The following is a 57,671-nucleotide window of genomic DNA, read 5'->3' on the forward strand; positions in this document are numbered from 1 at the left end:
CGATGTGGGCTTCAGTGTTTGGCACGAGGGCAAGCTGGTCGAGCAATGGCGCGCCGGGGCATCGGAGCAGCGACTCAACGATGTGCTGGGGGCGGAATTCCTCGCCGCCAGCCGGCCGGTCTACGCCGAGGCCGGGCCGCTGCGCATTTATGGCCGAGCCGGTCTGCCGGAGTCAGCCCGCAGCCGCGCCGACATGCAGTATGTCTATGTCAACGGCCGCTATGTGCGCGACAAGTTGATTGCGCACGGCATCCGCTCCGCCTATGAAGATGTGCTGCACGGGAACCGCCAGCCCTGCTATGTCTTGTTCATCGAGATCGCACCGGACCGGGTCGATGTCAATGTGCACCCAACCAAGATCGAAGTGCGTTTTCGGGACGGGCGCGAGATGCACCAGCAGGTGCGCTATGCGGTACAAGATGCCTTGGCCGCTTCGCGCTCGACCGACTTGGCGGCTGCCGAGAGCGCGCAGGCCACGTTGAACGCCCTGCCAAGCCAGACCCTCGGCGAAGGCACCCGACCCTCGCCGGGCAATCCGCCCGCCTGGTTCAAGCCGGCCGGCGGCGCCGATTCGGGCAATTCATCAGTCCCAGCGGCCGGAGAAGGCCGGCCAAGCTATGCCGGCGTGCCCAGCTGGCGCAGCAATACACAAAGCTCGCTGGGACTCAGCGAAGTGGCCACCTTGTATGGCCAGGCCGCACCAGCGTACTCTTCGGCAAGACCTGACCCCGTGGCCACGCCATTCGCGGCGCCGCAGAGTCCGGCTACCTCCCCTGCCTCGGCCGCCTTGCCGGCGCACGACTGGCCGCTGGGCCGCGCCATTGCGCAGATCCAGGGTGTCTATGTGCTGGCCGAAAATGCCCAGGGGCTGATCATTGTTGATATGCATGCTGCCCATGAGCGCGTGGTGTACGAGCGACTCAAGGCTAGCCTGGGCGCGGCGACGATCGAATCGCAGCCGCTGCTGATCCCCATCACCTTTGCGGCCACGCCGGCCGAAATCGCTGCCGCCGAGGCCCATGCCTCGACGCTGGAGCGCCTGGGCATGGACGTGGCGCCGCTGTCGGCCAAGGTTTTGGCGGTGCGCGCACGCCCCGCCCTGCTGTCCGGCGGCGATGTGGTGGAACTGGTGCGCGGCGTCTTGGCGGAGCTGGGGCAGTTTGATGCCAGCCACGCGATCGAGCGGGCGCAGCATGAAATTCTGGCCACCATGGCCTGCCATGGTGCGGTGCGCGCGAATCGGCAACTGACGCTGGAAGAAATGAATGGGCTGCTGCGCGATATGGAACGCACAGAACGCGCCGATCAGTGCAATCATGGTCGCCCGACCTGGCGGCAGCTGACGATGCGTGAACTGGATGGGCTGTTTTTGCGCGGCCGCTAAGGCCCGCCCCGATCAGCGACGCCGCTGATCACGATGTTTCGCCCTTGTATGCAGCCAAGGCGCAGTGTTTTTTGATGGAATCCCCGGAGGCAAGATGGCCACTTTGAAACTCAACAAGAAGAATGCAGGCCCACCCGGTTCCGGCAAACGCGGCCCCGACGCCGAACGTCGCGCGCCCATCCGCGGCAAGGGCGTGTCACGCCCCCGCCAAAGCCTCGAGGCGGCCAAGGCCGAGCGCGAACAGCGTCAGGCGCAGTTCGAGGCTCGCCGTGGCAGCGACAACCGTGGCGGGCCCGCGGGACGCCCCTCTGACCGGGGCGATCAGCGCGCCGAGTCACGCGGCCCGCGTGGGCCGGGCGGACCTGGCGCACCACGAGGACCACGGGATGAAGGCCATGGCGCACCAGCCCGCGACGGCTGGCGCAACCAAGGTCCACGCTTCGAAAGCCGCTCGGAGCAAGGCTTCCGTGGCCGGGAGCAACCCCGCTTCGAAGGCCGCCCCGAGTTCCGTGACGATGGCCGCGGTCCCCAGAGTCGTTCCTATGAGGGCCGCGATGCGCGCTATCCGCAAGATTCGCGCGACCCACGCGAGCAGCGTGACTATCGTGGCCCTCGCGATGGGCGCGACCCGCGCGCTTCGGGCGGTTTTGATTCCCGTGGCCCATCGGGGCCTCGCTACGAAGAACGTCGCCCAGCTTATGGACAGGGTCAGGGACAACAATCCGGCCGTGGATATGGCCAGGAAGGACCGCGCCGCCACCCCGATGAGCGCGGCGGTCCCGGTCGTGCCGGCGGGCAAGGCGGCTACGGCGGCCATGGCGGACAAGGTGGCCCCGGTGACGCCGGCCGTCGCGAAGATCGCTGGCAAGGTCAGCGCCCGTCCTATGCACAAGAACCGCGCCGTGAAGCGCCGCGGGACAACAGCTACCGCGATCAGCGCCAAGACCAACGCCGCAGCAGCGGGCCACGCCCAGAAGGCCAAGCCGGCGGCTACCAAGGTCATCGCGCCAACCAAGGCCCGGGCTATCCGCGCGGACCATCGGCCGCTGACAAGGCCGGCCAGCAACTGCCCGCGCACCTGCGCGAGGCCGCGGCTCAACTGCGCCGCCAGCTTGACGATGACGATGATGAAGACGGCGACGTCTACATCGACCCGAACAGCGAAGGCGTGCGCCTGTCCAAACAAATGGGTGTGCTCGGCCTAGCCTCTCGCCGCGAAGCCGATGAGTGGATCGCCGCCGGTTGGGTGCGCGTCGATGGCAAGCTGGCCGTGCTGGGTCAGCGCGTTTCGCCCGATGTGAAGATCGAGATCGACCCGCTGGCGCACAAAGAACAGGCCAAGCGCGTCACCATCCTCTTGCACAAGCCTATTGGCTATGTCTCGGGTCAGGCCGAGGACGGCTATGAGCCCGCCTCCGTCTTGATCAAGTCTGACGCGCAATGGAACGAAGACAGCTCGGGCATCAAGTTCCATATCGGCCACGCGCGCGGTCTGGCGCCGGCTGGGCGACTGGACATCGACTCCACCGGCCTCTTGGTGCTGACGCAAGATGGGCGCATTGCCAAGCTGCTGATCGGTGAAGACTCCAGCATCGAGAAGGAATATCTGGTGCGGGTCGAGTACCACGGTCGCGACGGCGTGCGCAGCGAAGACGGTCGCCTGCCGGCTGCGGATCTGGAACTGCTCAATCACGGCCTGGAGCTGGACGGTGTGAAGCTCAAGCCGGCCAAGGTCAGCTGGCAAAACGAAGACCAGCTGCGCTTTGTGCTGCGCGAGGGCCGCAAGCGCCAGATCCGCCGCATGTGCGAGCAGGTCGGCCTCAAGGTGGTGGGGCTGAAGCGGGTGCGCATCGGCCGCATCAATCTGGGCAATCTGCCGGTCGGCCAATGGCGCTTCTTGACGCCTTGGGAGCGCTTTGACTGATGCAGTGCTGGGCTGTTTCAGCTGTTTGTCCCTAAGAAAATGAACCTGACCCCAATTCAAGAGATGCAGTTCACGGGGCCGATATGCATTGCCGGGCCGACGGGCTGCGGCAAGACGGCGGCCGCTTTGGCCGTGGCCGAGTTCTTGCCGGTGGAGATCATCAGCGTCGATTCGGCCCTGGTGTACCGGGGCATGGACATTGGCACGGCCAAGCCAACTGCCGCCGAGTTGGCGGCGGTGCCGCACCATCTGATCGACATCATTGATCCGCTGGAGTCTTATTCGGCCGCGCAGTTCGTCGCCTCCGCACGGCAGCTGGCCGATGAGATCTTGGCGCGCGGCAAGCTGCCGCTGCTGGTCGGCGGCACCATGCTTTACTTCAAGGCCTTGTTTGACGGCTTGAGCGAGATGCCTCAAGCCGACGAGGCCTTGCGCGCCGAGCTTGATGCCAAGGCGGCGGATCAAGGGTGGCCAGCCTTGCATGCCGAACTGGCAAGACTTGACCCCATCACCGCCGCACGCCTGGCGCCGGGCGACTCGCAGCGCATTCAGCGGGCGCTCGAGGTTTGCATCCTGTCGGGCCGGCCCATGAGTGAGTTGCACCAAGTGCGCAGCCTTGGGGTGGATTGGCCGCTGATCTCCCTGGAGCCCAGCGACCGGGGCTGGCTACACGCGCGCTTGGCGAAGCGCTTCGAGCAGATGCTGGCCGAGGGCTTGGTGGACGAGGTGCGCGCATTGAAGGCGCGAGGTGATTTGAATGCCGAACTGCCTTCCATGCGCTGTGTCGGCTACCGTCAGACCTGGGAGTCGCTGGACAGCGGCGACTTCAAATCGCTGCCAGAGCGCGGCATTGCCGCCACCCGGCAACTGGCCAAGCGCCAGATGACCTGGCTGCGCAGCATGCCGCAGCGCCAGGTGATTGCCTGTGAGGACCCGCAGGCGCAGTTGCATGTCTTGGCCGCCTTGCAGCGTCTGCTGCTGAAGGCCCAAACCGCTGCCAAGCCGAGCCCTGCCGCAAGCCATGGCCCTGCTTGAGGCGCATGCGCTGAGCAAGGCCTACGCTGGCCAAGAGGTCTTTGCGGACCTGAGCTTGCAATTGGCCGCTGGCGAGATGGTCGCCTTGCTGGGCGAATCCGGCTCGGGCAAATCCACCTTGATGAATTGCCTGGCCGGCTTGGACCGGCCCGACAGCGGCAGCGTCTGGCTGGACGGTGTGGAGCTCAGCACGCTGAGCGAGCCCGAACAAGCCCGGTTGCGCCGCGCCAAACTGGGCTTTGTGTTCCAGGCCTTTCATTTGCTGCCGCATCTGAGCGTGGCCGACAACATTGCCCTGCCCTTGCTCTTGCTGCAGCGCCCGGACCCGGCTCGCGTGCAAGAGATGTTGGCCAGCGTGGGTTTACAAGGCTTGGGCGCGCGCATGCCGAGGCAGCTTTCCGGCGGGCAAATGCAGCGCGTCGCCATCGCCCGCGCCTTGGTGCATCGACCGGCCCTGGTGCTGGCGGATGAGCCCACCGGCAACTTGGATGCCAGCAGTGCCGGTCTGGTGCTGGATTTGCTGCAAGCCCAAGTTCAGAGCCAAGGTGCGGCCTGCCTCTTGGTCACCCACTCTGAGCGCGCCGCAGCGTGTGCGCATCGATGCCTGAGGCTGGATGAGCGGGGACTGAGCGAAGTGAACTTCAGCGACTCGCATTCAAGCGATCACAACGCCCACTGAGCATGCAGCCGGGCCCGCTCCTGCATTGGTTCCGCTGGCTGCGCGGCCTGTCGTGGCCGGTGCTGCGACACCAAGCGGGCCGCCAATCGCTGGCCTTGCTGGCCATCGTGCTGGGCGTGGCTTTGGCCTATGCGGTGCATTTGCTCAATAGCAGCGCCTTGGCGGAGTTTGGCCGCGCGGCCTCAAGCATCGAGGGCCGGGCCGATTTGATCGTGCAAGGCCATTCCAAGTCCGGCATTGGCGCGATCTCGGAAGCCGACTACGCCCGGGTCGCCGCCCTGCCCGGCCTGACGCTGGCCGCTCCTCGGCTGGAGGGCCAAGCTCAGCTCCGCGGCAACGATGGCAAGCCTTTCAATTTGGGCGTGATTGGCATCGATGCCTTGCAGGCCGGCTCAGTGGCGCCGGAGTTGTTACCCCAGGCTGAAATTGACACTGCCCCCACCGCTGGCGCTTTGCAGTTGCTCGACCCCGAGCGCATTTTTCTCAATGAAGCTGCTCTGCGCAAATTAGGCATTAGCCCTGAACCGGGCAGCCCATTGACCCTGCGCGTGGCCGATGCACAGAGCGGCCAAGCCCGCGACCATCTGCTGCGCTACGGCGGGCGCCATGGGGCAGGCGCCGCACCGCTGGCAGTGATGGACATTGCCGGTGCTCAAGTGCTTTTGGGCCGCCTGGGCCAGATCGACCGGATTGATTTGCGCTTGCAGCCCGACCAGGTGCCGGAGGCCTGGTCGCGCGCCTTGTCCCAAATGGCCACGCCGCAAGGTCTGCCCGCCGGCTTGAGCCTCAGCCCACCCAAGGACGATGGCGCTTGGATGAGCGACATCACTCGGGCCTACCGCGTCAATCTGGGCATGCTGTCCTTGATGGCCTTGTTCAGCGGCAGCTTTTTGGTCTTCGCGGTGATTTCTTTGTCTGTCAGCCAGCGCCTGCCGCAGCTGGCTTTTTTGGGCGTTTTGGGGCTGAGCGCATCCGAGCTAGGCCGCCTGATCCTGTTCGAAGGCCTGGTCTTGGGCCTCTTGGGCAGCGTGCTGGGCCTGCTTCTGGGCTGGGTCTTGGCCGATGTTGGCCTGCGCCAAATCTTGTCGGGCGACCTGGGCTTGAGCTTGGGCCTGGGCAGCTCGGCCGGCTTGCGCTTCGACGCCGGCCAACACCTGCCCGCCGCTGCCGGCTTTGGCTTGCTCGGCTTGTTGATCAGCTTGCTGGCCAGCGCCCTGCCCGCCTTGGCAGTCCGGCGCATGCCGGTGGCCCAGGTGCTCAAAGGTCTGGGGAGTGACAGCGCCAAGCCGCTGCCGCTATGGCTGGGGCCCGCCCTCTTGCTGCTGGGTTTGATCTTGGCTTTGCTGCCGCCCTTGCCTGCATCTACCGGCCTGGCCGAAGTGCCTTTGGCCGCCTATGCCGCAATGCTGAGTTTGCTGCTGGGCGGCATTGCCTGTGTGCCCAGCCTCCTGCGGGCGAGCACCTCGCTGCTGAAGTTCTTGCCGCAAAGCGCCACCCTGCTCTTGGTGCGCGAGCACGCCAAAGACCAGGCCGCAGCAGCCAGCCGCGCCTTGGCCGGCGTACTGGTGGCGCTGAGCTTGTCGGTTGCGATGTTGGCCATGGTAGGGAGCTTTCGCAGCGCCTTGCAAACCTGGCTGGATCAGATGCTGCCGGCCGACTTGTATCTGCGCTCCAGCTTGCGCGTGGGCTCCGGTCAGGTGGCGCCCTTAGCCCCGGCCTTGCTTGAAAAACTGCAGAGCAGCGGATTGACTGAAAGGTTCATTCCCCAATACAGCGGGCGGCTTTGGCTCGCCGACCAAGAAGATCCGGTCGCGCTGCTGGCCCGCACGGTGCAAGAAAAGGACTTGCCGGTGAGCGGCCCCTTGGCGAACAGCCCGCAGCCGGGCGCACAAGCCGTCTACATCAATGAAGCGATGCGAGACCGCCTGAAGCTGCAGCCGGGTCAAACTATTTGGCTCAGCCTCGATGACATCTCGGGCGAACAAAGCCGCCCCGCAACAGGCTCAGCACGCCAGCGCCTCGCCTATGTGCGCGGCGTTTGGCGCGACTATGCGCGGCAACATGCCGCCCTGATCATGGCCTTGCCGGACTACCGCGACTGGAGTGGCGAACGCAGCACCACCGAGGTCCTGCTTTGGCTGCGCCCCGGAGAGCGCGCCAGCGACTTGAGCCCGCGCATCCGTGCGCTGGCGGACCAGCCAGAAGATTTGGAACTGGCCTCTCTGGAGGAGCTGCGCAGCATGTCCATGCACATCTTCGACCGCAGCTTTGCCGTCACCCGCTGGCTGCAAGCAGTGGCCCTGGCCATCGGGCTCTTCGGCATCGCAGCCAGCCAGTCGGCGCAAGCCCTGGCCCGCAAACGCGAGTTTGGCCTGCTCTGGCATCTGGGCCTGAGCCGTGCCGGCATCTTGCGTCTGCTGACGCTGGAGGCTGCGCTGCTTTGCGGCGTTGGCGCGCTGGCCGGTCTGGCCCTGGGTGTGGGCCTGAGCGCCGTGCTGGTCTTTGTGGTCAATCCGCAGAGTTTCCACTGGAGCATGGAACTGAGCTTGCCTTGGCCGCCCCTCTTGGGCCTGGTGGCTGCCGTGTTTGTGGCGGGCGTGGCCACCACGCTGCTGGCCGGCCGCCAGGCCTTGAGCGCGCATGCGGTGCAAGCCGTCAAGGAGGATTGGTGAATCAGGGTTTCAACACTGAACGTCTCTGGCTGCAAAGACGGCGGCTCTTGTTCATGGCTGCCGCCGCAGCGGCAGGGGCGACGGATGGCGCCGTGGCGGGCACCAAACCAACAAACCTACGCAGCGGCCTGAGCTTTCCGCGCGACTTTGGCGCTCATCAGCAAACGCGTTTGGAATGGTGGTACTTGAGCGGGCTTTTGTTCGACGGATCTGCCCCCAACGATGCACAAAGCCAGCCGCGCTATGGTTTTCAGCTGACCTTTTTTCGCGTCCGTGGCCCAGCGGCTGCGGATCATCCCAGCGCTTTTGCCGCGCGCCAGCTGATGATGGCGCATGCCGTCCTCAGCGATATTGGCGCGGCCACCTTGAGTCATGACCAACGCATCGCCCGTCAATTTCCGGGCTTGGCGCAAGCCAGTGAGCAGGACTGCGATGTGCAGATGGGCGCTTGGTTCTTGCGCCGCAAGGACAACACGCAAGGCAAAGACGGCCCCAGCTCGCACTATGCAGCCGCGATGCAAGGACGCGCCCATGGCCGTTTCGATCTCGCAATCCAGCTGCGCGCGCCACAGCCGATCTTGTTGCAAAGTGAGGCCGGCTTCTCGCGCAAGGGGCCGGGTGCCGAGCAGTTCAGCCATTACTACAGCCAGGTGCAATTGCAGGGCGAGGCCCGTTTGGCAATGCAGGGCCGACCAAGCGATCTGCGCGCCCTGGCCTGGCTGGATCATGAATGGAGCGATCAACTGCTGGGTGCGGCCGATGCCCGCAGCGCCGACAAAGGCGTGGGTTGGGATTGGATGGGCATCAATCTGCATGATGGCTCTGCCCTGACTCTGTTTCGCCTGCGCCGCGCCGATGGCAGCACCTTGTGGGGCGGCGGTAGCTATCGGCCAGCAGGGGCCGGGAACTTGGGTGAGGTACAGAACTTTGCGCCCGAGCAAATCAGCATGCAGGCCCTCAAGACCTGGCGCAGCCCGGCCAGTCAGGCGCAGTATCCGGTAGCCTGGCGCTTGCAAACGCCCGTGGCGGTCTTCACCTTGCATGCCTTGATTGAAGCGCAGGAAATCGATGCCAGGGCCAGCACCGGCATGCGCTACTGGGAAGGGCCCGCTGAATTGCGCGACACCGCAGGCCGACGCCTCGGCCTAGGCTACCTCGAAATGACGGGTTATGCCGGCGCGGTCACACTGGCTTGAAGCACAGGCGGGCTAAGGCCAAGGTCACAGACAAGGACAAGGCCTGCACCTAGCGCGGTCGCTCAACCCCGCATCAAGCTGCTCGGCTTGCCCGGCAGCAGGCCTTCGCCGGCGCGAACGCAGTTGCGCCCCTCGGACTTGGCGGCGTCCAACGCGTCTTCGGCGTCTTGGACCAATTGTTCCAAAGCGAGATGCTTGGGCTGCAAAGCGGCCACGCCGATGCTGGCGCTGACCGGAATGCTGTGTCCGTTCCAGGCGAAGTTAAGCCGCTCAATGCGCTCGCGAATCCGCTCCGCCACATCCAAAGCGCCGAGCGGATCGGTGTGTGGCAAGAACAGGATGAATTCCTCGCCACCAAAGCGCGCCAGCACATCGGCCTGCCGCAGTGTTTCACTGCAAGCCTCGGCGATCTGACGCAAGAGCGTGTCTCCGCAGCGGTGGCCGAAGCCGTCATTGACTCGTTTGAAGTGGTCCACATCGATCACCAGCAGCGCGCATGCCATGTCGTAACGCCGCGCCAAGGCCCACTCGCGCTCCACCAGATTCAAGAAATGGCGTCGATTGAAGACGCCGGTTAGTTGATCGACGGTGGCATAGCGTGTCAGGTCTTGCTCCGACTGCGTTTGATACGCCAGCATGCGCAAGACCAGATGCCCCAAGCCCCCGGCCAGCAAGAGGCCGCACAAGCCAGCTGCCAGCGCCGCGGTGACGCGGTCACCGCGCTCAAGCAGCGACACCAGAATCTGTGAGCCCCCCACCGCCAAGAGCGAGACCGCGAGGGTGAACAGCAGCAGCGCGCCTGCAAAACCCAGCCGGTTGGTGGCCTCGCGAATCGGATCCAAGCAGGTGGGCTGTTCCAGTTTTCTGTGCATGTGCGGTAATCGCCCTTTTTGCGTTGAGGCGATTTCAGCACATGCTTTGCTGCGCCAAGGCGACTCCCCCGCAATGGGGAGTCAATACCCGTCCATGCTGTTGCTTGCTTGCCTCATGTCAAAACTACCCAAGCCCATTTGATCCAGACTGTGCTTGTTGCAAAGCACAAACAGACGCCTCGACGCGCAGACAAAAACAGGAGACAAGGATGCAAGCACAAACACAGCCTCACCCAATCAAAGTGAGCCGCAGCACAAACAGCCTGGAGCAGGCGGTGGATCTGATCCTGCAACAGGTGCAGGGCGATATCGTGATGGCCATCCCCTTGGGCATCGGCAAGCCCAACCCGCTGGTCAATGCGCTATACCGCCGCATTGCCGCCCAAGCGGATCGGCGGCTGAAGATCTTTACCGCCCTGTCGCTGGAGAAGCCCAGTGGAGCCTCCGAACTGGAAGCGCATTTCCTGGCCCCGCTGGTGGAACGAGTGTTCGCGGATTACCCCGATATGGACTACGTGAAGGCGCTGCGCAGCCGCAGCCTGCCGGCCCATATCGAGGTGCATGAGTTCTTCATGAAAACCGGCGACTACCTTGGCAATGAGCCGGCACAGCAAGGTTTCGTCTGCACCAATTACAGCTTTGCGGTGCGCGACATGATGTCGCACGGGGTCAATCTGATCATGCAGGCGGTGGCAACGCGAGAGGCTGCGGACGGCTCGACCGAGTTGTCGTTGTCCTGCAACCCGGATCTGAGCTTTGACCTGCTGGAACGCATGCAGGCGCAAGACCGCCCCATCATGGCGGTGGCCATGGTGAACCGAGAACTCCCCTTCATGCCAGGGCATGCCATCGTGCCGGCCGGCTTGTTCGATCTGGTGTTGGATGGGCCGGGCTGCAGCCACGCGCTGTTTGCCCCGCCCAACGCCTCGATCAATTGGGCCGACTACGCCATCGGCTTGCACGCCGCCAGCTTGGTGCAAGATGGCGGCACCTTGCAAATCGGCATTGGTTCCCTCGGCGACGCCATCGCCCAAGCCTTGATCGTGCGCGACCGGCAGTCCGAGGCCTACCAGCAAATCCTCTCCAGCCTGTGCCATGGCGAGTTGACGGGGCGCGATACCGGCGCCTTTGCCGAAGGCCTTTATGGCTGTTCGGAAATGTTCGTCAACGGCTTCATGCGCTTGATCGATGCCGGCCTGATTCGGCGCCGGGTCTTCGCCGACCTTAGCCTGCAAAACTTGGCCACGGCGGGGCGCTTGGGCGAACGGCCAGACGCCACGGTCTTACAGGCCTTGCTGGAGATGGGGCGCATCGCCTCGCCCTTGCGGCCACAGGATCTCGACTTTTTGGTCGAGTACGGCATCTTCAAAACAGGTGTACGGCTAACGCCGCAAGGCCTTGCCCTGGGCGAACGGGTCTTCAGCCATGATGTGTCGCAGCCCGAGGCTATCGCTGCGATTGCTCAAGACTTGCTGGGCGAACGCTGGCTGAAGACCACGCTGATGCATGGCGGCTTCTTTCTCGGTCCGCGTGACTTCTATCAGCGCTTGCGCGATATGCCCGCCGACTTGTTGGACCAGATCGACATGACGCGCATCGGCTTCATCAACGAGTTGCACGACGATGCCATCGGCAGCCAGGCCTTGAAGCGTGCCCAGCGCGTCAAGGCTCGCCTGATCAATACCGCGATGAAGGTGACGCTCTTGGGTGCGGCCTCCTCGGACGGCATGGAGTCCGGCCAGATGGTCTCGGGTGTGGGTGGTCAGTACAACTTTGTGGCCATGGCGCATGCCCTGCCCGATGCGCGCAGCATCCTGATGCTGCGCTCCACCCATGACAACAAGGACGGCCTGCGCAGCAATATCGTCTGGAGCTATGCCAACTGCACCATTCCGCGCCATCTGCGTGATGTGGTGATCACCGAGTATGGGGTGGCCGAACTGCGTGGCTGCACCGACGCCGAATGCATCAAGCGCCTGCTGGTGATTGCCGATTCGCGCTTCCAAGCGACGCTGATCGCCGAGGCCAAGGCGCATGGCAAATTGGAGGCCGACTACCAATTACCGGAATGGGCCAGCCACAACAGCCCCGACATGCTGCGCGAGAAACTGCGCCCCTGGCGCAATGAAGGCGTGCTGCCCGACTTCCCTTTCGGCACCGACCTGAACGAGGACGAGCTGGTCATCGTGCGCGCGCTGAAGAAGCTCAAGCACGCCAGCCACCATCCGGTGGAATTGGTCGGCATGATTTTGCGCAGCCTGCGTGGCGAGCACCCGGTGCCGCAGGCCTATCTGGAACGCCTGGGCTTGGCCGACGCCAAGAGCTTCAAGGACCTGTTTGTGCGGCGGCTGTTTGCCAGCAATCTTTGAGGCTCAAGATCGAAGCTGTGCGGCCGAAAGCCGCGCAGGAATGATCTGAGGTGTGTTGTGCAGGGTGAGGGTGGGTCCAGCCAGCCCGCCTACACTGCCGCATGGATTCGAAGTCAGCACCGCACACCCAGACCGGCTCAACGAGCGCCGCCTCGCCAACCATGCCCGACAGCGCGGCGTCGAGCGCCAAGGGCAACCCGCGCTCGCTCAGCGGCTTGTGGCCTTTTTTGCGCCCATATCGGGGGCATATTGGCGTCGCGCTGGTCTTCCTGATCTTGGCCGCCTTGGCGACGCTGGCGTTCCCGCTCGCCTTGCGGGGGCTCGTCGATCAAGGCATGGGGGCAGGCGCGGCCAACACCGGGGCATCCGCCAATCCCGGCCCCGCCCAGGCCGCCGACCGTTTGATGGCCATGCGTGGGCATTTCTTGGCCCTTTTTGGCGTTGGCGCTGCACTGGGGGTGTTTTCGGCCGCACGTTTTTATATGGTGACCTGGCTGGGCGAACGCGTCACGGCCGATTTGCGCAGCGCCGTCTACCGCCATGTGTTGAAGCAAAGCCCAGAGTTTTTTGAGACCACCCAAACCGGTGAGGTCTTGTCACGCATCACCACCGACACCACGGTGGTGCAGACCGTGGTCGGTTCCAGCCTATCGATGGGCTTGCGCAGCACGGTGATGGGCGTCGGCGCTATGGTCATGTTGATTGCCACCAACCCCTTGGTGATGACGCAGGTGCTGGGCATCTTGATTCTGGTGGTGTCGCCGGCCCTCTACTTTGGCCGGCGCGTACGCAAACTCAGCCGCGCCAGCCAGGACCGGGTCGCCGACACCAGCGCCATCGCCGCCGAGGTGCTCAACGCGGTGCCGGTGGTGCAGAGCTACACCCAAGAAGGCGCCGAAGCGCAGCGATTCGCCCAGGCCAGTGAAAACGCGTTTGAAACCGCACGCAAGCGGGCCATGGTGCGGGCCGGCCTGGTGGCCTTCATCATCAGCGCCACCTTTGGCGCCCTGCTTTGGGGCTTGTACCAGGGCACGCAGGCGGTGATGGCCGGACGCATCAGCGCCGGGCACCTCGGCCAAACCATTGTCTATGTGATCTTGTTGGTCAGCAGCGTGGCCGTCTTGGCCGAGGTCTATGGTGATGTGCTGCGCGCCGCGGGCGCCACCGAACGCCTGATGGAGCTATTGGCCAGCAAGACCAAGGTGGCCGATCCGAGCGCGCCGCAGACACTGCCGCAGTCCGCCGGCGGCATGAGCTTGAGCCTGCAGGGTCTGAGTTTCAACTATCCCTCGCGGCCTCAGCAAGCCGCGCTGCAAGACTTTGATCTGCAGATTCACGCCGGCGAAACGGTCGCCCTGGTCGGACCCAGCGGCGCCGGCAAGAGCACGGTGTTCCAGTTGCTGCTGCGCTTTTACGACCCACAATCCGGCGTCATTTCCTTGAACGGGGTGAAAACCCAAGGCCTGCGCCTGCAGGACCTGCGCTCGGCCATCGGCCTGGTGCCGCAAGACAGCGTGATCTTCTCGACCAGCGCCATGGAGAACATTCGTTATGGCCGGCCCCAGGCCAGTGACGCCGAGGTGATGGCCGCCGCCAAGGCCGCATTCGCCGACGACTTCATCCAGGCCCTGCCCGAGGGCTACGCCACCTTCTTGGGCGAGCGCGGTGTGCGCCTGTCGGGTGGCCAGCGGCAGCGCATCAGCATTGCCCGAGCGATGTTGAAAAACCCACCCTTGCTGCTGCTAGATGAAGCCACCAGCGCACTCGATGCCGAGAGCGAGCGCATGGTGCAAGCCGCCTTGGAGGCCGCCATGCAGCACCGCACCACGCTGGTGATCGCCCACCGCTTGGCGACGGTGCAACGCGCAGACCGCATCGTGGTGATGGAGCATGGCCGCATCAATGACGTCGGCACACATGCGGAACTCAGTGCACGCGGCGGGCTCTACGCCCGCTTGGCGGCGTTGCAGTTCGAGGCCTGAAGGAGCGCGCCGACCGGCGCGCCGCTCAAACGGGGACTGGCTGTCCCCTCGTGCGAGCTTACTGCGCCTTCGGCGCCGCCGGCACGCTGGGCGCAGCAGAGGCAGCGGGCAAGGCCACCGGGTACTTGGCAAAAGCAGCCTTCACCGCCTTGTCGATGCTGGCCTTGAGTTGATCCAACTCTTTTTGCGTCACGCTGTCGGTGACCACGCCTTCCCAAATCAGTTGCTTACGGGCCGCATCCACCACGTCGATGTTCAAGGTCCCTTCGGTGTACTGCGTCAGGGTTTGCTGCTCACCATAGAGCGGCCAGGCCGTGTACATGCCGGCGCGGTAACCGTAGTAGCCCATGCCCAGCATTGGCGCGGGTGTGGCCGACACGCGCATCTTCTCGTTCAGCGAGGCGCTGAAGTTCACCAACAGTTGCGGCGAAGTCTCCACCAGACGCATGCCGCGCGCCTGCAACTCCTGTGTGGTCGCATCCTTCAGGTGCTGACTGACGATGCTTTGGTAGCCACCGCGGTCGGTACCGAGCGGGCTGGCATAGGCAAAGGTCTGGTACTGGCTGAACACGGCTGCTTTGTCCATCGAGACCCGCACCTGCGGGCCACTGGCGCAGCCTCCCACCAACAGAGCAGCGCCGGCCAGTACCAAGCCGGCCAGGGGGCGATTCATCCTGCCACGCTTATTCATGGTCTTCTCTTCAAACAAGGCCAACATCAAACCGATTTACTTGGAAGCCGCCGAAGCAGCGGGTTTGGCTGCCTTGGGCGCGCTCGACTTGGTGGCCGCTTTACCTTCCTTGGCCGCGGCGTGTTCGATGTTGATGGCCATGGCCTCGACCATGGCGACGCGAACCTCATCGCCCACCTTCAGCTTTTTGATGTCCACGCCTGCCGGCACGGCCAGGGTTTCGGTACGCTTGACGCCGCGCAAAGTCGCGGTATTGGCCTTGGGGTCCAGCGCCGTGATGACGGCCAAAATTTCCACCGTGTGCCCGGCCGCAACGGCCGGCATACCGCCGGCTTCCACGCGCCCGGCCGAAGACGACTCGACGCGCTCGCGAATGCCACTCTTGCTGGTCGGCTCCATGGCGGCCGCGATGGCGGAGGCATATCGGATCACCAGATCGTCGCCGACGCGAACCTTCTCGAAGTTCTGCATCTCGGGCGGCACCTTGACCGTGCTGAGGCGCCCCTTGGGACCACGCAGCGTCAGCAAGCGGCCGGCCGCATCCAACTCCACCACACGGGCGCGGTACTCGATCTCAGCGCCTTTCATCCGCGCATCTTCGGTCTTGGCACTGACGGTGTTGGTGGTCATGCTTTGCGCCTGGGCCGACAAGGGCAAAGCGGCAGTCAGGACCAAGGAACAAGCCAGCGCGAGAGTAGACAAACGATTCATCGGAGATCCATTCCTAAGCAATAAAAAACAAAAATCAACGCAAATAAACAGCTTCAAATCGCGCCAGGCTTTGGTTCCCGGCGATCAGCAACAGATGTTCGCTTTCAATGCGATAGCTCTGGCTCGCCCGCAAGGCCTGATCCAGTTTCGCAAGCAAGTCCTGAACGGGCGCCGGGCATGCAACCATGGTACCCGCCATAGCAACGAATTTCAGCGTATTGCCACTCAATTGATACCGTACGACAGTGCTGTCGCAAACCGACTTGATTCTGGCCGTCGCTTCTTGCGAAGCCAATGTCAGGCTCACATCGCCCATGGCCTGAACAGCTGTGCCCAGCAAGGGCTGGCCTTCGATCTCGATCAGCTTCCAGTAGGTGTTGAGCAGTTGCGCCAGTGGCGGGCGCGCGTCGGGTGCCAGCGCGGCCGCCGGCGCGGCACATGATGCCGCGGCATCGGCGGCGATGAACTGGTCCACCAAGACGTGCTCGCGAGCCTGTCCCTCCATGCTGGGCGCCAGGGCCACACGGCCGCGCAACTCGACCCAGACGCTGCCGCCAGGGGACTTCACCAATTCACCATAGCGACGCTCCAGCGCCAGATAGTCGCCACCCATGGCCACCGGCCAGCGCAAGCCGCTGGCGCAGTCGGTAAAGTTCGCCGCATCGGCCATATAGCGAAACTCGCCGCGCAGGTGCAGCGGCACCTGACCCTCGTCTTGTGCTGCGCTTAGATGCAGGTCCAGATTTGCGGAAGACGAGAAGGGCTGACCCTGGCGGTCCAGTTGGCGCAAACGCGCCGGGGCCTTTTCAGTGCCCGGCATCAACACAAAATGCCTGGCCTCTTGGCGTGCCCCTTGCAAGAGCAAGCGCCCAGGCATCAATCCCTGGCTTGGCTGCACGGACCACCGACCCCATTCCGTAAATGGGCCGCCCGACTTGCCCAAGTAGTCCAAACGCAGGCGATAGCCGCCGTCGACGCGCAGAGTCAGGCGGTGCTGGATACCTTCGCAGTCGGCGCAGGGCAAGTCCCCGGAAAAAGTAAGGGGCAATCCAGAGCCAAAAACTGAACCCTGCTGGGGCGCATGAGGGTGCGGCGAAGGCGCCGGGATCACAGCCTCGAGAGGAATCAGCAGACTCTGGCCGGTCGGCTTGGCGCTGCCCCAGCCATCAGCTGTAAACACTGGGTGGAACTGGGTGCTGGTGAAGCGCAGCTGCCCGCCTTCATGAATCGTTGCTCGCAACGAGTAGCGGTGACGCAGATCGATGTCCCTTCGCGCAACCGTGATCTTGAAGTCCAGGTTCGGATCGGTGCCGCTCAAGTCTCGCTTGAACTCGCCCATCAAACGCGCCGGCGCGTCAGCCAGGCTGACGTCTTCGACCCGAACGGTCAAGACCGACTGGCTGGGTAATACAGCACCAGCCGGCAAAAGCACGCGCCCCGACGTTACCAATTTCTGATCCGCAACTTCACCAACTGTCACTGCACCTGCCGCGGTCGGCAGGCCCAAGCTCATGCCAACCAAGAGACTAAAAAACAAAACGCGCGGCATTAAAAACAGCTTCATGGGCAAAGGCGAATCCATTCAGGCAGTACGAAGCTCATCGATCGACGCTTTTCAGCGAAGCTACTCTATCGCTAATTTCAACCTCACCCCAGCCTGCCAGCCAGTCCCCCGCAGCGCGTCTCTTCGACATCAGCTGCGCTTGGATAACGAACCGCTTGGACGGAGAACCCTCGGGAAAGTGCACGAACCTAGGCTTGCATCGTTCTGCCAAATTCGCCCGTTATAGTGCGGCAGTCATGCTGCCAGAAAGCTCTAGGGCCTGCGGCATGCGGGTCAGGTCCAGCCATCTCTTGACGGAAACAGCACCATGCCTCAGTTGAAGCCTTTATCCCGGGTGTCCAAACGTGCGATATGGGGCCGGCTCCTGATCCCCGTGCTCTTGCTGGTCTCGGGCCTGAGCGCCTGCCAGAAAAAAGAGGCCGCAGCACCAAAGGCGCTGCCACCGGCGCAAGTCAAGGTGGTGGCCTCTCGTTCTGAAACGGTGCCGGTGAATAACGAGTATGTCGGGCGGGTTGCCGCCTACCGTTCAGTGGAGGTGCGAGCCCGGGTCGAAGGCATTCTGGAGCGTCGCCATTTTGTCGAAGGAGCCGAGGTCAAAAAGGGCGACCTGCTCTACACCATTGACCCGACGCCTTACCGTATCGCCTTGAACGATGCCCAGGCCGACCAGGCCCGCAGCGCAGCCAATCTGGCCAGCGCCCGCTCCAAGGAGAAGCGCCTTGCGCCACTGGTGAAAGAAAACGCCATCAGTCAACAGGACTATGACGACGCGGTCACGGCAGTCAAGCAAACCGAGGCCTTGCTGGCCGTGTCTAACGCAAATGTGGAGCGGGCTCAAACCAATCTGGGCTATACCCGTGTGACGGCGACCGAATCCGGCAAGATCGGCGCCGCGCTGGTGCCCGAGGGGCGCTTGGTGGGCCGCGGTGAATCCACCCACCTGACCACCGTGGACCGGCTGGACCAGGTTTATGTGAACTTCAATGTGGCCGATCGTGATGCCTTGATTCTGCGGCGTGAGTTGAGCGCCGGTCGGGTCAAGACCGGCGAAGGCACCGGCAGCGCGCTGGCGCGGCTCTTCCTGCCGGACGGCAGCGAATTCGAGCGCAGCGGACGGCTGGACTTTTCAGAGTCGCAAGTGAACCCCAGCACCGGCACCATTACCTTGCGGGTGGTGATGCCCAACCCCTCCCAAAAACTCTTGCCGGGCATGTATGTCCGCGTGGTCTACACCTCGGGGGCCCGGCCTGACACCATCCTGATTCCGCAAAAAGCCGTCACCAAGACGCCCACCGGCCATATCGCCTGGGTGGTCGGGCCTGAGAACAAGGTCGAGCGCCGCGACCTGGTGGTGGGCGAATGGCTGAAGAACGACTGGATCATCGAGAAAGGCCTGGGTGCCGGCGAGAAGGTGGTGGTTGAGGGCCTGCAGCGCCTGCAGCAAGGCGCGGTGGTGAGTCCTTCGCCCTGGGTGCCGGGTGCAGGTGGAGCGGCGGGATCATCAGCCGCTGCGGCTGCCGTCCCTTCCTCCGGCGCCAGCCGCTGAGCCGGAGGGCCCGACCATGGGATTTTTTGTCAAACGCCCGGTGATGGCGACCGTCATCGCCCTGCTCTTCATGTTGATCGGCATCCTCGCCAGCAAGCAGCTGGCGGTGGAGCAATATCCAAATGTGGCGCCGCCTCAAGTGCAGATCACCGCCACCTATCCCGGCGCCAGCCCCGAAACGCTGGAAACGACCGTGGCTGCGCCGCTGGAGCGCGAGATGAACGGCATCGCCGGCCTGCTCTATATGCAAAGCACCAGCTCGGCTAGCGGCCTGATGCAGTTGCAGGTCTTCTTCCAGCCCGGCACCGATTTGGACCTGGCAGCGGTGGAAGTCAACAACCGTGCCAAGCGGGTGGAATCGCTGCTGCCGCAAGAGGTGCTGCGCAATGGCTTGCGGGTGGACAAGACCAATCCGCAGATCTTGCAGGTGCTGGTGCTGCAGTCGGAAGACCCGCGCTTTGACCGCACCTATATCGCCAATCTGGCCAACAGCCAGGTCATCAATGAGTTGAAGCGCTTGCCCGGTGCCGGCGATGTGACGCTGTTCGCCGCACCCTATGCGATGCGCTTGTGGCTGGACCCGGACCGGCTCGCCAAGTACCGCCTCACCGCCGCCGATGTAGGCAATGCGGTGCGCGAGCAGAACCAGAACTTTGCGGTCGGCGAGATTGGCCAATCCCCGGCCGACAACGGCCAAAGCCTGACCTTCCCGGTCCAGACCGCCGGCGGCCTGACCGAGGTGGAGCAGTTCAAGAACATCGTGATCCGTGCCTTGCCGGATGGCTCGGTGGTGCGGGTGCGCGATGTGGCGCGGGTGGAGCTCGGCGCCGATGACTACCAGTTTGAGTCGCGCCTGAACGGCAAACCGGCCGTGGCGATTGGTGTCTATCTGCGCCCCGGCGGCAATGCGCTGGAGCTGGCCAAGGCCTTGAAGACCCGCATGGACCAGCTGACCCTGGCCTTCCCGCGCGAGATCAAATGGTCGATCAGCTATGACACCACCAAGTTCGTCACCGCCTCGGTGGAGCTGGTGACCCACACCTTCATCGAAGCCTTTGTCTTGGTGCTGGTGGTGGTTTATCTCTTCCTGGGCAGCATGCGCGCCACCATCATCCCTTTGCTGGCGATTCCGGTCTCGATTGTGGGCACCATGGCCGGCCTGCTGCTGGCGGGCTTCTCGATCAACATGCTGACGCTGTTCGGCCTGGTGCTGGCGATTGGCATCGTGGTGGACGACGCCATCGTGGTGGTGGAAGCCGTCGAGAAGATCATGCACGACGAGCATCTGGACGCCACCAGCGCCGCCATCAAGGCCATGCAGGGCATTGGCGGCGCCATCGTCGGCGTGACGGCGGTGATTTGCGCGGTCTTTGTCCCGATTGCCTTCTTGGGCGGTGTGACCGGCACCTTGTACAAGCAGTTCGCCATCACCATCACCTTTGCCACCCTCCTCTCGGCCATCACCGCCTTGACGCTAACGCCGGCCCTGTGCGCATTGATTCTCAAGCCCGGCATGCACAAGCTCAAGCCGATTCAGGCCTTCGACCGTTTCTTTGAGCGGGTCACCGGCGGCTATGTGGCCGGCGTGAAGCTGCTGCTGGGGCGCAAGCTCTTGTCATGGGCGGTCTACGGCGGCTTGATCGCCGGGGTGGTGTATTTGTTCGGCGCCATTCCGGGCGGCTTTGTGCCGGAAGAAGACAAGGGCACGATTTATGTGGCGGTAGACCTGCCTGCCGGCGCCTCGCCCGAGCGCACCCGCGAAGCCTTGAAGAAAGCCGAAGCCATTTTGGCCAGCGAAGACGCCATCAAGGACAGCACCGCGATTCTGGGCTTCTCCATCTTCTATCGCTACGCCAACCAGGCCTTTGTCTTCACCACCCTCAAGCCTTGGGAGGAGCGCAACACGCCCGAAACCCGCGTGGCCGGCCTGATCAAGCGACTCAATCAGAAGTTCGCCAGCATCACCGAGGCTCGGGTGTTCGCGCTGAACGAGCCGCCGATCTCGGGCATGGGCAATGTGGCCGGCTTTGACTACCGGCTGCTGTCTCTGGATGGCGACCGCGCCAAACTCAACGCGGCGACCTTGGCGATTGCCGGCGCAGCGGCCAAGGACGAGCGACTGCTCGGCGCCCGCAGCGTGGCCGCGCCCGAGGTGCAGACCCTTTTCCTCGATGTGGACCGCAACAAGGCCAAGGCCTTGGGCGTCTCGGTACCGGATCTCTATGCCACGGTGGGCACCTTGATGGGCTCCTCTTTCGTCAACCAATTCACCGCTTTTGGCACCAACCTCAAGGTCAAGATGCAGGCGGAACAAAGCTTCCGCTCTGACCCTGCGGCCTTGGAGCGCTTCCAGATCCGCAATGCCAATGGTGACCTGGTGCCCTTGGCGGCTTTGATGCGCACCGAATGGCGCTCGGCCCCCATCGCCTTGACCCGCTACAACGGCTACCCCTCGGTGCAGCTCAATGGCGGGCCGGCGCCGGGCCGCAGCTCAGGCGAGGCCTTGCAGGCCATGGAAGAAATCTCCGCCAGCACGCTGCCCGAGGGCACCAGCTTTGAGTGGTCGGGCCAGTCCTTGCAAGAGCGTTCGGCAGGCTCACAATCGGCCGGCATCTTTGCCTTGTCCCTGGTCTTCGTGTTCCTCTTCCTGGCGGCACTCTACGAGAGCTGGACCCTGCCTGTGGCGGTGTTCCTGATCGTGCCCATCGCGATTTTGGGCGCCTTGATCGCCCTGCTCTTCCGACAATCTCCGAACGATGTGTTCTTCCAAGTCAGCTTGATCACCCTGGTGGGCCTGGCGGGTAAGAACGGCATCTTGATCGTCGAGTTCGCCAAGCAGCAGTACGAGTCCGGCAAGGGCATTGTCGAGGCCGCCATTGAGGCCGGGCGCCAGCGCCTGCGGCCGATTGTGATGACTTCGCTGGCCTTTATTCTGGGCGTCTTGCCGCTGGTGAAGGCGACCGGCGCGGGCGCGGCCACCCAACACTCGGTGGGCACCGGCATCTTGGGCGGCATGTTGGCGGCCACCTTGGTGGGGGTGTTTTTCACACCGCTGTTCTATGTGGCCATGATGAGTTGGTTCGGCGGCAAATCCAAACCGACGGAAGCTCCGCCAGACGCAGCCAAGCCCAGCGACAAGGCCGAGGAGGTGCAAGCATGAAACGCCATCGTCCTTCCCTCAATGCCTCAGCACCGATGACCGTGGTTTTGCTGGCCAGCGCCCTGCTTCTGAGCGCTTGCAGCAGCACGCCGGAACACTCCGCTGATGGCTCCAAGGCCGATAGACCCCTGACCGTGCCGCAGGCTTGGAAAAGCCCGGCCAACACCCAAAGCAATCTGGCCGAGCGCCCCTTTGCCAGCCTGTTTCGCGACGCCGAACTGGAAGCCCTGATCCAAGAAGCGCTGCGCAACAGCCCAGACATCCGCATCGCCGCGCAAAGAGTGGAACTGGCGCGTGCCCAGTACGGCCTGCAAAAGTCCGCCTCTTTGCCCAGCCTGGGCGCAGACGCCAGCGCAAGCCGGCAACGCGCGCCCAGCGGATTGAGCAGCACCGAAAACCTAGTCTCCTCCAGCTATCGCCTGGGTCTGGCCATGCCGGCCTGGGAGATTGATTTGTGGGGCCGGCTGGGCTCTTTGAATGATGCGGCGCTGCGCAATCTTGAATCCAGCGAAGCGCTGCAGCGCTTTGCCCAGGTGGGCCTGGTGTCTGAGATTGCGGCTGGCTGGCTCAAGCTTTTGGAGTATGACCAGTCCATCGAGATCGCCAAAAGCACCCAGAGCTCACGGGCCGAGTCGCTGCGCATCGTGCGGCTGCGTTTCAATGCCGGTGTGGTCTCCAAGGTGGATGTGACGCAGGCCGCCACCTCCTTGGCGCAGGCCGAAGCGGCGTTGGCCTTGATGCAGCAAAACCGCGGCCTGCAAGAGAACGCGCTGTGCCTGCTGATCGGCCGCAACCCCGGCCCCTTGCACGCCAGCACCCCGCTGAGCCAGTACGCGCTGCCGGAGACCTTGCCGGCCGGCATTCCCTCAGACCTGCTCAGCCGTCGGCCCGACGTGCGCGCCGCCGAGCTGAGCCTGGCAGCCAGCCAGTCCAGCGTTGCCGCAGCCCGCAAAGCCCATCTGCCCAGCATCTCTTTGACCGGGTTCTTGGGCTTCATCAGCCCGCAACTGAGCAGCTTGGTGGACGGCGATCGCAGCGCCTACACCGTCACGCCGGCCATCAACTTGCCCTTGTTCACCGGCGGGCGTCTGAGCAGCAATCTGGCCGCCGCCGAAGCGCAGCAAGGCATCGCGGTGGAGAACTACGCCCGCACCACGCAGATTGCGCTGCGTGAGGTGGAAGACGCGCTGCTGCGCTTCCAGCACCTGCGCGAGCAACGCAATGCCACGCAGACCATCGTCAATGAAAGTCGCGAACGGCTGCGCCTGGTGGACCTGCGCTATGCCAATGGGATTTCGAGTTATTTCGAGGTCTTGGATTCGCAGCGTCAGCTCTTTGACGCGCAGATGCAGCTGACCCAGTTGACCAGCGGCGCCTATGCCTCGGTGATTGCGCTGTATCGCGCCTTGGGCGGGGGCTGGACGCCGCAGAGCTGAATGCAAAAACAGCGTCGATCCAAATTGCGCTGGGTCTTGGGGCTGCTGGCCGCCTTGATCCTGGTGGCGCTGCTGGGTCTTCTCGCGCTGAAGCGGGCCTATCCGCCCGAGCGCCTCTTGGCCATGGTGGCCGAGCAGGTGCAGGCCAAGACCGGCCGCGCGTTCGCGATCCGCGGCCCCATCAGCTGGCGGCTGCTGCCCAATATCGCGGTGGTGGTGGAAGACCTGAACCTGGCCAATCTCGATTGGGGCAGCCGGCCAGACATGCTCAGCGTCAGAAAAGCCGCGCTGGAGTTGGCGCTGGAGCCCTTGCTGGACGGTCGCATCGAGGTGCAGCGCATCTTGATCGAAGGCGCCGACATCTGGTTGGAAGTCGACGAGCAAGGGCGTGGCAACTGGGCCTTCAGCCCGAGCAAATCCGCCGCTAGCTCGGACACCAGCAAGCCTCCCAATCCGCAGCGCAAGCCAGGTGATTTCAGCCTTGCCCACATCCAATGGCTGGATTCCCAAATTACCCTGCACAGCCCTCGCCTGCCGCGAGATTTGCAGCTGCACGTCGATGAACTGAATCTGCGCGCACAGCAGTCTGACTATGCGCTGCAAGCTCGGCTGAGCTTGGCCGAGCAGCCTTTACGGATCGACGGCAGCTTTGGCGGCTTGGCGGCCTTCAGGGCCGAGAGCGAGTTTTGGCCTTTTGATCTGAAGCTGCAGCTAGAAGGTTTGAACTTGAGCAGCAAGGGCCAGCTGGCCCTGGGTGCCCATGCGGGTGACTTCAATGTCGAGCTGAAGGCCGCGCTCAGCGACAGCCAGGCGCTGCAAGCCCTGATGCCCCGCCGCGCCGAACTGATCAGACAACTGCCCCAAGCCCTGCAGCTGGATGCGCAAGTGCGCCGCCAAGGCGCCGTGCTCTCGGTGCAGCCCTTCAAGATTGCGGCCGCTGGGCAAAGCATGGAGGGCGAACTGTTCGAGCGCGGCGGCGAGCCGCTGCGTTTGGAGATGAAGCTGAAATCCGATTCCTTTGACCTTGCGCCCTTTTTGCCCAAGCCGAAAGGCCAAAACGGGAAAGCTCAAGACGCAAAGAAGTCTCCTCGCACGGGCCAAGCGAGCGGTCCCCTCTTCAGCCGCGACACCTGGCCCTTGCCCAAAGCCTTTCCCTTCGAGCTCGATCTGGCGCTGGACATTCCTTCGCTGCAGCTGCCGAAAATGCCGCCGATGCAGGGCTTGCTGGCGCATGTCGAGATGGCAACACAAAGCCTGAACCTGAAGAGCGCGCAATGGCAAATGGCAGGCGGGCTTTGGCAGGCCTCAGGCACCATGGCTCTGACGGCACAAGAGCTGACCCCGGCAGGCGCCGCGCAGAAGAAGCAAAAGCTGCCCCACTGGCGCCTCAAACTCGATGGCCGCGACATGAAGATAGACGACTTGAGTCCCTATCTGGGCAGCTCATCACCGCCAGCGCTGCGCGGCGGCAGCCTGCGCATGGCGATCGATGTGGCTGCCAACGGCGACGGTGCTCGCGAATGGGTCTCGTCGCTGGAGGGTCAGGTCTTGCTCGACGCGCGCAACTTCGTCTTGCAGGGCCAAGCCAATCATCTAGGCACCGATGTCTTGATGGGCACTTTGCGAGCGCTGCTGCCTGGCGACCAAAAAAGACGCGACAACCCGATTCGCTGCGCCGTGATGCGCCTGCCCTTCAAGCAAGGGCGGGCCGAGGTCGATCGCTCCATCGCCTTGGAGTCAGAGCAGTTCAATCTGGCGGCCCTGGGTCATATCGACTTGGGCAAGGAAGCCCTCAGCTTGGCGATGCGCCCCAGCACGCAAAAAGGCCTGGGGGTCAGCGCAGCCAATCTATCGGCACTGGTTCAATTGGACGGGCCGCTGAGCAAGCCGAATATCAGCTGGGATGCGGCAGGCACCGCCCAGCAAGCCACCCAGGTCGGCCTGAAGGTGGCCACCGGCGGCTTGTCCATCTTGGCGCAACGGATGTTGAGCAAGCCGGAGCCCGCCGAGCAGCCCTGCCGCCGGGCGCTCAACCCGGCCAATGCTTCGGGGCCGTCGCTGCGCAACTGGCTTGGGGGCTGAGTCCCTTTCCGCCGCTCTGCGGACGGGTTCCAGCTTTCCTCCGCTCTGTGGACGGGGTTCAGTCCAGCACCGGCCCAGACAGCTTCCATTGCCCCTTGGCATCCAGGCAAAAGCGATACACCCCTTCATCCTTCAGATTACCCCAGGCATTGGCAATGCGCAGATTGCGGCAGTCCAGGCCGCGGCTCTTGTTGCGTTCCAGCGCAGTGACCTGACCGGAAGCACGGGTCTTCTCGCTCTTCCACTCAAAGCTCGTCCCGTCTTGTGGGCTGGCAATGGCTTGGTCGATTTGCAACCGCATCAGGCTTTGATCGGCCGGGCTGAAGCGCGAGAAGGCCGAATTCTTCATGGCCTGCAGATTGGAGTGGGCCTGTGCGGGGCCGACAGCGGCCAAAGCCAGGGCGAAGAGGATGGAAATCGTTTTGATGATGGCACCTACATGAAGAACTGTCTGACGGAAAGAATAGCTTGAAACCATGACCGCCGTCCTCTGCAGCCCACCGCCTTAGAATCGCGCCCCATGACCAGCCCTTTGACCCGCCCGGTACCGAGCGCCCCCGCCATGCCGCAATCCAGCCCTCTCACCAGTTCAGCAGGCCGCCTTGATACCCGCCCGGTGCGCGCCCAGTACGAGGACTTCATGCGCCATGTGTTCGAGCAGGGCGTGGCCAAGACCGACCGCACCGGCACCGGCACCCGCTCGGTCTTCGGCCACCAGATGCGCTTCGACTTGAACGAAGGTTTCCCGCTGGTCACCACCAAAAAGGTGCACCTGAAGTCCATCATCCTGGAACTGCTGTGGTTCTTGCGCGGCGACTCGAATGTGAAATGGCTGCAAGAACGTGGCTGCACCATCTGGAACGAATGGGCACGCGAAGATGGCGGCCTGGGCCCTGTTTACGGCGTGCAATGGCGCAGTTGGCCCAAGGCCGACGGCAGCCATGTTGACCAAATTGCCGAGGTGGTCAAGCAGCTCAAGCACAACCCGGATTCGCGCCGCATCATCGTCAGCGCCTGGAATGTGGCCGAGCTGGACCAGATGGCGCTGATGCCTTGCCACGCCTTCTTCCAGTTCTATGTGGCCGAGGGCAAGCTGTCTTGCCAGCTGTATCAGCGCAGCGCCGATATCTTCTTGGGTGTGCCTTTCAATATCGCCAGCTACGCGCTGCTGACCCAGATGCTGGCCCAGCAATGTAATCTGGCGCTGGGCGACTTTGTCTGGACCGGGGGCGATTGCCACATCTACAGCAACCACTTCGAGCAGGTGCAAACCCAGCTGGAGCGTGCGCCCCGCGCCTATCCCACGATGCAGATCAAGCGCCGGCCCGCGTCTATCTTTGACTACGAGTTCGAAGACTTTGAGTTGAGCGGCTATGACCCGCACCCCGCCATCAAGGCGCCGGTGGCGGTATGACCACGCTGACCCTGATTGCCGGCGTGGCGCGTGGGGGCGCCATCGGCCGAGGCAATGAGTTGATCTTCCGTGTACCCGAGGACATGGCGCATTTCAAGGCGCTGACCCTGGGCCACACCGTCATCATGGGTCGCAAGACCTGGGACTCGATTCCGGCGCGCTTTCGCCCCCTGGTCGGGCGCCGCAATCTGGTGCTGACCCGCCAGACAGGCATGAGCATCGAGGGCGCTGAAGTCTTCACTTCCCTTGAAGCGGCGCTGGCTGCCTGCGGAGGCGAGAACGAGGTTTTCGTCATGGGCGGCGCGGAGATCTATGCCCTGGCCCTGCCCTTAGCAGATCGCCTGGAACTGACCGAATTTGATGCAGTGGCCGAGGGCGCGGATGCCTTCTTCCCGGCCTGGCGAGCTGAAGACTTTGAAGAAGTCTCGCGCCAAACTCACTTCAGCCCGGCCGAGCGCGGCCATGGCTGGCCTTTCCACTTTGTGCGCTATCAGCGCCGCAAAACCTGACCCCATAGGAGATACGACAGATGTCCGGACACGGCTTTCACGTCCACGGCCCCCACGACCATGAGATGGAGCATGCGGCTCAACATGAACCCAAAGGCATTGCCGGCAAGCTGGCGGTGATCACCGCCATCTTGGCCACCATCGGCGCGATGTTCTCCTATATGGGAGGCGCCACTCAGGCCAACGCCGGCCTGTACAAGAACGACGCGGCCATCAAGAAGACCGAGGCCTCGAACCAGTGGAATTACTACCAGGCCAAGAGCAGCAAGCAGAACATGGCTGAGCTTGCCCTGGTGTTGGTGAGCGAAGAAAAAAAGCCCAAGTACGCCGAAGAAATCGAGCGCTATAAAAAGGAAAAGGCCGAGATCAAGGAAAAGGCCGAGGCTTTTGAAGCCGAGTCCAAAGACTTTGATCACAAGAGCGAAGAGCAGATGCACCAGCATCACCGCTGGGCTCAGGCCACCACCGCCTTGCAGGTGTCGATTGCCTTGGCGGCCATCACCCTGCTGACCAAGAAGCGTTGGATGGAAATGGGCACCCTGGCCATGGGCGCCATCGGCATCGTGCTGGGCGTTTTGGCCTGGATGCACATTTAAAGCCGACCCGCGCGGCACGCGAGCCGCGCGTCCTCGAATCCACCGGCGGCCAGCCCTCGGCCCCGGTCTGTTGGCGCAAAGCCTCGGAGCCAAGGCAGCACGCGCTTGTGTCCGTGGTCGCTGCGCACGATTGAGCAGCGCTTTTTGAGCAGCGCCCTAACCTCGATCCCTGCCTCAGCAAGCCGAGGCAGATCCGGCAGGCTCAACCCTCCCGCACAGGCAAGCCGCGAGTGCGCCAGGCGCCCATGCCGCCACTCAGGTTCCGCACCCGCTGGTGCCCCTTGTTCAGCAAGTACTGCATCGCTTGCATGCTGCGCCCACCGGCGGCGCAGGCCAGGATCACGTCCTGATCCTGAGGCAATTCGGCATGGCGCCGCTCCAACTCGCTCAGCGGCACACACAGCACCCCCGGCATGTCGTAAGCAAGGCGAGCGACCTCATGGGCCTCGCGCACATCGAGCAAAACGCAACCCCCCGCACGCAAAGCCGCGGCGGCAGATTGGGGATCCAATTGAAGTGAGGGAAGGTTCATGATCGAAAGCTCCTGCTGGAATCGTGCTTGCATGGGTGCGCAAGCTTGACGACGGTTTTGATCACGCAACGTTCAAATCTTTGCTCAAGTGCATCGTTTGACTATTTGCGTGTTTAGTTAAATAATACGTCAACGAAATTCAATTGTCCAGCGGGCCTGCCCTCGCTGAAACACCATGAAGACTCCGCTGCACTCCTTGGCCCGACAGCTGCCTACCAGGCCCTGGCTGGCATTCGCCGCCCTCCTTGCCCCTGTCCTCATGGCTATGCACGTCCAGGCAGCCGCCGATACGCAGACCAAGGCGCCAACGGCCACAACGCTGAAAACCACCGTGATCAAGGCCCCAAGCCTGCGTGTGTTGGACAGCCGGGATGCCGTCGTCGAAGCACTGCGACAAACCGTCATAGCCTCGCAGGTGGCCGGAGCGATTGTGCAAATGGACGTCAAAGTGGGAGACCGCGTCACGGCAGGCCAGGTCTTGATGCGCATCGATGCCCGCGCGGCCGAACAAGCCACCCAAGCCAGCGAAGCACAGGCTCAAGCGGCGCGGGCCCAGGGTCAACTGGCGGCACGGGAATTCGAACGCCAGCAACAACTCTTCAAGCAAGGCTACATCAGCCAAGCGGCGCTGGAACAAGCGGAAGCCCAGTACAAAGCCACCCAGGCCCAGGTGCAGGCGCAACTGGCGCAGTTGGGTGTGGCGCGCACACAAAGCAGCTTCAACATCGTGCGCAGCCCCTATGCCGGCGTGGTGGCAGAACTGCCCGTCACCTTAGGAGACATGGCCTTGCCTGGCCGGCCTTTGGCAACGGTCTACGATCCGTCGGCGCTGCGCATTACGGCGCATGTGCCGCAAAGCGTGGCCGCTCAGTGGCAGGCAAGCAGCGTGGGCGCGGGCCAGATCCACATCGAATTGCCGGGCTTGGGCTCAGCGGGCAGCAGCCTCACACCCAGCCTGATCCAAGTCCTGCCCACCATCGACGCGGCTTCGCACACGCAGGAGGTTCGCCTGAACCTGCCGGCCAATCTGAGCGGCGTTGTTCCCGGCATGTTTGCCCGCGTGCTGTGGCCCAGCGCGGCCGCAAAGCCCAATCCGGCGGACAACAAGGCGTCCGTTGCCCCCTTCACCATCCCACGTTCGGCCGTGGTGCGCCGCGCCGAATTGACCGCCGTGTATGTGCTGGACGCTCAAGGCCGCCCCCTGTTGCGCCAGATTCGCGTCGGCAAGACCCTCGGCGATCAGATTGAAGTCCTTAGCGGCCTGAACGCTGGCGAACGCCTGGTGCTGGAACCGCAGGCCGCGGCCAGAACCCGTTGACAGGAGCCACCCCAATGATCTCCTCCAAGCAAGAAGCCAGCAAACAAATGGGCATCTCCGGTCGTATCGCGGCCTATTTTCAAAGCGCGCAAATCACCCCGCTGCTGGCCCTGGTGGCGCTGTTGCTGGGCATCTTCGCGGTCATGGTGACACCGCGCGAAGAAGAGCCGCAGATCAATGTGACGATGGCCAATGTGCTGATCCCCTTCCCCGGCGCCAGCGTGCGGGACGTGGAGCAAATGGTGGCCACACCGGCCGAACAGGTGCTGTCGCAGATCAACGGCGTTGAGCATGTGATGTCGCTGTCCAGCCCGGGCATGGCCGTGCTGACGGTGCAGTTCAAGGTTGGCGTGCCGCGCACCGAAGCCTTGGTGCGCCTCTATGACAGCGTCAACGCCAATGCCGACTGGCTGCCGCAGGGCCTGGGCGTGTTGGCCCCGCTGGTGAAGCCCAAAGGCATCGATGACGTGCCCATCATCGCCCTGACGCTGTTCAGTCGCGATGGCGAGACCGGCGCCTTTGATCTGGAGCGCGTCGCCCACAGCATGGAGATTGAACTCAAACGCGTGCCGGGCACCCGTGAGGTCAGTAGCCTGGGTGGCCCCGGCCGCGCTGTGTTGGTCGAGATGGACCCGGCGCGTATGAATAGCGTCGGACTGACGGTCGCCGATCTGCGCCAAGCCCTGCAATCGGCCAATGCCGGCCTTCCGATCGGGGAGCTCTTGCAGGGCAATAAGGCGATTGCGCTGGAGGCCGGGCCTTTTCTCAGCTCGGCGGGTGATGTCGAAGAACTGATCGTCGGCGTGCGCGGTGACAAGCCAGTTTATTTGCGCGACGTGGCCCAGGTCAGGGACGGGCCCGCCACACCTACACGTTATGTTTGGCATGGCCAGGGCGGCGCCGTCGAAAAGGCGCAGCGATTTGAATCCCCGGCCGTCACGATTGCCGTCACAAAAAAGGCCGGTGAGAACGCCATCGACGTGGCCAATGCCGTGATGCAGCGGGTTCAAGGCCTGCGCAACACGGTGATACCGGCCAATATCGAGGTCAGCGAAACGCGCAACTATGGCGCCACCGCCAACGACAAGGCCCAGAAGCTGATCCAAAAGCTGATGTTTGCCACCGCCTCCGTGGTGGCCCTGGTCTTCATCGCACTGGGCCGGCGCGAGGCCGCCATCGTCGGCGCCGCCGTGATCTTGACCTTGACCGTGACGCTGTTCGCCTCCTGGGCCTGGGGCTTCACCTTGAACCGGGTGTCGCTGTTTGCGCTGATCTTCTCCATCGGCATCTTGGTGGACGACGCCATCGTGGTGGTGGAGAACATCCACCGACACCAGCAGCTCTTTCCCGGCCGAACACTGGCGCAAATCATTCCCGGCGCCGTCGATGAGGTCGGTGGCCCAACCATTCTCGCCACCTTGACGGTGATCGCCGCGCTGCTGCCAATGGCGTTTGTGTCCGGCCTGATGGGCCCCTATATGAGCCCCATCCCCGTCAATGCCAGCATGGGCATGCTGCTGTCACTGGCGATTGCCTTTGTGGTGACACCGTGGTTGGCTAGGCTCGGCATGAAGGCTTTGCCGGCCGGCCCTAGCAACGGCAATAGCAACGGACATAGCAGCGACCACGAAGGCGGACCCAAGGCCGCGAATACCGTGAATGCAGAGGGCGTCCCACATGGTTTGTCGGCCAAGTTGGCGCCGGTGTTTGAGCGCGTGTTCAAGCCGCTGCTGGACTTGCAGCATGGCCGGCGCAATCGCGGCTGGCTGGGCTTGGCCATCGCGGGACTGATTGGCATCTCCCTGCTCCTGCCGGCCACCGGCTTGGTGCTGCTGAAGATGCTGCCCTTCGACAACAAGTCGGAGTTTCAAGTCATCGTTGACATGCCGGCCGGTACCCCGCTGGAGCAGACCGCCGCGGTCTTGCGTGAATTGGGCGCGCATTTGTCCGAGGTGCCCGAGGTCACGCACTACCAAGCCTATGCGGGCACGGCGGCGCCGATCAACTTCAACGGCCTGGTGCGTCAGTACTATCTGCGCGCCGGCAGCAACCAAGGCGACATCCAGGTCAACTTGGTCGACAAGCATCACCGCAAGGAGCAAAGCCATGCAATTGCGACCCGCTTGCGCCCGGATTTGCAAGCCATAGGCCGCAGGCATGGTGCCAATGTGAAGGTGGTTGAAGTGCCGCCCGGCCCACCGGTGCTGTCGCCCATCGTGGCCGAAATCTATGGACCCGAGGCCGAGGGCCGGCAAGCCTTGGCCCGCCAAGTGCGCGCCGTGTTCGAGAAGACCGAAGGCTTGGTCGATGTGGACGACAGCAGCATTGCATCCGCCCCACGCAAGCTCTTGCTGATCGATCGCAGCAAGGCATCCTTGCTGGGCGTGCCGCAGCAAGCCATCGTGAGCAGTTTGCGCGCCGGCCTGGCCGGCGAAGCGGTCAGCTATCTGCATGACGGCGCCAAGTACCCCGCCGCCGCCACCCTGGTCTTGCCCGCCACCTCGCAAGGCGATCTGAGCGCCCTGCTGTCCTTGAATGTCCGGTCCGCCAGCGGCAAGCTGGTGCCGATCAAGGAGTTGATCCAGATCAGCGATACCGAACGCGAGCAACCGGTCTTTCACAAGGACTTGCTGCCCTTGAATATGGTGGTCGCTGATATGGCGGGCCGGCTGGACAGTCCGCTCTACGGCATGTTCGGCATGCGTTCAGACATTGGCAAACTCATCACAGCGGACGGCGGTAGCCCGAACGAGTACTTCATCAGCCAACCCAAGGACGCCTACCGCGGCTACGCCATCAAATGGGACGGTGAATGGCAGGTCACCTACGAGACTTTCCGCGACATGGGCTTGGCCTATGCGGTGGGACTCGTGTTGATTTATCTCCTGGTGGTGGCCCAGTTCAGCTCCTACCTCACGCCGCTGATCATCATGGCCCCGATCCCCTTGACCATCATCGGCGTGATGCCGGGCCACGCGCTGCTGGGCGCGCAGTACACGGCCACCAGCATGATCGGCATGATTGCCTTGGCCGGCATCATCGTGCGCAACTCCATCCTCTTGGTGGACTTCATCAACTTGCAGGTGCGCAGCGGTATGCCGTTTGAACGTGCCATTGTCAGCTCGGCCATCACCCGCGCGCAGCCCATCATGCTGACCGGGATGGCCGCCATGATGGGAGCCTTCTTCATCTTGGATGACCCCATCTTCAATGGCCTGGCGATCTCGCTGATCTTCGGCATCTTTGTCTCCACCCTGCTGACCTTGGTGGTGATCCCCACGCTCTATTACATGGCCTACCGCCATCGCCTGCAGGCGCTGACGGGCCCGGCCCATTGATCAGCCTAGCCCTCCCCCTTTCTGTCCTCCACCCTAAAAAGGAATCATCATGAGCACTTGGCAAATCGTCCGCATCGTCGCTGGCAGCTTCATCTTGCTGTCGCTGGCCCTGGGCATTCCCGGCAGCCCCTTGTTCGTCAGCGCCTGGTGGCTGGCCTTCACCGCCTTCGTCGGCGTCAATCTCTTGCAAAGCGGCGTCACTCAATGGTGTTTGATGGAAAGCTTGCTGCGCAAATTTGGCGTCAAGCCGGGCTGCTGAAGGCTCGAGGGCAAGCAAGCGAGTAAGCGAGTAGGCAGGCAGGCAGGGGCTTCCGCAGCCAATGCAGCGCAAAGGAACAGGTCCGTTTTTGGCGCGCCAGCGTTCAAGCTCTTACCTACAGTGCAGGTTTGGCCACGTGCCCCACCAATCCCACAACCCCTTGCCCTCTAGCACCCATGCACGCCACAAGCTCAGTCAGCCGTTTTATCTCGCTTCACCACACGCCCACCCCCTTCTTGCTGCCGAATGCCTGGGACGCTGCCAGCGCACGTTTGCTGCAAGAGACCGGCGCCGCCGCAGTCGCCACCTCGAGCGCCGCCCTAGCCTGGTCGCTGGGCTACGCCGATGGGGGCGCGCTGCCGCAAGACGAATTGCTCGCTGCCATCCGGCGCATTGCCCGCGTCTTGCAAGTGCCGCTCAGCGTCGATCTGGAAAACGGCTATAGCGACCAACCCGAGCTCGTCGCTGACCTGGCGCTGGCGGTGGCCAATTGCGGCGTGGCCGGCATCAACTTAGAGGATGGCGACGGCGCACCCGACTTGTTGGTTCAAAAGATCCGAGCGATACGTCAAGCGCTGGGCGGGCGGCCCTTTTTCATCAATGCCCGCTGCGATGTCTGGCTGCGGGCTTTGGCCCAAGGTCAGGCCGCAGTGGTAAGCACGAAGGATCGCTTGCGCCTCTACCGCGAAGCCGGTGCCGACGGCGCCTTCCTGCCGGGCTTGTCCGATCTCGAGCCCTTGGCGCCGGTGGCCGCATTCGCGGCCGAGCTGCAGATGCCGCTGAATTTGATGGTCTTGCCGAACATGCCCTCGATTCAGGCGCTGCATGCCGCCGGTGTGCAACGTTTCAGCGTCGGTCCGGCCTTGTTCCAAGCATGCTATGGCCGCTTGCAGCAGCAAGCACAGCGCTTTGTGGGCCATGGCGACACGACACCACTGTTCGAGCAGTCCTTGGATTACGGTCAGCTGAACGGATTGTTTAGCGGCTGAGTCGGCGCGTTCAAGGCTCACATGGCTTTGAACAGGTGCACATAGGCGCGGCTGACCGGCAACTCCCGCGCGTGCCCCTTGATGCGCAGGAACAAGCGGCTTTGTTCGTCGCGCCGCGTGCCCGCCAAATGGGCCAGATTGATCAAGGTGGAGCGGTGCACCTGCCAGAACTGCTCCGGGTCCAATTGATCGGCCAATTCGACAATGGGCGTGCGGATCAGATGCTCGCCGCTCGCCGTTTGCACTACCGTGTACTTGTCATCGGCATAGAAGAACAAGACCTCCTCGACCGGCACCTGATGCATCAAATCGCCATTGGCGGCGCGGATGAAGCGCAGCTTTGGCGCGCTTGATGTTGAAGCCTGCGGCAGCAGGCGCTGCAAGGCATCGGCCAAGCGCCGGTCATCCGTGATCGCGGGCTGCTCGGAGGCGCGGATGCGCTCCAGCGTTCGTGTCAAACGCTCCGTCTTCAGCGGCTTGAGCAGGTAGTCCAGCGCGGCGGTTTCAAAGGCTTCGACGGCATAGTCGTCATAGGCCGTCACAAACACCACGCGGGTCTTGCCTTCGATGCCCTGCGCCACCTCCAGCCCGGTCAGACCAGGCATTTGGATGTCGAGGAACGCCAGGTCGGGCTGCAGCTTGTTGATCAACTCGGCCGCTTCAACGCCGTTTTTGGCGACCGCCACAATCTCAAGCTCCGGCCAAAGTTGGCCCAATTGCTGTTTCAGGTATTGCGCCAGATGCGGTTCATCATCGGCGATCAGTGCTCGGGTCATGATGCGTTCTTGCTTGGGGTGTAGGGCAAGACCAGCGTGGCCAGGGTGCCGGTGCTTTGCTGCGTTAGCGTGAGATTGGCATTGTGCGGGTAGAGGCTGTCCAGCCGCGCACGGATATTCCCCAGGGCCATGCCTGTGCCGGCTCGCTTGCCGGGGCGCCGCGGGGCATCCAAGCCCAGTCCATCGTCATCGACCTGGATCTGCAAGCGTCCTTGCTCGACCTGCGCCCGGATCCAAACACGCCCGCCGTCCACCTTGGGCTCCAAGCCGTGATGAATGGCGTTCTCGATCAAGGGCTGCAAGAGCAAGGGCGGCAGTTCAGCGCTGCGGGCCTCGGCGTCAGCCTCGATCTTGAAGCTGAGACGCTCATTCATGCGAATCTGCAGCAGCTGCAAATAGCTCTCGGCCATGTCCAGCTCCGTGCCCAAGGTGCTGCTCTTGCCTCGCAACTGACTCAAAGAGACGCGCAAATAGTCAGTGAAAGCCTCCAACATCTGCTTGGCACGCGGCGCATCGTAGTCAATCAAGCTTTGCACATTGGCCAAGGTGTTGAACAAAAAGTGCGGCTCGATCTGGCCCTGCAGCAGGCGCAACTGCGCCTCGGTAGCCGCCAGTTGCAGGGCCTGCTGTTTGCTGCGCATCCGCCACCAGAAGACGTTGGCGCCGGTGATCAACAGGGCCAAAAAGCCGGACATGCGCAAACTCGTCGGCTGGCTTAAGAAGCTACCCAAGGCGTCAAATCGATACAGATGTCCCAGGAGAATCATCCCGAGGAAGCCGCCCAACATCGTGCCGCCAATGCCGATGGACGCCGAGAACACGCCAGCCCGCCAATTGGCCCGCCCGCCAACTTGCAAGCGCTCAATCCTGCTCTCCGACATCAAGAGCTCGGCCGTGCGAAACAAGGCATGGATGGTGTACGAAATACTCAGGCACAAAATCAGATTGGCGCCCAGGGTGTTGCGCAGCCATTGCACGTCCAGCAGCCGCCCAAGGATCAGCCCCGGCACCAGTGTGAAAAAAAGGGTGAAGCCCAGTCCGATGCCCGTGCTGATCAGCAGCCGCGCCCAAGTCGGCTCGCTTCGATGCTTGGTCAGCACCGTAAACGACTGCCACGCTTGCCGGAGGCCGCTTTTGAAGGAGTGAGTGGGGGTGTTCATGCGTCGCAGTGTAGGCAAGCCAGCCTCAGCATCAGCTGTCGCCTGCGACGAATCGACAGCCAGCAAGACGAATTGCAAACCCTCGGCCCGAGTCGACGCTGGCGCTCAGCAAGGGCCCTTACATCGAGTCGTCAAAGGGCTTGCCTACAATCCGCCGATTGTTCTGATTTCAGATTCCGTTTTTCCAATTACTTCAGGGGAAGTTCTACATGCAAGTTCACGCGTCCATCTTCAAGGCCTATGACATCCGCGGTGTCGTTGGCACGACCCTGAACGAAGAACTGGCCGAGCACCTGGGCCGCGCCTTCGGCACCGAGGCTCGCGCCTTGGGCGAAAAAGCCGTGGCCGTGGGCCGTGACGGCCGTTTGTCAGGCCCCGGTCTGGTCGCCGCGCTGATTCGCGGTCTGCAGTCCACCGGACTGGATGTGGTGGACCTGGGCGCCGTCACCACCCCGATGCTCTATTACGTGGCCGCCACTCGCGCCAAGCATGGCTGCCGCAGCGGCATCATGGTGACCGGCAGCCACAACCCCAAGGACTACAACGGCTTCAAGATGGTCTTGAAGGGCGCCGCTGTGTACGGCGAACAGATCCAAGGCCTGCGCCGCCGCATCGAGGCCGAGGACTACAAGACAGGCCAGGGCCGCAGCGCCACGATGAACATCGTGCCGGAATACGCGCACCGCATCGTCAAGGACGCCAAGCTGAAGCGCCCGATGAAGATCGTGGTCGACTCCGGCAACGGCATACCCGGCGCCAGCGCACCGGCCATCCTGCGCGCCCTGGGTTGCGAAGTGATCGACATCTATTCCAAGGTGGACGGCGACTTCCCCAACCACCACCCCGATCCATCGCGCCCCGAGAATCTGGAAGACCTGAAGCGCATCGTGCACGCCTGCGATGCCGAACTGGGACTGGCTTTTGACGGCGACGGCGACCGCCTGGGCGTGGTCACCAAGGACGGCACCATGATCATGCCGGACCGCCAGATCATGCTCTTCGCCGCCGACATCCTGAAGCGCAAGCCGGGCGCCGAAATCATCTTCGACGTCAAGTGCACCCAGCGCCTGGCCCCGTGGATCCGCGAACATGGCGGCCGTCCGCTGATGTGGATGACCGGCCACTCGCTGGCCAAGGCCAAGCTGAAGGAAACCGGCGCGCCGCTGGCCGGCGAGTTGTCGGGCCATATCTTCTTCTCTGAGCGCTGGTACGGCTTTGATGACGCGATGTACACCGCCGCCCGTCTGCTGGAAATCCTGTCGCGCTTCGCTGACCCCAGCGCGGTGCTGAACGCCCTGCCGACCAGCTTCAACACGCCCGAGATCAACGTGCCTTGCGCCGAGGGCGAGCACCATGAGGTGGTGAAGAAGCTGCTGGAAGTGGCCGAGTTCCCAGGTTCGAAAGAGATCGTCACCATCGACGGCCTGCGCGTCGAGTATGAAGACGGCTTCGGCCTAGTGCGCGCCTCCAACACCACGCCGGTGCTGGTGCTGCGTTTTGAAGGCCACACGCCTGAAGCGCTGGAGCGCATCCAGCACGATGTGCTGGCGCAACTCAAGCGCGTCAAGCCCGACGCCACCTTCGCTGCCGGGCATTGAGCCGCGTTGCCGAGACCTTCGCTGAAAGGCTCAGTCGCTGGGCCTATGCGGCGCTGCTGCGCCTGCTGACGCCCTTCTACCTGCTGCGCCTGTGGCGGCGCGGCAAGGCCGAGCCACAGTACCGCCTCAAGATGGGCGAACGTTTGGGCATTTACAGCGCAGCGGCCGACGGCCAAGCCTGGATCTGGGTCCATGCGGTGTCGCTGGGCGAAACGCGGGCGGCCGCCGCCTTGATCAGCGCGCTGCGTGAGCGCCGCCCCGGCATGCGACTGCTATTGACCCACAGCACCGCCACCGGTTTTACGGCGGGCCAGGACTTGCTGCAGCAAGGCGACGCGCAGACCTGGCTGCCCTATGACACGCCCGGCGCGGTGCGGCGTTTTCTGCGTCACTGGCGGCCCGCCATCGGCGTGCTGATGGAAACCGAAATATGGCCCTCGCTGCAACATGAGGCGCAGCGTCATGGCGTGCCCATGGTGTTGGCCAACGCTCGACTTTCGGCTCGAAGCCAGCGACGTGGCGAGCGCTTCAAGGCCTTGCTGCATCCGGCCGGCCGCAGCCTGGCCCTGGCCTTGGCACAGACGCAGGCGGACGCCGAGCGACTGAGCGCCAGCGGCGCGCCTCTCGTGCTGGTGCAAGGCAATTTGAAATTCGATATGCAGGTCGACCAGGGCCTGCTGGCCCAAGGCCGGCAGTGGCGCGCGCAACTTGGCCGCCCGGTCTTGCTGGCCGCAGTGACCCGCGAAGGCGAAGAATCGATGCTGCTGCAGGCTTGGGCGCAAGCCTGGTCTGCGGCGGCAGACCCACATGCCGCGCATCGATCTGGGCCCAAACCCTTGCTGCTGATCGTGCCCCGCCACCCGCAGCGCTTTGAGGAAGTGGCGGTCCTGATTCAAACCGCCGGCCTGACCTTGGCACGGCGCAGCCAATGGACGCAAAAACCGAGCGAGCTAGACAGCCAGGCCGAGGTCTGGCTGGGGGATTCGATGCGCGAGATGGCGCTCTATTACGCCGCATCCGATGTGGCGCTGCTGGGGGGCAGTTTTGCGCCGCTGGGCGGGCAGAACCTGATCGAGGCCGCCGCCTGCGCTTGCCCGGTGGTGATGGGCCCGCACACCTTTAATTTTGCGGAAGCCTCCGAGCTGGCGGAGGCCGCCGGCGCGGCTCGGCGAGTGGCAGATCTGCCCCAAGGCCTTCAAGCGGCACTTGAACTCTGCGGCGATGCAGTGGCTCAACAAGCCACCCGTGAACGCGCGCTCGCTTTTGCCGCTCAACACCGAGGTGCGGCGGCACGCATGGCCGAGCAAATCCTGACCCTGCTCGCGTGAATTTGCCTCGCCTCTGATCGCTCGGACCGGGCTGGTTCGCATACAGTCAAACTGAGCCCGGCGGGCTTGGGCCGTGGTGGGCCCAAGCTTCATGATCCCGGTGCGAAGGAGCGATCGGCATGCAAGGTCCGAACGAGTCAAGCCTGTCAGCGGCAGCGTCGAACGCAGCCAGCGAGGGCTCGCTCGTACTGACGAAATCGCCGTTTCGCCTGACCCGCTATTTTTCGCTGGTCTCACTGGGTTTGATTGCACTGGCCAGTTTGGCGCTGAGCTACTTCGCACAGTCATTGACGCTGACCGTGGTCAGCCATATGGCGGAGCGGCGCAATGAGGCGATGACCGCCGTCTTCATCAATGTGCTGGGGCAGGACTTCGCCGCCATCACCGACCCAAGCCAGCGACTCGATGCGACGCAGCTGCGCGCCCTGGCTGAATCGAAAGGTCTGCACCAAAAGACCGCCGCGCTGATGCAGGGCTCCGAGATCGTCAAGGTCAAGCTCTACAACAGGCAAGGCCTGACCCTGTACTCCTCCGCCCCCGCCCAGATTGGCGAAGACAAGAGCGGTAATGCTGGCTTTCAATCCGCGCTGGCAGGTAGGCCGCAAAGCCTGCTCACACACCGCGACAAGTTTGACGCTTTTGAAGGCCAGCGCGCCGATGTTGATCTACTAGGCAGCTACCTGCCGCTTCGGAAGGAGGGTCAGATCATCGGGGTGCTTGAGCTGTACCAAGACGTGTCGGGTTTCATCCTTCGGCGCGATGCTTTGCTCAAGCGCCTGGTGCTGATCGGTTTGACCACCATGCTGCTGCTCTACGCCTTGCAATTGCTGCTGGTGCGGCGTGCGCAAGGCATCTTGCACCGCCAGGAACTTGAGCTGCAGCGCACCAATGCGGAGCTCGATCAGCGCGTGCATGCGCGCACGGCCGAACTCGCCTCGGCCAAGGCCCGGCTTGAACATCTGGCCCACCACGACCCCTTGACCGGTCTGCCCAATCGACTGCTTTACCTCGACCATCTACGTCGCCAGATCAGCCGCGCGCAGCGTAATGATGAACAGCTGGCCGTGCTCTATATCGATCTGGACCGATTCAAAGAAGTCAATGACAGCCTGGGCCATCCGGTCGGGGACGAATTGTTGATTGAGGTGGCGCGACGGCTGGGCGCCATCATTCGCGGCGGGGACATACTGGCGCGCTTGGGCGGCGACGAATTTGCCTGCGTGCTGGCCTGCACCGACGCCCGTCTGGAGGCTGCCCCGGTGGCGCAAAAGCTGATTGCCGCCTTGTTGGCGCCCCTGAACCTACAAGCGCATGAATTGCAGATCTCGGCCAGCATTGGCATCAGCCTGTACCCGGCGGATGGTCGCAGTGCGGACGAGCTGTCTCAGGCCTCCGACACCGCCATGTACGAAGCCAAGCGCGCCGGTCGCAATCGCTTTCATTTCTACCAAGCCGAGATGACCACCTCAGCGCAGGACCGTGCCCATATGGAAAAGCTGCTGCGGCGCAGCTTGCAGGCCGATGAGATGGATCTGCACTTTCAGATGAAGCTGGGGCGCAAGGAGGCCGCGCCAAGCGATCTAGCCCATCAAAAGGCCCCGGCAAACAGCGTCACCGACACCACTCTAGTGCCCTGCGGCGCCGAGGCGCTGGCCCGCTGGCACAGCGCCGAGCTGGGGCAAGTGCCGCCGGCCCGCTTTATCGCCCTGGCCGAAGAGAGTGGCTTCATCGTCGAGTTGGGCGCCTGGGTCTTGCGCAAGGCGTGCATGCAGATGAAGGCCTGGCGCATGGCAGGCCTGCATGTGCCGCATATTTCGGTCAATCTCTCGGTGCGCCAATTAGAGCGACCCGATATCGTGGAACTGGTCGGCCAAGCCTTGGCAGACGCGCAACTGCCGCCCGAGACGCTTGAGCTGGAGATCACCGAGTCGGTCATCATGCATGCCGAGAACGCCATTCAAGCGCTGGCGGCCCTGCACAGACTTGGCGTGCGCCTGTCGGTGGACGATTTTGGCACCGGCTATTCCTCCTTGGCCTATTTGAAGTTGCTGCCGATACAGACGCTGAAGGTGGACCGTTCCTTTGTCATCGGCATCGGCGAGCACCTGGGTGATGAAGCCATCATCCAGGCGGTGATCGGCATGGCGCGCAGTCTGGGCTTGAGCACGGTGGCCGAAGGCGTCGAGACCGCTGCGCAGCTGGAATTCTTGCTGGCCCAGGGCTGCGACCAGATTCAAGGTTATCTCTTCAGCCGGCCCTTGGCCGCCGCCGAATTCGAGGTCAAGTGGCGCTCTAGCCTGGCCTCTCAAACAGACGTGTCAGCCGCCGTATCGCCCGAGGCCAGCAAGGCCTGAAGCCCGGCCTCATCCAGCACGGTCAGTCCCAGTTCACGCGCCTTGTCCAGCTTGGAGCCCGCCTCCTCGCCCGCCACCACATAGTGCGTTTTCTTGGACACCGAACCGCTAACCTTGCCACCGGCCGCTTCGATCAAATCTTTGGCCGCGTCTCGCGACAAGGTCGGAAGGGTGCCCGTCAGCACCAAGGTCTTGCCGAGCAAGGGCTTGGGCCCCTGCTCGGCCGCCGCGCCCTGCCCCTCGGGCCATTGCACCCCGGCGGCACGCAGTTGCTCCACCACCTCGCGGTTATGAGTCTGCGCAAAGAAGTGATGGATGCTTTGCGCCACGATGGGGCCGACATCGCGGACCTCCAGCAGTTGCTCAACGCTGGCAGCCATCAAGGCATCCATGGAGCCGAACTGTCGTGCCAAATCCTTGGCCGTCGCCTCGCCGACTTGACGGATCCCCAGGGCGAACAAGAAACGCGCCAAGGTCGTTTGCTTGCTCTTCTCCAAAGACTCAAGCAGGTTCAAGGCGCTGCGATCGGCCATGCGTTCCAGCGCTGACAGTTTGGCCACACCGAGCTTGTAGAGGCCCGGCAGGCTGCTGACGATGCCTTCATCGACCAACTGTTCCACCAATTTGTCGCCCAGGCCTTCGATGTCCATGGCGCGGCGACCGGCAAAGTGCAGCATCGCCTGCTTGCGCTGGGCCGGGCAGAAGATCCCGCCAATGCAGCGATAGTCCATGCCGCCGCGCTCGCGCAGCACCTCGCTGCCGCAAACCGGGCAAGCGCGAGGAATCCGAAAGTTAGGCACATAGCTGGCGCGAGCCGCTGGCACACGCCCCACCACCTCGGGGATCACATCGCCGGCGCGCCGAACAATCACTTGGTCGCCCACCCGCACGCCCTTGCGCCGCAGCTCAAAGATATTGTGCAAGGTGGCGTTCGATACCGTGGTGCCACCCACAAAGACCGGCTCCAGCTTGGCCACCGGCGTCAGCTTGCCGGTTCGGCCAACTTGAATCTCGATGTCGTTGAGGCGCGTCACTTGTTCTTGCGCCGGGTATTTGTGCGCCACTGCCCAACGCGGCTCGCGGGTTACAAAGCCCAGGCGCTGCTGAAGAACCAGGCTGTTGACCTTGTAAACAATGCCGTCGATATCAAAGGCCAGACAGTCGCGCTTGGCACCCATGGCTTGATGAAACACCACCAAGCCTTCGGCGCCTTGCACTACAGCACGGTCGGCACAAACCGGCAGGCCCATGGCGGCCAAGGCGTCCAGCATTGCGCTGTGCGTGGCGGGCAAGTCCCAGCCCTTGACCTCACCCAGTCCATAGGCGAAGAAACTCAAGGGGCGCTGTGCCGCCAAGGCCGGGTCCAACTGCCGCACCGCGCCCGCTGCGGTGTTGCGCGGATTGACGAAGGTCTTCTCGCCGGCCCGGCGCTGCCGCTCGTTCAAGGCCTCGAAATCATCGCGGCGCATATAGACTTCGCCGCGGACTTCCAAGACCGGCGCTTCCACGCCATTGAGCCGCAGTGGGATCTGACCGATGGTCTTGATGTTTTGCGTGACGTCTTCACCGGTCTCGCCGTCGCCCCGCGTGGCCGCTTGCTTCAGCAGCCCAAACTCATAGCGCAGATTGATGGCGAGGCCGTCGAACTTCAGCTCGGCAGCGTATTCCACTGCTGGCGCCGCCTCGTCCAACTCGAGCTGCTTGCGCACCCGCTGGTCAAAGCTGTGGGCGCCGCTGGCTTCGGTGTCGGTTTCGGTGCGGATGCTGAGCATGGGCACGGCATGCCGCACCGGTGCGAAGCCTTCCAAGACCTTGCCAATGACGCGCTGGGTCGGTGAGTCTGGCGTTAGCAGTTGGGGGTGCTGCGCTTCCAGGGCCTGCAGCTCCTGGAACATGCGGTCGTACTCGGCATCAGGCAGGGTCGGTGCGTCCAGCACATAGTAGAGATGGGCGTGGTGGTTCAGGCTGGCGCGCAACTCGGCGGCGCGCAATTCCGGCGCTTGGGGTTCAGGCAATTCACTCATGGCCGTGATTGTGGCTGAGCTGACTGCAACTGCGCCGCCTTGACGATATCCGCCAACCAGTCCATCACCACGCGCACCCGCAGCGACAGATTGCGGCGGTTGGCATACAGCAGATTCAGCGGCATAGCCGGCGCCTCGAACTGCGGCAGAACTTCCACCAAAGCGCGGCTGCGCCCATGCGCCGAAGGCTGCAGCATGGGCACTTGAATGATGCCCAGTCCCGCCAGACAGGCGGCCATATAGGCCTCAGCGTTATTAACGGTGACAGCGCCCTCCATCGCCATGCTTTGCACCTGACCATCAGCGTCCAGGTATTCAAAGCCAGCGGATTTGGCGCCCAGATTCCCTACAAAGTGGATCAGCCGGTGGTCACGCAAATCGTCCAGGCTTTGCGGAGTGCCAAAGGCCTTCAGGTAAGCAGGGCTGGCGCAATTGACTTGGCGTAGCAGGGCCAGCGGGCGCGCCACCAAGCTGCTGTCCACGACTTCGCCGGTGCGCAAGACGCAATCAAAGCCCTCGCGGACCAGGTCCACGCGGCGCTCAGTACTGCTAAGTTCCACAGACAAGAATGGATGGGCCGCCAGCAGCTCCGGCAAGCGCGGTATCACCACATCGCGGGCCAAGGCGGTGCTCATGTCGATGCGCACCCGGCCACTGAGCCGGGATGCGCCGGCCTGATCTTTCTGCACAAACAGGGTCTGCAACTCGTCCATATCGGCCAGCACATCTTTGCTGCGCTCGTAATAGACCTGGCCGTCTTGGGTCAGTTGCACGCGTCGGGTGGTTCGGTGCAAAAGCCGCGTTCCAAGTTCATTCTCCAGTTGCTGAACAGCAATGGACGCATTGGCCTTGGGCAGGCCCAGGCTGGCTGAAGCTGGCCAACTCGGCGACCCGGTGAAAGATTTTCAATCGCTCTAGCGGATTCATTGGTGCGAAATTGCTAAACAGATAAATCATATTCTGCTGATTTATGTCGAATTCGGCAATCAATAAAGTTCAGCCATCCCAACACTGCAACTCAAGTGGAGCCCAAGCCAATGACAAGCAACACTCACCCAATCTCGCCCATCGCCCTCATCACCGGCGGCAGCCGCGGCCTCGGCAAAAGCACCGCACTTCGTCTGGCCGCGCAGGGCAGCGACATCATCCTCACCTACCGTAGCCAGCGCGCGGCCGCCGAAGCCACCGTGGCCGAAATCCAGGCGCTCGGCCGCCGCGCCGTGGCTTTGCCGCTCGATGTGAGGCGCAGCGCCGACTTCGAAGCCTTTGCCGCTTCGGTACGACAAACCCTGGCCGACGCCTGGCAGCGCGAATGCTTTGACCACTTGGTCAACAACGCCGGTGAAGGTGTGCACCAAAGCCTGATGGACACCAGCGAAGCGCAGTTCGATGCCTTGTTTCAGGTGCACCTGAAGGGCGTGTTCTTTCTGACGCAAAAACTCTTGCCGTTAATGAATGACGGCGGCCGCATCGTCAACATCTCCACCGGCTTGACCCGCTTCGCCCTGCCCGGCTACGCCGCCTATGCCGCAATGAAAGGGGCGGTTGAAGTGCTGAGCCGCTATATGGCCAAGGAATTGGGGCCCAGAGGCATTGCCGTCAACACGCTCGCACCGGGCGCCATTGCCACCGACTTCGGCGGCGGCGCCGTGCGCGACAACGCGCAGGTGAACGGATTCATCGCATCGCAAACCGCGCTCGGCCGCGTGGGCCAACCGGAGGACATCGGCGGCGCCATTGCCGCCTTGCTGAGCCCCGGCAGTGCTTGGATCAACGCGCAGCGCATCGAGGCCTCGGGCGGCATGTTTGTCTGAATGAGCGCCGCCGTATCAGGCGGCCTCATGCCAGTTCAGCTCGCGTCTTTGGGGTCAACCGGCGGCGCTGCAGCCACCCGCGCAATCATCACCTGATCGACGCGGTGGCTGTCCACGTCCACCACCTCAAAGCGCCACCCCTCCCAGACCACTTGATCGGTGCGCCGGGGGATGCGGCGCAACATCACCATCAAGAAGCCGGCCAAGGTGTCGTACTGGCCGGCATGCGGCCAAGTTTCAAACTCCAAGGCGCGCTGCACATCGGGAATCGGGGTGATGCCGTCCGCCAAGAAGGAGCCGTCCTCGCGGCGCACGATTTGCTGCTCTTCGTCATAGGATGCCACCAGATTGCCCATCACCGTGCTCATCACATCGTTCAGCGTGATGATGCCGACCACCAGGCTGTACTCATTGACGATGACAGCAAAGTCCTCTAGCTTTTCGCGGAACTGCGACAGCACTTCAGACAGCGTCAAACGGTCCGGCACGATCAGCACCTTCTTGACCAAACCCTCGGCGCTCAGCTCAATCGGTTCGCCGCGCAGCACGCGCTGGAACAGCGCGGTGGCGTCGACATAACCGACCACCTGATCGATCTCGCCTTCGCAGACCAGATAGGTCGAAAACGGCTGCTCGGCAATGCGGGTGCGGATGATGGCATCGTCATCGGTGAGCGAGAAGTAGGCGATGCGCTCCCGCGTGGTCATCGCGCTCTCCACCCGGCGGGTGTCCAACTCGAACACGTTCTCGATCATCTGCTGCTCGGCATCAGCCACCACGCCGGCCTCATTGCCGGCTTCGGCCAGGGCCAAGATGTCCAGATGGGTGATGCTGTTGTCGCGCACCACTGGGCGGCCCATCAGCCGGATCAAACCATCGGTCAGGGAGCTGAAAGCCCAGGTCAGCGGCTTGAGCAAGGTGACCAGACCCAGCATGGGGCCGATCACCGCCATGGCCATGCGTTCCGGCTCGCTCATCGACAGGCGCTTGGGCACCAGATCGGCCAGCACGATGAACAAGGCGGTGATGCTGGCGAAAGACAAGGCAAAGGCCAAGGTTTCGGCCTGCTCAGGCGCCATCAGCAATTGCAAGGCGGCCTGGTAGTGCGGCGTCAAAGCGCCTTCGCCGACGATACCGCCCAAAATCGCCACGGTATTGACGCCGATCTGCACCACGGTGAAGTAGTGGCCCGGCTGCTCTTGCACCTGCAAGACGCGCTCGGCGCGCGATTCGCCTTCATCGGCCAGCTGACGCAGCTTCAGACGACGCGAACCGGCCAGCGAAATCTCTGCAATCGAGAAGAATGCACTGCTGGCGATCAAGGCGGCAATCAACAACAGACTGGTAAGCAAACGGCTACTCCTGGCTGAGCGGGTGTTCGGCGGATGATGGCCTCAAACTTAACTGAACAAGCGCCGTGCCGCCAGCGAACCGGCAGCCAAATCACGCGAGGCCAGCGCGCGGTACAGCGTGGTCAACTCCTGGCCGATCGCGGCAAAGGCGTGCAGATTGAGAATTTGCCCGCGGTCGTCGCAGATGTCGGCCTCGATGTCGCGAGCCAAGCCGCGCGCCGCTTCTTGCCAAGAGGCAAAAGGCTCCAAGGCCTCCGGCGTTTGCGGCACATCCAGCGAGAGCGAGATTTCACGCAGCGAAGACTGCTGCGGATTCTCAGCCAAGGCGGCTTGAGGCTCGAAGTTCAGGCACAAAATCGGCGGCGCGCCCTCATCTGCCGAAGCCATCACCAAGCGCCCCGGCATGGCGCCGGGCACAAAGCCATGGCGCAAGGCCATCTGCTGCACATAACCCAGCGTCCAAGCGGCCGTTTTGGCACGCAAAACAATCGCCAGCTGCGCATCATGGTCGCCAGCAAAATGGTCCAACTCGCGAGCGCGGCCCACCACATCCAGCATGTCGGGGAACTGCACAAAAGCCCCGATGCCATCGGCAAAGCCCTGCACTTTTTGCACGAACTCCGAATACTCGATTTCGTTCATCGCACCATTGCGATTGGCCATTTGCACACCGGCCTGAAACTCGCCGTAGCGCTGCCCCGGCGTGGGCAGTTCCCAATCGCCGGTTTCGGCATTCAGACCTTCGATGTGGAAGGGCTTGGTGCCAGCACGGCGGCTGCCGGGCAGGTGCGAGAGCGCCATTTCGCCGCTGATGGGCGTGTCCAACGTGATGGTGGCAATCGCGTCGATCAAGGCGTCAATGCGGGCCGAGGGCTTGCGAGGCGCACGCGCGACCACCGGCACGGTTTCGTCCAAGCTCGGCGCCTCGGCGCTGGGCTGCATATCGTCCAGGCCGGGTTCGACGCGCGTGCCGCCGCCATCCATCATCGGTTCCAACTGCACCTCGGCACGGCGCGGCCCGGCCTTGCGGGCGGTCCAAGCGCCATGCGCCACCACACCGACCAATACCGCGCCACCCGCAACGGCAAGCATTTCAGTCAAAGTCATCGCGTCAAGCCTCCGCCATGGCCAAGGCCTTGTCCATATCCACCGCCACGATGCGGGAGACACCCTGCTCCTGCATGGTCACACCAATCAGTTGTTCAGCCATTTCCATTGCAATCTTGTTGTGTGAGATGAAGAGGAACTGAGTTCCGCTGCTCATCTCGGCCACCAGCTTGGCATAACGCTCGGTATTGGCGTCATCCAGCGGCGCGTCCACCTCGTCCAACAAACAGAACGGGGCGGGGTTGAGTTGAAAGATCGCGAACACCAAGGCGATCGCGGTCAGCGCCTTCTCTCCGCCCGAAAGCAGATGGATGGTGCTGTTCTTCTTGCCCGGCGGCTGGGCCATCACCTGCACGCCGGCGTCCAAAATTTCGTCGCCGGTCATCACCAGCTTGGCCTGCCCGCCGCCGAAGAGCACCGGGAACATGCGGCCAAAGTGCATATTGACTTGATCGAAGGTCGCGCCCAGCAGGTCGCGAGTCTCCAGGTCGATCTTGTGAATCGCATCTTCCAACGTCTTCATGGCCGACATCAGGTCGGTGCATTGCGAATCCAGGAAGGTCTTGCGTTCGCGGGCTGCGGTCAGCTCATCTAACGCCGCCAGATTGACGGCGCCCAGGGCTGCAATCTCGCGGTTGATGCGATCGATCTCGCCTTGCAAGCCGTAGAGCTTGACCTGGCCTGCTTCAATGCCTTGGGCCAGCGCCTCCAGGTCGACAGCGGCCGCCACCAGCTGCTCCATATACTGCGCGCCGCCCAACTGTGCAGCTTGTTCTTCCAGCTGCAGCTTGGTGATGCGGTCACGCAGCGGGTCCAGGCTGCGCTCAAAGGTCAGGCGCTGCTCATCGGCCTTGCGCAGGCGCAGGGTCAGATCGTCATAGCCGCTGCGCACGGCGGCCAAGGCTTGCTCACGCTCCATCTTCAAGGCCAGCGCATCTTGCAGGCCAGCTTGAGCGGCCGCGTCATTGAGCGTTTCCATCTCGCGCTGCAGGCTCTCCGTGGACTGGCTATTGGTCTGCATCTGCGCTTGCGCGGTCTCGATGGCGCGTTGCAACTCGCCGCGACGCGAAGCCAGCGCTCGGGCGCTGTACTGCGCTTCTTGGGCTCGCCGCTCCAGCGCGCGCAGTTGCTCACGCGCTTCGCCCAAGCGGCGCTCAGCCAGCAGCGTCGCGTCTTCCAATTCGGCGTGGCGCTCCTGCGTGGTGGCCAGCTGGATGTCCAACTCCTCAAAGCGCGCTTCGCCGGTGACGCGGCGCTCCTGCAATTCTTCGGACTGCGCGTCGATCTCGAACAACTCTTCTTCCAGCTGCGAACGGCGGCTGCTGGCGGCTTCGGCTTGCTGCGTCAGGCGCAGCAATTCCACCTGCAATTGATGGGCGCGCGTCTGCGTTTCAGCCGCTTCGCGGCGCAAATGCTGCAAGCGCTGCGAGGCCTCGGAATACGCGGCTTCGGCGCGTACCAAGGCGCTCTTGGCGTCGTCGGTGATCATGGCCTGGGCGCGCAGCTCCAAAATCAGGTTCTCGATCTCTTGAGCGCGCGCCAACATGCCGGCCTGCTCGGTGTCTGGGGCGTAAAAGCTGACCGCGAACTGGCTGATGGCATGGCCCTGCGGCGTCATGATCAGTTCGCCATGGGTCAGCCGGGCGCGATTCGCCAAGGCCTCTTCCATGGAAGAAGCGGTGTAGACACCTTCCAGCCAGTCATTCAGCAAGGCCTTCAAGCCAGCATCATCCAAGCGCAGCAAATCGCTCAGCCGTGGCAGGGTTTCATGCGTGTTGGCGATCGCTGCCGACGGGGGCGAATAAAAAGCCAAACGGGCCGGCGGCGCGTCTTGCTCAAAGGCGCGCACCGTTTCCAAACGCCCAACCTGCAGGGCACTCATGCGCTCACGCAGCGCGGCTTCCAAGGCGTTCTCCCAGCCGGCCTGGATGTGCAGCCGGGTCCACAAGCCTTGCAAACCGTCCAGGCCATGCTTGGCCAACCAGGGCAGCAGCTTGCCTTCGGTCTGCACTTTTTCTTGCAAGGCCTTCAATGCTTCCAAGCGCGCCGACAAGGCCGACTGCTTGGCCATTTGCTGATTGGCGTCTTGCTGGGTGTTGCGGCGTGCGTCTTCATAAACCGGCACTTGCTCGGACAGCTCATGCAGGCGCGCATCGGCCATTTCTTGCGCCTCGGTGGCGGCGTCGCTTTGACGCTTCAAGTCGGCCAGGCGATCTTGCTCGGGCGCGGCCAGACCTTGGCGCTCGGCCGCCAGGCGCTCGCGCCGGGTACGCAGCTGGCGCGACTGCTCGTCAACGCTGCGGCTCTCAGCAGCCAGCACCTGAATCTGCTGCTGCACCTGCACGACCGCCGCGCGCTGCTCATTGGCGCGGTTTTGTGCCGCACGCACCGCGTCTTCCGCATTCGGCAAATTGGCGCCCTGCTCTTCGGCTTGGGCGGCGAGAATTTCACTTTGCTCTTCGGCGGTGGCGATTTGCTCGGCAATCGTCTCCAGCTCGGCCTGGGCTTGCAGCGAGCGCTCTTCCCATTGCTGGCTTTGCGATTTCAGATCCGAGAGGCGGGCCTCAACACGCTGGCGGCCTTCAACCACATAGCGGATCCGTTCTTCCAGGCGGCTGACTTCCAACTGAGCCTCGGCAAAGCGGCCTTGGGAGGCATGCAACTCATCCCCGGCCGCGTAATGGGCTTGGCGCACCGTCTCCAGCTCGGCCTCGACCTGGCGCAACTCGGCCATGCGCGATTCGAGCGCGTTGACGGCCTCCAAATGCTCGGTCTTGACGCGACCTTGCTCAGAAGTCGCATCGCGATGTTTGAGGAACCAAAGCTGATGCAGCTTCAGCGTGCCGGCGTCTTGCAAGCTGCGGTAGCTGGCGGCCACCTCGGCCTGCTTTTCCAGCTTGTCGAGATTGGTGTTGAGCTCGCGCAGGATGTCGTCCACGCGGGTCAGGTTTTCGCGGGTGTCCTTCAGCCGGTTCTCGGTCTCGCGGCGCCGCTCTTTGTACTTGGAGACGCCGGCGGCTTCTTCCAAGAACATGCGCATCTCTTCCGGCTTGGATTCGATGATGCGGCTGATGGTGCCCTGGCCGATGATGGCGTAGGCACGCGGCCCGAGGCCCGTGCCCAGGAACACGTCCTGCACATCGCGGCGGCGCACCGGCTGGTTATTGATGAAGTAGCTGGAGGTGCCGTCACGGGTCAACACGCGCTTGACCGCGATTTCGGCGAACTGATTCCATTGCCCGCCGGCGCGGCCGTCTTCATTGGAGAACACCAGCTCAACGCTGGAGCGGCTGGCCGGCTTGCGATTGCCCGAGCCGTTGAAGATGACGTCCTGCATGGACTCACCTCGCAACTCGGACGCCTTGCTTTCGCCCAGCACCCAGCGCACCGCGTCCATGATGTTGGACTTGCCGCAACCGTTCGGCCCCACCACGCCCACCAGCTGCCCCGGCAACTGAAACACCGTCGGATCGGCAAAGGACTTGAAGCCCGAGAGCTTGATCGAATTCAGACGCATGGGTGCGAGATGAGGTGAGCCCGATCGCCCAAGCCCCGCTTGCCGCCTTAGGCCTCCCGGGGGCTCCAGCAATCGTTGCTAAGCCATTGATTTATTTATACAAAAGCGCCACAGGCGGGCGCTTTGTCTGGGCTGGATGATACCATCGGGGCCTCCCCCTTCTACTCATGAGCGTGAGCATCAGCGGGCTGCTTGTCGGCCCCATGTCGCGCCGCACTGAATTCATGGCCAAGAACAGCCCGACCGTCAAAGAAGCCAAGCAAGCGCCTAAGCCTAGCCTTAAGTCTTCAGCCAAGCCCGCCAACAAGCCTTCCAACAAGGCCAGGCAAGACCTTGAACTCGAGGCCAAGACGCGCAAGGTCTTGAAGCTAGCGCCCAAGACGGGCACCGCAGGCAAGGCGTCTTCCGCTGCGGCCAAACCGCGCAAGGCGGCTGCCACGGTGATCGAAAGCCAAGTCAGCATGGAGATGGCGCCCAAGCAGCGCGAAATGCCGCCCAACCCGCCCTCGCGACCCAGCAAAGAGTTGCACGCCTTCCCTAACCCGGCGCCCGAGCGCGACTATGTGATCCAGTTCCAGGTGCCCGAGTTCACCTGCCACTGCCCGCTGACCGGCCAGCCCGACTTTGCGCACTTCACCATCGACATGATTGCGGACAAGTACTGCGTCGAGCTGAAGAGCCTGAAGATGTACTTCTGGAGCTATCGCAACGAAGGCGCTTTCCACGAGAAGGTCACCAACACCATCTTGGAAGACATCGTCAAAGTGACGAATCCGCGCTTCATCCGCATCACCGCCAAGTGGTATGTGCGCGGCGGCATCTACACCAATGTGGTGGTGGAGCATCGCAAAAAGGGCTGGCAGCCGCTGCCTCGGGTGGACTTGCCCGAGCACGGCTTCCAATCGGGCCTGCTGGCTTAACTAGGCCCAGTCGGCAGCGCAAGAGCTTCGACCTTGGCTTTTCCCACCAGCAGCAGCCATCAGCTGAGCGCGGTTCGTGTGCGGCGCAGCCGCATCGACGGCTTTGGTGTCTTTGCGGACGAAAGCGTGCCGCAGGGCGCCAAGCTGGGGGAATTGACGGGCGAAGCTATCAGCGTGGCCGAGGCCAGGCGGCGCGCCGAGGGTCGGCAGCGCATCATGCTGGTTGAAATCTCGGCCAGCCGGGCGATTGATGCCACCCGCTCCGACGACCCGATGCGCTTCACCAACCACTCTTGCGCGCCCAACGCCCGCATTGCGGTGGAGGCCGGCGCCATCGAGTTCTTTGCCTTGCGCGATCTGCAAGTGGGCGAAGAAATCACGGTGGCTTATGGCGCGACTCACCACGAAGGACGGCTGGCCTGCCGCTGTGGCCAGCCCGGCTGCGCTGGCTGGCTTTGAACAGCGCGGCCGCCTTGCGTGGCGAAGGCAGGCAAGTGCCCAAGCCATGAAGACCAGCCATCAAGAAAAGACCGAAAGAACGTACATGACGCCTCCCGCCTCGCACAACCCCTTGCTGGACAAGCTGCACCCCTACCCCTTCGAGCGCCTGCGCGCACTGAATGCAGGCATCCAGCCCAATCCAGCCTTGCGCGCTATCAGCCTGGGTATTGGTGAGCCCAAGCACCCGGCGCCGCAGCTGATCGAAGACGCGCTGATCGCCAGCGTGAAGACCCTCTCGGTCTACCCGGCCACCGCCGGCGAGCCGCGCTTGCGCGAAGCCATTTGCCAATGGCTGCAGCGCCGCTACGGATTGGCATTGGATCCCGCCAGCCAAGTGCTGCCGGTGAACGGCTCCCGCGAGGCCTTGTTCGCCCTGGCCCAGACCGTCATCGACGCCAGCCGGCCGGGCGCCACCGTGGTCTGCCCGAATCCCTTTTACCAAATCTACGAAGGTGCAGCGCTGCTGGCCGGCGCACAAACAGCTTTTGCCAACAGCGACCCGGCCAAGAACTTCGCCGCCGACTGGAGCCAGATCGACGCTGACACCTGGGCCAAGACTCAGTTGCTCTACGTCTGCTCCCCCGGCAACCCGACCGGCGCGGTGATGCCGCTGCAAGAGTGGAAAACACTGTTCGAGTTGAGCGACCGCTATGGCTTCGTGATCGCGTCTGACGAGTGCTATTCGGAGATCTATTTCCGCGAAGAGGCGCCGCTGAGCGGCCTGCAAGCCGCAGCACAGCTGGGTCGCGGCGATTTCCGCAATCTGATTGCCTTCACCAGCCTGTCCAAGCGCTCCAATGTTCCGGGCTTGCGCAGCGGCTTTGTGGCCGGCGACGCCGCCCTCATCAAGAAGTTCCTGCTCTACCGCACCTATCACGGCAGCGCCATGAATCCGATGGTGCAAGCCGCCAGCATCGCCGCCTGGGGCGATGAGGCCCATGTGGTGGCCAATCGCGAGCAATACCGCGCCAAGTTCGCCCAGGTCACGCCGCTGCTGGCTCAGCATATGGAGGTGGCCCTGCCGGATGCCGGTTTTTACCTCTGGGCCGCCGTGCCCGCCCACATCAACGGCGGCTGCGACATTGCCTTCGCCCAGGGCTTGTTGGCTCAATACAATGTCGCGGTATTGCCGGGCAGCCTGCTGGCGCGTGAAGCGCATGGTGTCAATCCTGGTGCTGGGCGTATCCGTCTGGCGCTGGTAGCGGAAGTGGGCGAATGCCTGGAAGCCGCACAGCGGATTGCCGACTACTGCCGCGCTCACCCAGCGCCGGCAGTGGCTGTTTGATTGACCCCAAGCCCTTCTCCTTTGCCCCTGTTCATTCCTTTCAGCGCTCAATAGCTCATGACACAAAATCTGCAATCCACCATCGAACTGGCCTGGGAAGGTCGCGCCAACATCACCACCAGCAACTCGCCCGAAGTGCGCGAAGCCGTTGAGCATGTGATGGCCGAGTTGGACGCTGGCCGCCTGCGCGTGGCCGAGCGCCAGGGCGTGGGCCAGTGGACTGTGCACCAGTGGCTGAAGAAGGCCGTGCTGCTGTCCTTCCGCTTGAACGACAACCGCCTGATGGGCGCTGGCGACACTACCTTCTTCGACAAGGTCCCCACCAAGTTTGGCGGCTTAAGCGAAGACGCAATCCGCGCCATGGGCGTGCGCGTGGTGCCGCCCGCCGTAGCACGCCGCGGCAGCTTCTTGGCCAAGAACGTGATCCTGATGCCCAGCTACGTCAATATCGGCGCCTATGTCGATGAAGGCACCATGGTGGACACCTGGGCCACGGTCGGCAGCTGCGCCCAGATCGGCAAGAACGTGCACCTGAGCGGTGGCGTGGGCATCGGCGGCGTGCTGGAGCCGCTGCAAGCCAACCCCACCATCATTGAAGACAACTGCTTCATCGGCGCCCGCTCCGAAGTGGTGGAAGGCGTGATCGTGGAAGAAAACTCGGTCATCTCCATGGGCGTTTACATCGGCCAAAGCACACCGATCTATGACCGCGAAACCGACACTGTCAGCTACGGCCGCGTGCCCGCCGGCTCGGTGGTGATCAGCGGCAGCCTGCCCAAGAACGACGGCAAGTACAGCCTCTACGCCGCCATCATCGTGAAGAAGGTCGACGCCGGCACCCGCGCCAAGACCAGCATCAACGACCTGCTGCGCGCCTAATCTCGGCCAGCAGCAGCGGCGACAACAAAAGCGATCAACAAGGCAGCGGGAGGCGCGCAATGAGCAGCGGAAACATGGAGCGCATCCTGCGCCTGATGGCGGACAAGGGGGCGTCCGACGTTTACTTGTCCGCCAATATGCCGGTGTTGATCCGCCTGAACGGGCAAATCGTGCAGTTGTCCGATCAGGTGCTGTCACCCACGCAACCGCGCCAACTGATTGCCGAAGTGGTGGAGCCATCGCAAATGGCCGAGCTCGATGCAAGCGGAGAGTTGAATCTGGCCGTGTCGGTCAGCAAGGTCGGCAGCTTTCGTCTGTCCGGCTTTCGCCAGCGCGGCACCATAGCCGGCGTGTTCCGCCACATCCCGCACAACATCCCCAGCCTGGAAAGCCTGAACCTGCCGCCGGTGCTGGGCAAGTTGGTGCAAGAAAAGCGCGGCTTGATCCTGATGGTGGGCGCCACCGGCACCGGCAAGAGCACCACGCTGGCCTCCATGCTGGAGCAGCGCAACCAGACCATGACCGGCCACATCCTCACCATCGAGGACCCGCTGGAATACCTGTTCACCAACAAGCGCTCGGTGGTGAATCAGCGCGAGGTGGGCCGCGACACGGCCAGTCTGCAAATTGCGCTGAAAAATGCGCTTCGCCAAGCACCCGACTGCATCTTGATTGGCGAAATCCGCGACCGCGAGACCATGACGGCGGCGATTTCCTATGCCCTGTCAGGACACCTGGTGCTGGCCACTTTGCACGGCAATAACTCCTACCATGCACTGAACCGGATTTTGTCTTTCTACACGCCCGAGTCGCGCCCGGCGCTGCTGAACGACTTGGCGGCTGGGTTGAAATCCATCGTCTCGCAACGCCTGGTGCGCGCCGCCGCCGGCGGGCGAATTCCGGTGATCGAGATCTTGATCAACTCCAAGCTGATCGCCGAGTTGATCGAGCAAGGTGACTTTGCCGGCGTCAAGGAGGCGATGGAGAAGTCAATTGCCGAGGGTTCTCAGAGTTACGAAGAGCATTTCGCCAAGCTGATCACCGAAGGCACCATCACCCGCGAAGAAGGCCTAGCCTTTGCCGACTCTCCCACCAACTTGCTCTGGCGCTTGCAGAACGACGCGCCGGGCAGCAACAAGCCCGCCGCCAAGCCGCAAGAAAAGGCCAGCGACGAAGCCAGCTTCACCGAAATCACCCTCGATGTCCGCCAGGACTGAGGCTCAGCTCACAAGAACAACAACGATGTCTGACACTCTTGCCCTTTTGGAGGCGCTGATTGCGCGCCCCTCGATCACGCCCGATGACGCCGGCTGCCAAGACCTGATTGCGACTCGCCTGCAAGCGCTGGGCTTTGAGATCGAACGCATGGACAGCGGCCCCGACAATTTCCGGGTTCGCAACCTCTGGGCCATCAAGCATGGCAGTGCCGCAAATCCTGCCGTGATGATGTTGGCCGGCCACACCGATGTGGTGCCGCCCGGTCGGTTGGACAGCTGGACCTCAGACCCCTTTGTGCCCAGCTACCGCGACGGCCGGATCTACGGCCGCGGTGCCGCCGATATGAAGGGTTCGGTCGCCGCCATGGTGGTGGCCGCCGAAGAGTTTGTGCAGGCTCACCCCACCCACGCCGGCAGCTTGGCATTTCTGCTGACCAGCGATGAAGAAGGCCCCTCGGTCGATGGCACCAAGGTCTGCTGCCAAGTGCTGCAGGCGCGCGGGCAAAAGCTGGACTACTGCATCGTCGGCGAGCCCACCTCGGTGGACCAAGTCGGCGATATGCTGAAAAACGGCCGTCGCGGCACCCTCAGCGGCAAACTGCGCGTCAAGGGCATTCAGGGCCATGTGGCCTATCCGCAGCTGGCGCGCAATCCGGTCCATCAGGCTGCCCCTGCCCTGGCTGAGCTGGCGGCCACCGAGTGGGATGCAGGTAACGCCTATTTCCCCGCCACCACCTTCCAGATCTCCAATATCAATGCCGGCACCGGTGCCACCAATGTGATCCCCGGCGAGATGGTGGTGGATTTCAATTTCCGCTTCTCGACCGAGTCCACGCCGGAAGGCCTGAAATCCAAGGTGCAGGCCCTGCTGGCGCGCCATGGTTTGGAGTACGCGCTCGACTGGACCTTGGGCGGCGAACCCTTCCTGACCCCGGAAGGCAGTCTGAGTGCGGCCATCAGCGCAGCCATCCTGGCCCAGACCGGTTTGCAGACGCAGCTGTCGACCACCGGCGGCACCTCCGACGGTCGTTTCATCGCCAAGATCTGCCCGCAAGTCATCGAGTTTGGCCCCATCAACGCCAGCATCCACAAAATCGACGAGTACCTGCCCGCCGACAGTCTGGAGCCGCTCAAAGAGATTTATCGACGCACGCTGGAGAACCTGCTGCTGTGAAGCTGATTGACTGCATTGAACTGAACGCCGCCCGCCTGACCCAGGCGGGCGTTTCCTTTGGGCATGGCACCACCAATGCGTTCGACGAAGCGGCTTGGCTGGTTCTGTGGCGCTGCGGCTTGGCCCTGGACAGCCTGGATGAGCATGAGCAGCTGGAGCTGACGACCGAACAAGAACAACAGATCACGGTCTTGTTGGATGAGCGCATCAGCAGCCGCAAGCCGGCCGCCTATCTGACCCGCGAAGCCTGGCTGCAAGGCATTCCTTTTTATGTGGACGAGCGCAGCATCGTGCCGCGCAGCCTGATCGCCGAACTGATTGCCGACGCGTCGATTGACGCCTGGCTCTCAGACCAAACCCAGCGTGTGCTGGACCTGTGCACTGGCAATGGCTCTTTGGCCGTGCTG

Annotated in this window: 42 protein-coding genes, 1 pseudogene and 1 riboswitch (2 of these 44 only partly in view); of the genes and pseudogenes, 30 read left to right on the top strand and 13 right to left on the bottom strand. The window is 63.2% G+C overall.

Translation table 11 applies throughout. The features are described 5' to 3' along the window. The 6 genes from mutL to WG899_RS02100 all read left to right on the top strand — a co-directional run. Nucleotides 1-1,384: the 3' portion of a DNA mismatch repair endonuclease MutL gene (mutL, locus tag WG899_RS02075; RefSeq protein ID WP_339593954.1), read on the top strand. 602 nt of this gene lie to the left of the window's left edge; the window shows 1,384 of its 1,986 coding nt (coding positions 603-1,986); its start codon lies beyond the left edge, outside the window; the stop codon is at nucleotides 1,382-1,384. Nucleotides 1,385-1,478: 94 nt separating this feature from the next. Then, nucleotides 1,479-3,308, top strand: coding sequence for a pseudouridine synthase (locus tag WG899_RS02080; RefSeq protein WP_339593955.1), 1,830 nt, complete (start codon nucleotides 1,479-1,481; stop codon nucleotides 3,306-3,308). Nucleotides 3,309-3,347: 39 nt separating this feature from the next. Next, on the top strand, nucleotides 3,348-4,343 hold the full coding sequence (gene miaA, locus WG899_RS02085; RefSeq protein ID WP_339593956.1) for a tRNA (adenosine(37)-N6)-dimethylallyltransferase MiaA: 996 nt from the start codon (nucleotides 3,348-3,350) through the stop codon (nucleotides 4,341-4,343). Then, nucleotides 4,330-5,022, top strand: coding sequence for an ABC transporter ATP-binding protein (locus WG899_RS02090; protein ID WP_339593957.1), 693 nt, complete (start codon nucleotides 4,330-4,332; stop codon nucleotides 5,020-5,022). Before miaA ends, WG899_RS02090 begins: the two co-directional genes overlap by 14 nt. Nucleotides 5,023-5,024: 2 nt before the next feature. Continuing rightward, complete coding sequence (locus WG899_RS02095) at nucleotides 5,025-7,694, top strand: FtsX-like permease family protein (RefSeq protein ID WP_339593958.1); 2,670 nt, start codon at nucleotides 5,025-5,027, stop codon at nucleotides 7,692-7,694. Then, nucleotides 7,691-8,890, top strand: coding sequence for a lipocalin-like domain-containing protein (locus tag WG899_RS02100; protein WP_339593959.1), 1,200 nt, complete (start codon nucleotides 7,691-7,693; stop codon nucleotides 8,888-8,890). The genes WG899_RS02095 and WG899_RS02100 overlap by 4 nt, the downstream gene beginning before the upstream one ends. Before the next feature lie 62 nt (nucleotides 8,891-8,952). Here WG899_RS02100 and WG899_RS02105 read toward each other — a convergent pair whose 3' ends face one another. Beyond that, the gene (locus WG899_RS02105; protein WP_339593960.1) at nucleotides 8,953-9,762 is read right to left on the bottom strand and encodes a GGDEF domain-containing protein; all 810 of its coding nucleotides are present in this window, start codon (nucleotides 9,760-9,762) and stop codon (nucleotides 8,953-8,955) included. Between the two features lie 242 nt (nucleotides 9,763-10,004). Here WG899_RS02105 and WG899_RS02110 point away from each other — a divergent pair, with 242 nt between their 5' ends. Beyond that, nucleotides 10,005-12,131: an acetyl-CoA hydrolase/transferase C-terminal domain-containing protein gene (locus WG899_RS02110; protein WP_339593961.1), complete on the top strand. Its 2,127-nt coding sequence runs from the start codon at nucleotides 10,005-10,007 to the stop codon at nucleotides 12,129-12,131. 101 nt (nucleotides 12,132-12,232) lie between these two features. Next, nucleotides 12,233-14,113 (top strand): ABC transporter transmembrane domain-containing protein, encoded by a 1,881-nt coding sequence (locus tag WG899_RS02115; RefSeq protein ID WP_444718801.1) that lies wholly within the window; start codon nucleotides 12,233-12,235, stop codon nucleotides 14,111-14,113. Nucleotides 14,114-14,171: 58 nt separating this feature from the next. On the opposite strand, the gene WG899_RS02120 is transcribed toward WG899_RS02115, so the two are convergent. Genes WG899_RS02120 through WG899_RS02130 form a run of 3 tightly spaced genes read right to left on the bottom strand, consistent with a single transcriptional unit; the run spans nucleotide 14,172 to nucleotide 17,079 of the window. Then, a complete protein-coding gene (locus WG899_RS02120; RefSeq protein WP_339593962.1) occupies nucleotides 14,172-14,804 on the bottom strand; it encodes a DUF4136 domain-containing protein in 633 nt (210 codons plus the stop codon). Nucleotides 14,805-14,840: 36 nt separating this feature from the next. Then, nucleotides 14,841-15,515, bottom strand: coding sequence for a hypothetical protein (locus tag WG899_RS02125; protein ID WP_339593963.1), 675 nt, complete (start codon nucleotides 15,513-15,515; stop codon nucleotides 14,841-14,843). Between the two features lie 34 nt (nucleotides 15,516-15,549). Continuing rightward, nucleotides 15,550-17,079, bottom strand: a complete 1,530-nt coding sequence (locus WG899_RS02130; protein WP_339593964.1) for a YbaY family lipoprotein — start codon at nucleotides 17,077-17,079, stop codon at nucleotides 15,550-15,552. Between the two features lie 307 nt (nucleotides 17,080-17,386). Between WG899_RS02130 and WG899_RS02135 the strand changes: the two genes are divergently transcribed. Genes WG899_RS02135 through WG899_RS02150 form a run of 4 tightly spaced genes read left to right on the top strand, consistent with a single transcriptional unit; the run spans nucleotide 17,387 to nucleotide 25,303 of the window. Next, nucleotides 17,387-18,625: an efflux RND transporter periplasmic adaptor subunit gene (locus WG899_RS02135; RefSeq protein WP_339593965.1), complete on the top strand. Its 1,239-nt coding sequence runs from the start codon at nucleotides 17,387-17,389 to the stop codon at nucleotides 18,623-18,625. A gap of 16 nt (nucleotides 18,626-18,641) precedes the next feature. Continuing rightward, complete coding sequence (locus tag WG899_RS02140; protein ID WP_339593966.1) at nucleotides 18,642-21,785, top strand: efflux RND transporter permease subunit; 3,144 nt, start codon at nucleotides 18,642-18,644, stop codon at nucleotides 21,783-21,785. Further along, nucleotides 21,782-23,221 (top strand): efflux transporter outer membrane subunit, encoded by a 1,440-nt coding sequence (locus tag WG899_RS02145; RefSeq protein WP_339593967.1) that lies wholly within the window; start codon nucleotides 21,782-21,784, stop codon nucleotides 23,219-23,221. The genes WG899_RS02140 and WG899_RS02145 overlap by 4 nt, the downstream gene beginning before the upstream one ends. Beyond that, nucleotides 23,222-25,303, top strand: coding sequence for an AsmA family protein (locus tag WG899_RS02150; protein ID WP_339593968.1), 2,082 nt, complete (start codon nucleotides 23,222-23,224; stop codon nucleotides 25,301-25,303). A 58-nt stretch (nucleotides 25,304-25,361) separates the two neighbouring features. Here the strand turns inward: WG899_RS02150 and WG899_RS02155 are convergent, their stop codons facing one another. Beyond that, complete coding sequence (locus WG899_RS02155; RefSeq protein ID WP_339593969.1) at nucleotides 25,362-25,781, bottom strand: hypothetical protein; 420 nt, start codon at nucleotides 25,779-25,781, stop codon at nucleotides 25,362-25,364. Between the two features lie 84 nt (nucleotides 25,782-25,865). On the opposite strand from WG899_RS02155, the gene WG899_RS02160 reads away from it, so the two are divergent. From WG899_RS02160 to WG899_RS02170, 3 genes are read left to right on the top strand one after another with little or no spacing between them, the layout of a single operon-like run. Then, the gene (locus WG899_RS02160) at nucleotides 25,866-26,717 is read left to right on the top strand and encodes a thymidylate synthase (RefSeq protein ID WP_339594219.1); all 852 of its coding nucleotides are present in this window, start codon (nucleotides 25,866-25,868) and stop codon (nucleotides 26,715-26,717) included. Next, on the top strand, nucleotides 26,714-27,226 hold the full coding sequence (locus tag WG899_RS02165) for a dihydrofolate reductase (protein WP_339593970.1): 513 nt from the start codon (nucleotides 26,714-26,716) through the stop codon (nucleotides 27,224-27,226). The genes WG899_RS02160 and WG899_RS02165 overlap by 4 nt, the downstream gene beginning before the upstream one ends. Nucleotides 27,227-27,246: 20 nt before the next feature. Further along, complete coding sequence (locus WG899_RS02170) at nucleotides 27,247-27,822, top strand: DUF4337 domain-containing protein (protein ID WP_339593971.1); 576 nt, start codon at nucleotides 27,247-27,249, stop codon at nucleotides 27,820-27,822. 202 nt (nucleotides 27,823-28,024) lie between these two features. Here WG899_RS02170 and WG899_RS02175 read toward each other — a convergent pair whose 3' ends face one another. After that, complete coding sequence (locus WG899_RS02175; RefSeq protein ID WP_339593972.1) at nucleotides 28,025-28,354, bottom strand: rhodanese-like domain-containing protein; 330 nt, start codon at nucleotides 28,352-28,354, stop codon at nucleotides 28,025-28,027. A gap of 259 nt (nucleotides 28,355-28,613) precedes the next feature. On the opposite strand from WG899_RS02175, the gene WG899_RS02180 reads away from it, so the two are divergent. The 4 genes from WG899_RS02180 (at nucleotide 28,614) to WG899_RS02195 (ending at nucleotide 34,258) form a co-directional block, all read left to right on the top strand. After that, complete coding sequence (locus WG899_RS02180) at nucleotides 28,614-29,672, top strand: efflux RND transporter periplasmic adaptor subunit (protein WP_339593973.1); 1,059 nt, start codon at nucleotides 28,614-28,616, stop codon at nucleotides 29,670-29,672. A 14-nt stretch (nucleotides 29,673-29,686) separates the two neighbouring features. Further along, entirely contained in the window at nucleotides 29,687-33,010 is a 3,324-nt protein-coding gene (locus WG899_RS02185) for an efflux RND transporter permease subunit (protein WP_339593974.1), read from the top strand. Between the two features lie 49 nt (nucleotides 33,011-33,059). Then, entirely contained in the window at nucleotides 33,060-33,269 is a 210-nt protein-coding gene (locus WG899_RS02190) for a YgaP family membrane protein (protein WP_339593975.1), read from the top strand. Nucleotides 33,270-33,445: 176 nt separating this feature from the next. Beyond that, nucleotides 33,446-34,258, top strand: a complete 813-nt coding sequence (locus tag WG899_RS02195) for an isocitrate lyase/PEP mutase family protein (RefSeq protein ID WP_339593976.1) — start codon at nucleotides 33,446-33,448, stop codon at nucleotides 34,256-34,258. A 17-nt stretch (nucleotides 34,259-34,275) separates the two neighbouring features. Here WG899_RS02195 and WG899_RS02200 read toward each other — a convergent pair whose 3' ends face one another. Together WG899_RS02200 and WG899_RS02205 are read right to left on the bottom strand one after the other, a co-directional pair. Continuing rightward, nucleotides 34,276-35,034, bottom strand: coding sequence for a LytR/AlgR family response regulator transcription factor (locus tag WG899_RS02200; protein WP_339593977.1), 759 nt, complete (start codon nucleotides 35,032-35,034; stop codon nucleotides 34,276-34,278). Continuing rightward, nucleotides 35,031-36,194, bottom strand: a complete 1,164-nt coding sequence (locus tag WG899_RS02205) for a sensor histidine kinase (RefSeq protein ID WP_339593978.1) — start codon at nucleotides 36,192-36,194, stop codon at nucleotides 35,031-35,033. The genes WG899_RS02200 and WG899_RS02205 overlap by 4 nt, the downstream gene beginning before the upstream one ends. Before the next feature lie 209 nt (nucleotides 36,195-36,403). Here WG899_RS02205 and WG899_RS02210 point away from each other — a divergent pair, with 209 nt between their 5' ends. The 3 genes from WG899_RS02210 to WG899_RS02220 all read left to right on the top strand — a co-directional run bounded on the left by WG899_RS02210 (nucleotide 36,404) and on the right by WG899_RS02220 (nucleotide 41,474). Further along, a complete protein-coding gene (locus tag WG899_RS02210; protein ID WP_339593979.1) occupies nucleotides 36,404-37,792 on the top strand; it encodes a phosphomannomutase/phosphoglucomutase in 1,389 nt (462 codons plus the stop codon). Continuing rightward, a complete protein-coding gene (locus WG899_RS02215) occupies nucleotides 37,789-39,120 on the top strand; it encodes a 3-deoxy-D-manno-octulosonic acid transferase (protein WP_339593980.1) in 1,332 nt (443 codons plus the stop codon). The genes WG899_RS02210 and WG899_RS02215 overlap by 4 nt, the downstream gene beginning before the upstream one ends. 119 nt (nucleotides 39,121-39,239) lie before the next feature. Continuing rightward, the gene (locus tag WG899_RS02220) at nucleotides 39,240-41,474 is read left to right on the top strand and encodes a putative bifunctional diguanylate cyclase/phosphodiesterase (RefSeq protein ID WP_339593981.1); all 2,235 of its coding nucleotides are present in this window, start codon (nucleotides 39,240-39,242) and stop codon (nucleotides 41,472-41,474) included. Here the strand turns inward: WG899_RS02220 and ligA are convergent. Continuing rightward, a complete protein-coding gene (gene ligA / locus WG899_RS02225; protein WP_339593982.1) occupies nucleotides 41,426-43,498 on the bottom strand; it encodes an NAD-dependent DNA ligase LigA in 2,073 nt (690 codons plus the stop codon). The genes WG899_RS02220 and ligA overlap by 49 nt on opposite strands. Beyond that, nucleotides 43,495-44,425: pseudogene (locus WG899_RS02230) on the bottom strand (LysR family transcriptional regulator). The gene ligA and the pseudogene WG899_RS02230 overlap by 4 nt, the downstream one beginning before the upstream one ends. Nucleotides 44,426-44,535: 110 nt before the next feature. On the opposite strand from WG899_RS02230, the gene WG899_RS02235 reads away from it, so the two are divergent. Continuing rightward, complete coding sequence (locus tag WG899_RS02235; protein WP_339593983.1) at nucleotides 44,536-45,312, top strand: SDR family NAD(P)-dependent oxidoreductase; 777 nt, start codon at nucleotides 44,536-44,538, stop codon at nucleotides 45,310-45,312. Between the two features lie 35 nt (nucleotides 45,313-45,347). Here WG899_RS02235 and paeA read toward each other — a convergent pair whose 3' ends face one another. Genes paeA through smc form a run of 3 tightly spaced genes read right to left on the bottom strand, consistent with a single transcriptional unit; the run spans nucleotide 45,348 to nucleotide 51,288 of the window. Continuing rightward, on the bottom strand, nucleotides 45,348-46,664 hold the full coding sequence (paeA, locus tag WG899_RS02240) for a polyamine export protein PaeA (RefSeq protein ID WP_339593984.1): 1,317 nt from the start codon (nucleotides 46,662-46,664) through the stop codon (nucleotides 45,348-45,350). Nucleotides 46,665-46,712: 48 nt separating this feature from the next. Beyond that, nucleotides 46,713-47,756, bottom strand: coding sequence for a cell division protein ZipA C-terminal FtsZ-binding domain-containing protein (locus tag WG899_RS02245; protein ID WP_339593985.1), 1,044 nt, complete (start codon nucleotides 47,754-47,756; stop codon nucleotides 46,713-46,715). Nucleotides 47,757-47,775: 19 nt separating this feature from the next. After that, a complete protein-coding gene (smc, locus tag WG899_RS02250) occupies nucleotides 47,776-51,288 on the bottom strand; it encodes a chromosome segregation protein SMC (protein ID WP_339593986.1) in 3,513 nt (1,170 codons plus the stop codon). A gap of 488 nt (nucleotides 51,289-51,776) precedes the next feature. Between smc and queF the strand changes: the two genes are divergently transcribed. From queF to prmB, 7 genes are all read left to right on the top strand, one after another. Then, on the top strand, nucleotides 51,777-52,208 hold the full coding sequence (gene queF / locus WG899_RS02255) for a preQ(1) synthase (protein WP_263537471.1): 432 nt from the start codon (nucleotides 51,777-51,779) through the stop codon (nucleotides 52,206-52,208). 43 nt (nucleotides 52,209-52,251) lie between these two features. Further along, a riboswitch (Fluoride riboswitch) is annotated at nucleotides 52,252-52,316 on the bottom strand. Beyond that, nucleotides 52,287-52,667: an SET domain-containing protein gene (locus WG899_RS02260; RefSeq protein ID WP_339593987.1), complete on the top strand. Its 381-nt coding sequence runs from the start codon at nucleotides 52,287-52,289 to the stop codon at nucleotides 52,665-52,667. Its footprint overlaps the riboswitch before it by 30 nt. A 46-nt stretch (nucleotides 52,668-52,713) precedes the next feature. Further along, nucleotides 52,714-53,994, top strand: a complete 1,281-nt coding sequence (gene dapC / locus WG899_RS02265; RefSeq protein ID WP_339593988.1) for a succinyldiaminopimelate transaminase — start codon at nucleotides 52,714-52,716, stop codon at nucleotides 53,992-53,994. Nucleotides 53,995-54,051: 57 nt separating this feature from the next. After that, nucleotides 54,052-54,873, top strand: coding sequence for a 2,3,4,5-tetrahydropyridine-2,6-dicarboxylate N-succinyltransferase (gene dapD, locus WG899_RS02270; protein WP_339593989.1), 822 nt, complete (start codon nucleotides 54,052-54,054; stop codon nucleotides 54,871-54,873). A gap of 59 nt (nucleotides 54,874-54,932) precedes the next feature. Next, complete coding sequence (locus WG899_RS02275) at nucleotides 54,933-56,090, top strand: PilT/PilU family type 4a pilus ATPase (protein WP_339593990.1); 1,158 nt, start codon at nucleotides 54,933-54,935, stop codon at nucleotides 56,088-56,090. A gap of 25 nt (nucleotides 56,091-56,115) precedes the next feature. Beyond that, the gene (dapE, locus tag WG899_RS02280) at nucleotides 56,116-57,264 is read left to right on the top strand and encodes a succinyl-diaminopimelate desuccinylase (protein WP_339593991.1); all 1,149 of its coding nucleotides are present in this window, start codon (nucleotides 56,116-56,118) and stop codon (nucleotides 57,262-57,264) included. Then, nucleotides 57,261-57,671: the beginning of a 50S ribosomal protein L3 N(5)-glutamine methyltransferase gene (prmB, locus tag WG899_RS02285; protein ID WP_339593992.1), read on the top strand. It continues 477 nt past the right edge of the window; only the first 411 of its 888 coding nucleotides appear in the window; its start codon is at nucleotides 57,261-57,263; its stop codon lies beyond the right edge, outside the window. The genes dapE and prmB overlap by 4 nt, the downstream gene beginning before the upstream one ends.

It is taken from the genome of Paucibacter hankyongi (genome assembly GCF_037482915.1).
GTDB lineage: Bacteria > Pseudomonadota > Gammaproteobacteria > Burkholderiales > Burkholderiaceae_C > Paucibacter_A > Paucibacter_A hankyongi.

Excerpts from the sequence above, each read along its gene's own strand:
- WG899_RS02120 (WP_339593962.1), bottom strand. The coding sequence starts at position 14,804 with ATGAATAAGCGTGGCAGGATGAATCGCCCCCTGGCCGGCTTGGTACTG.
- WG899_RS02185 (WP_339593974.1), top strand. The coding sequence starts at position 29,687 with ATGATCTCCTCCAAGCAAGAAGCCAGCAAACAAATGGGCATCTCCGGT.
- dapE (WP_339593991.1), top strand. The coding sequence starts at position 56,116 with ATGTCTGACACTCTTGCCCTTTTGGAGGCGCTGATTGCGCGCCCCTCG.
- WG899_RS02235 (WP_339593983.1), top strand. The coding sequence starts at position 44,536 with ATGACAAGCAACACTCACCCAATCTCGCCCATCGCCCTCATCACCGGC.
- WG899_RS02135 (WP_339593965.1), top strand. The coding sequence starts at position 17,387 with ATGCCTCAGTTGAAGCCTTTATCCCGGGTGTCCAAACGTGCGATATGG.
- miaA (WP_339593956.1), top strand. The coding sequence starts at position 3,348 with ATGAACCTGACCCCAATTCAAGAGATGCAGTTCACGGGGCCGATATGC.
- dapC (WP_339593988.1), top strand. The coding sequence starts at position 52,714 with ATGAAGACCAGCCATCAAGAAAAGACCGAAAGAACGTACATGACGCCT.
- WG899_RS02140 (WP_339593966.1), top strand. The coding sequence starts at position 18,642 with ATGGGATTTTTTGTCAAACGCCCGGTGATGGCGACCGTCATCGCCCTG.
- WG899_RS02170 (WP_339593971.1), top strand. The coding sequence starts at position 27,247 with ATGTCCGGACACGGCTTTCACGTCCACGGCCCCCACGACCATGAGATG.
- WG899_RS02205 (WP_339593978.1), bottom strand. The coding sequence starts at position 36,194 with ATGAACACCCCCACTCACTCCTTCAAAAGCGGCCTCCGGCAAGCGTGG.
- WG899_RS02195 (WP_339593976.1), top strand. The coding sequence starts at position 33,446 with ATGCACGCCACAAGCTCAGTCAGCCGTTTTATCTCGCTTCACCACACG.
- WG899_RS02155 (WP_339593969.1), bottom strand. The coding sequence starts at position 25,781 with ATGGTTTCAAGCTATTCTTTCCGTCAGACAGTTCTTCATGTAGGTGCC.
- WG899_RS02130 (WP_339593964.1), bottom strand. The coding sequence starts at position 17,079 with ATGAAGCTGTTTTTAATGCCGCGCGTTTTGTTTTTTAGTCTCTTGGTT.
- WG899_RS02180 (WP_339593973.1), top strand. The coding sequence starts at position 28,614 with ATGGCTATGCACGTCCAGGCAGCCGCCGATACGCAGACCAAGGCGCCA.
- WG899_RS02175 (WP_339593972.1), bottom strand. The coding sequence starts at position 28,354 with ATGAACCTTCCCTCACTTCAATTGGATCCCCAATCTGCCGCCGCGGCT.
- WG899_RS02160 (WP_339594219.1), top strand. The coding sequence starts at position 25,866 with ATGCCGCAATCCAGCCCTCTCACCAGTTCAGCAGGCCGCCTTGATACC.
- dapD (WP_339593989.1), top strand. The coding sequence starts at position 54,052 with ATGACACAAAATCTGCAATCCACCATCGAACTGGCCTGGGAAGGTCGC.
- WG899_RS02105 (WP_339593960.1), bottom strand. The coding sequence starts at position 9,762 with ATGCACAGAAAACTGGAACAGCCCACCTGCTTGGATCCGATTCGCGAG.
- ligA (WP_339593982.1), bottom strand. The coding sequence starts at position 43,498 with ATGAGTGAATTGCCTGAACCCCAAGCGCCGGAATTGCGCGCCGCCGAG.
- WG899_RS02275 (WP_339593990.1), top strand. The coding sequence starts at position 54,933 with ATGAGCAGCGGAAACATGGAGCGCATCCTGCGCCTGATGGCGGACAAG.
- WG899_RS02190 (WP_339593975.1), top strand. The coding sequence starts at position 33,060 with ATGAGCACTTGGCAAATCGTCCGCATCGTCGCTGGCAGCTTCATCTTG.
- WG899_RS02095 (WP_339593958.1), top strand. The coding sequence starts at position 5,025 with ATGCAGCCGGGCCCGCTCCTGCATTGGTTCCGCTGGCTGCGCGGCCTG.
- WG899_RS02200 (WP_339593977.1), bottom strand. The coding sequence starts at position 35,034 with ATGACCCGAGCACTGATCGCCGATGATGAACCGCATCTGGCGCAATAC.
- WG899_RS02125 (WP_339593963.1), bottom strand. The coding sequence starts at position 15,515 with ATGAATCGTTTGTCTACTCTCGCGCTGGCTTGTTCCTTGGTCCTGACT.
- queF (WP_263537471.1), top strand. The coding sequence starts at position 51,777 with ATGCCGCCCAACCCGCCCTCGCGACCCAGCAAAGAGTTGCACGCCTTC.
- WG899_RS02115 (WP_444718801.1), top strand. The coding sequence starts at position 12,233 with ATGGATTCGAAGTCAGCACCGCACACCCAGACCGGCTCAACGAGCGCC.
- WG899_RS02245 (WP_339593985.1), bottom strand. The coding sequence starts at position 47,756 with ATGCTTGCCGTTGCGGGTGGCGCGGTATTGGTCGGTGTGGTGGCGCAT.
- WG899_RS02210 (WP_339593979.1), top strand. The coding sequence starts at position 36,404 with ATGCAAGTTCACGCGTCCATCTTCAAGGCCTATGACATCCGCGGTGTC.
- WG899_RS02220 (WP_339593981.1), top strand. The coding sequence starts at position 39,240 with ATGCAAGGTCCGAACGAGTCAAGCCTGTCAGCGGCAGCGTCGAACGCA.
- WG899_RS02150 (WP_339593968.1), top strand. The coding sequence starts at position 23,222 with ATGCAAAAACAGCGTCGATCCAAATTGCGCTGGGTCTTGGGGCTGCTG.
- WG899_RS02090 (WP_339593957.1), top strand. The coding sequence starts at position 4,330 with ATGGCCCTGCTTGAGGCGCATGCGCTGAGCAAGGCCTACGCTGGCCAA.
- WG899_RS02145 (WP_339593967.1), top strand. The coding sequence starts at position 21,782 with ATGAAACGCCATCGTCCTTCCCTCAATGCCTCAGCACCGATGACCGTG.
- smc (WP_339593986.1), bottom strand. The coding sequence starts at position 51,288 with ATGCGTCTGAATTCGATCAAGCTCTCGGGCTTCAAGTCCTTTGCCGAT.
- WG899_RS02080 (WP_339593955.1), top strand. The coding sequence starts at position 1,479 with ATGGCCACTTTGAAACTCAACAAGAAGAATGCAGGCCCACCCGGTTCC.
- WG899_RS02165 (WP_339593970.1), top strand. The coding sequence starts at position 26,714 with ATGACCACGCTGACCCTGATTGCCGGCGTGGCGCGTGGGGGCGCCATC.